The 57671-nt window shown below is 39.8% G+C and carries 41 protein-coding genes and 1 riboswitch (2 of these 42 only partly in view); of the genes, 24 read left to right on the top strand and 17 right to left on the bottom strand.

Annotation, left to right across the window (positions count from 1 at the left end; genetic code table 11):
* Both PL_RS06340 and PL_RS06335 read left to right on the top strand, forming a co-directional pair.
* A protein-coding gene (locus PL_RS06340; protein WP_041884225.1) for a GIY-YIG nuclease family protein crosses the window boundary here: on the top strand, positions 1-102 show its 3' end. It extends 249 nt beyond the left edge of the window; 102 of the gene's 351 nt are visible here — the last part of the coding sequence; its start codon lies beyond the left edge, outside the window; it ends in the stop codon at positions 100-102.
* A gap of 68 nt (positions 103-170) precedes the next feature.
* Entirely contained in the window at positions 171-620 is a 450-nt protein-coding gene (locus PL_RS06335; protein ID WP_082035997.1) for an ORF6N domain-containing protein, read from the top strand.
* A 46-nt stretch (positions 621-666) separates the two neighbouring features.
* Here PL_RS06335 and PL_RS06330 read toward each other — a convergent pair whose 3' ends face one another.
* Positions 667-3153 (bottom strand): transglycosylase domain-containing protein, encoded by a 2487-nt coding sequence (locus PL_RS06330; protein ID WP_041884227.1) that lies wholly within the window; start codon positions 3151-3153, stop codon positions 667-669.
* A 220-nt stretch (positions 3154-3373) separates the two neighbouring features.
* Entirely contained in the window at positions 3374-4504 is a 1131-nt protein-coding gene (locus PL_RS06325) for a hypothetical protein (protein WP_348621247.1), read from the bottom strand.
* A 271-nt stretch (positions 4505-4775) separates the two neighbouring features.
* Between PL_RS06325 and PL_RS06320 the strand changes: the two genes are divergently transcribed.
* The 5 genes from PL_RS06320 to PL_RS06300 all read left to right on the top strand — a co-directional run bounded on the left by PL_RS06320 (position 4776) and on the right by PL_RS06300 (position 11466).
* Entirely contained in the window at positions 4776-5657 is an 882-nt protein-coding gene (locus PL_RS06320) for a polyphosphate kinase 2 family protein (protein ID WP_041884229.1), read from the top strand.
* A 37-nt stretch (positions 5658-5694) separates the two neighbouring features.
* A riboswitch (cobalamin riboswitch) is annotated at positions 5695-5884 on the top strand.
* 95 nt (positions 5885-5979) lie between these two features.
* A complete protein-coding gene (locus PL_RS06315) occupies positions 5980-8016 on the top strand; it encodes a TonB-dependent receptor (RefSeq protein WP_052496459.1) in 2037 nt (678 codons plus the stop codon).
* Positions 8017-8034: 18 nt separating this feature from the next.
* On the top strand, positions 8035-9171 hold the full coding sequence (locus tag PL_RS06310; protein WP_041884231.1) for a YncE family protein: 1137 nt from the start codon (positions 8035-8037) through the stop codon (positions 9169-9171).
* Positions 9172-9195: 24 nt separating this feature from the next.
* On the top strand, positions 9196-10116 hold the full coding sequence (locus tag PL_RS06305; protein WP_041884232.1) for a hypothetical protein: 921 nt from the start codon (positions 9196-9198) through the stop codon (positions 10114-10116).
* 15 nt (positions 10117-10131) lie between these two features.
* The gene (locus PL_RS06300; protein WP_052496460.1) at positions 10132-11466 is read left to right on the top strand and encodes a DUF5074 domain-containing protein; all 1335 of its coding nucleotides are present in this window, start codon (positions 10132-10134) and stop codon (positions 11464-11466) included.
* Between the two features lie 59 nt (positions 11467-11525).
* Here PL_RS06300 and PL_RS06295 read toward each other — a convergent pair whose 3' ends face one another.
* From PL_RS06295 to PL_RS06260, 8 genes are all read right to left on the bottom strand, one after another.
* On the bottom strand, positions 11526-13268 hold the full coding sequence (locus PL_RS06295; RefSeq protein WP_348621245.1) for a hypothetical protein: 1743 nt from the start codon (positions 13266-13268) through the stop codon (positions 11526-11528).
* Positions 13268-14236, bottom strand: coding sequence for a FecR domain-containing protein (locus tag PL_RS06290; protein WP_041884233.1), 969 nt, complete (start codon positions 14234-14236; stop codon positions 13268-13270). Before PL_RS06290 ends, PL_RS06295 begins: the two co-directional genes overlap by 1 nt.
* A gap of 1 nt (position 14237) precedes the next feature.
* Entirely contained in the window at positions 14238-14840 is a 603-nt protein-coding gene (locus PL_RS06285; RefSeq protein ID WP_235324603.1) for an RNA polymerase sigma-70 factor, read from the bottom strand.
* Positions 14841-14886: 46 nt separating this feature from the next.
* A complete protein-coding gene (locus PL_RS06280; protein WP_052496462.1) occupies positions 14887-15447 on the bottom strand; it encodes a DUF4833 domain-containing protein in 561 nt (186 codons plus the stop codon).
* 39 nt (positions 15448-15486) lie between these two features.
* Entirely contained in the window at positions 15487-16617 is a 1131-nt protein-coding gene (locus PL_RS06275) for a hypothetical protein (RefSeq protein WP_041884238.1), read from the bottom strand.
* A gap of 1128 nt (positions 16618-17745) precedes the next feature.
* Positions 17746-17955: a hypothetical protein gene (locus tag PL_RS06270; protein ID WP_041887020.1), complete on the bottom strand. Its 210-nt coding sequence runs from the start codon at positions 17953-17955 to the stop codon at positions 17746-17748.
* 112 nt (positions 17956-18067) lie between these two features.
* On the bottom strand, positions 18068-19198 hold the full coding sequence (locus PL_RS06265; protein WP_348621241.1) for a serine hydrolase domain-containing protein: 1131 nt from the start codon (positions 19196-19198) through the stop codon (positions 18068-18070).
* A gap of 231 nt (positions 19199-19429) precedes the next feature.
* Positions 19430-19984: a serine hydrolase domain-containing protein gene (locus PL_RS06260; RefSeq protein ID WP_348621239.1), complete on the bottom strand. Its 555-nt coding sequence runs from the start codon at positions 19982-19984 to the stop codon at positions 19430-19432.
* A 254-nt stretch (positions 19985-20238) separates the two neighbouring features.
* Between PL_RS06260 and PL_RS06255 the strand changes: the two genes are divergently transcribed.
* From PL_RS06255 to PL_RS06245, 3 genes are read left to right on the top strand one after another with little or no spacing between them, the layout of a single operon-like run.
* On the top strand, positions 20239-22473 hold the full coding sequence (locus PL_RS06255) for a heavy metal translocating P-type ATPase (RefSeq protein WP_041887014.1): 2235 nt from the start codon (positions 20239-20241) through the stop codon (positions 22471-22473).
* Positions 22474-22510: 37 nt separating this feature from the next.
* Positions 22511-22723: a heavy-metal-associated domain-containing protein gene (locus PL_RS06250; RefSeq protein ID WP_041887013.1), complete on the top strand. Its 213-nt coding sequence runs from the start codon at positions 22511-22513 to the stop codon at positions 22721-22723.
* A gap of 1 nt (position 22724) precedes the next feature.
* A complete protein-coding gene (locus PL_RS06245) occupies positions 22725-23291 on the top strand; it encodes an AraC family transcriptional regulator (protein WP_041887012.1) in 567 nt (188 codons plus the stop codon).
* 88 nt (positions 23292-23379) lie between these two features.
* Here the strand turns inward: PL_RS06245 and PL_RS06240 are convergent, their stop codons facing one another.
* Complete coding sequence (locus PL_RS06240) at positions 23380-24669, bottom strand: acetyl-CoA hydrolase/transferase family protein (RefSeq protein WP_041887010.1); 1290 nt, start codon at positions 24667-24669, stop codon at positions 23380-23382.
* A gap of 181 nt (positions 24670-24850) precedes the next feature.
* Here PL_RS06240 and PL_RS06235 point away from each other — a divergent pair, with 181 nt between their 5' ends.
* The 9 genes from PL_RS06235 (at position 24851) to PL_RS06195 (ending at position 34050) form a co-directional block, all read left to right on the top strand.
* Complete coding sequence (locus tag PL_RS06235; RefSeq protein WP_041887008.1) at positions 24851-26020, top strand: aminotransferase class V-fold PLP-dependent enzyme; 1170 nt, start codon at positions 24851-24853, stop codon at positions 26018-26020.
* Positions 26021-26034: 14 nt separating this feature from the next.
* Positions 26035-27417: a dihydrolipoyl dehydrogenase gene (gene lpdA / locus PL_RS06230; protein WP_041887006.1), complete on the top strand. Its 1383-nt coding sequence runs from the start codon at positions 26035-26037 to the stop codon at positions 27415-27417.
* Entirely contained in the window at positions 27418-28338 is a 921-nt protein-coding gene (locus PL_RS06225; RefSeq protein WP_041887005.1) for an ABC transporter ATP-binding protein, read from the top strand.
* Between the two features lies 1 nt (position 28339).
* Complete coding sequence (locus PL_RS06220) at positions 28340-29908, top strand: ABC transporter permease/substrate-binding protein (protein WP_041887003.1); 1569 nt, start codon at positions 28340-28342, stop codon at positions 29906-29908.
* Between the two features lies 1 nt (position 29909).
* Complete coding sequence (gene egtB / locus PL_RS06215; RefSeq protein ID WP_041887002.1) at positions 29910-31058, top strand: ergothioneine biosynthesis protein EgtB; 1149 nt, start codon at positions 29910-29912, stop codon at positions 31056-31058.
* 4 nt (positions 31059-31062) lie between these two features.
* Entirely contained in the window at positions 31063-32001 is a 939-nt protein-coding gene (locus PL_RS06210; protein ID WP_052496630.1) for an L-histidine N(alpha)-methyltransferase, read from the top strand.
* 171 nt (positions 32002-32172) lie between these two features.
* The gene (locus PL_RS06205) at positions 32173-32472 is read left to right on the top strand and encodes an ArsR/SmtB family transcription factor (RefSeq protein WP_041886999.1); all 300 of its coding nucleotides are present in this window, start codon (positions 32173-32175) and stop codon (positions 32470-32472) included.
* Positions 32473-32483: 11 nt separating this feature from the next.
* Positions 32484-33584, top strand: a complete 1101-nt coding sequence (locus PL_RS06200) for an NADH:flavin oxidoreductase (RefSeq protein WP_041886998.1) — start codon at positions 32484-32486, stop codon at positions 33582-33584.
* Positions 33585-33660: 76 nt separating this feature from the next.
* A complete protein-coding gene (locus PL_RS06195) occupies positions 33661-34050 on the top strand; it encodes a hypothetical protein (protein ID WP_041886997.1) in 390 nt (129 codons plus the stop codon).
* Between the two features lie 84 nt (positions 34051-34134).
* Here PL_RS06195 and PL_RS06190 read toward each other — a convergent pair whose 3' ends face one another.
* The 4 genes from PL_RS06190 to PL_RS06175 all read right to left on the bottom strand — a co-directional run bounded on the left by PL_RS06190 (position 34135) and on the right by PL_RS06175 (position 38384).
* A complete protein-coding gene (locus PL_RS06190; RefSeq protein ID WP_041886995.1) occupies positions 34135-35454 on the bottom strand; it encodes an OmpA family protein in 1320 nt (439 codons plus the stop codon).
* Positions 35455-35677: 223 nt separating this feature from the next.
* Positions 35678-37063, bottom strand: coding sequence for an MBL fold metallo-hydrolase (locus PL_RS06185; RefSeq protein WP_041886994.1), 1386 nt, complete (start codon positions 37061-37063; stop codon positions 35678-35680).
* 172 nt (positions 37064-37235) lie between these two features.
* Entirely contained in the window at positions 37236-38114 is an 879-nt protein-coding gene (locus tag PL_RS06180; RefSeq protein WP_235324728.1) for an SDR family NAD(P)-dependent oxidoreductase, read from the bottom strand.
* A gap of 63 nt (positions 38115-38177) precedes the next feature.
* The gene (locus PL_RS06175; RefSeq protein ID WP_037438206.1) at positions 38178-38384 is read right to left on the bottom strand and encodes a cold-shock protein; all 207 of its coding nucleotides are present in this window, start codon (positions 38382-38384) and stop codon (positions 38178-38180) included.
* Positions 38385-38533: 149 nt separating this feature from the next.
* On the opposite strand from PL_RS06175, the gene PL_RS06170 reads away from it, so the two are divergent.
* Positions 38534-38776, top strand: coding sequence for a hypothetical protein (locus PL_RS06170; protein ID WP_152620403.1), 243 nt, complete (start codon positions 38534-38536; stop codon positions 38774-38776).
* Between the two features lie 98 nt (positions 38777-38874).
* Positions 38875-39360 carry a YMGG-like glycine zipper-containing protein gene (locus PL_RS06165; RefSeq protein WP_041886989.1) on the top strand — a complete coding sequence of 162 codons (486 nt, stop codon included), beginning with the start codon at positions 38875-38877 and terminating at the stop codon, positions 39358-39360.
* A 98-nt stretch (positions 39361-39458) separates the two neighbouring features.
* On the opposite strand, the gene PL_RS06160 is transcribed toward PL_RS06165, so the two are convergent.
* Positions 39459-39644 carry a hypothetical protein gene (locus tag PL_RS06160; RefSeq protein ID WP_041887383.1) on the bottom strand — a complete coding sequence of 62 codons (186 nt, stop codon included), beginning with the start codon at positions 39642-39644 and terminating at the stop codon, positions 39459-39461.
* 945 nt (positions 39645-40589) lie between these two features.
* On the opposite strand from PL_RS06160, the gene PL_RS06155 reads away from it, so the two are divergent.
* The 3 genes from PL_RS06155 (at position 40590) to PL_RS06145 (ending at position 56941) form a co-directional block, all read left to right on the top strand.
* Entirely contained in the window at positions 40590-52790 is a 12201-nt protein-coding gene (locus PL_RS06155) for a DUF7507 domain-containing protein (RefSeq protein ID WP_348621231.1), read from the top strand.
* Positions 52791-52797: 7 nt separating this feature from the next.
* Positions 52798-53802 (top strand): PorP/SprF family type IX secretion system membrane protein, encoded by a 1005-nt coding sequence (locus PL_RS06150; protein ID WP_041883542.1) that lies wholly within the window; start codon positions 52798-52800, stop codon positions 53800-53802.
* 205 nt (positions 53803-54007) lie between these two features.
* Positions 54008-56941 (top strand): TonB-dependent receptor, encoded by a 2934-nt coding sequence (locus tag PL_RS06145; RefSeq protein WP_041883543.1) that lies wholly within the window; start codon positions 54008-54010, stop codon positions 56939-56941.
* Between the two features lie 205 nt (positions 56942-57146).
* Here PL_RS06145 and PL_RS06140 read toward each other — a convergent pair whose 3' ends face one another.
* Positions 57147-57671, bottom strand: partial view of a serine hydrolase domain-containing protein gene (locus PL_RS06140; protein WP_041883544.1) — the end only. It continues 843 nt past the right edge of the window; the window shows 525 of its 1368 coding nt (coding positions 844-1368); its start codon lies off the right edge, out of view; the stop codon is at positions 57147-57149.

Here is a 57671-nt window from a genome sequence, read left to right as displayed (position 1 = left end):
CCGGATTGGGTTGATCTGACTATAGGTCTTGATTTTGAGCATATCACGATGAGCAGACCTTTATCCACGCAGGTGAGAATACCACTGGGCATTATGTCTTAACTCATCATACCCCTGGCCATAGGGATAAAAATCTGTAGGTATTTTGAAACAGAAATTTGTTAATCAATATGGAGAATAACACAATGCAGGAGGATAGGGTAACCGATGAAATGATTATGAATCATATCTATGTGCTCAGAGGGCAAAAGGTCATGATTGATACTGATCTGGCCAGGCTATATGAATTTGATAGCAGCAGGATCAGGAATATACTTAAAAAGCATGCTGATCGTTTCCCGGATGACTTTATGTTTAAACTGAATGGTGAAGATGAGCTTTCGTTAATTCATCAGGATAGTACTGTAAAGCGAAATCCCAGGGTAAAAGCTACTCCGGTTGCCTTTACAGAACAGGGCCTGTTTATGTTATCAGGAATGCTTCATAGTAAACAGGCCATCATCATCAATATCAGAATTATACGGATTTTTAGTCTGATCAGACAGATACTTCCGGATTTTCCTGAGCTGTACAGAGAAATGGAAACGTTTAAAAATAAGCTGTTAGGCTCAGATACGTAAAAAGGTCAGCAAGAAGAATTTCCGGCTGACCTTTTTACGTTATATTTTAATTTGTTTTACCCTCGTTTTTTTTCTTCTCGTCTTCCTTTTTCTTTTCTTCTTCTTTTTTCTTCTCTTTCTCTTCCTGACGTTTTTTCCTTCTCAGTTCTCTTTCTTCTTTTCTGGTTAAAGGCACTACAGGAACAAGCTGTTTGATAGCCGGCTCAGGTGTTTTCTGAGTTTCGCTTTTTAGCTCGTCCTGTTTTTCAACAGGAGCATTGCCATCTGCAGGTGCAGCCACATGAAGAGAATCCGTTGCTACGCTATCGGTTTTAGTCGTATCTACGCTGTATACCGGGGTAGGGCAGTTATATTTCGTTGTAATTGGAACAGTCGCTTTCGGGAATGGTCCATAAGTATAACCCGTACTCTTATCATGGTATACCTTTTCCATAAACTTGGCGAAAATAGGTAAAGCCGTACGTGAACCTTCGCCGGTTTCACCATTTTTAAAGTGTGCTGAACGTTCATCACAACCAACCCAGACACCAGTCACCAGGTCTTTTGTAATTCCCATATACCAGGCATCCACATAGTCAGAAGATGTTCCTGTTTTACCACCAATCTGGTTATTCTCTTTCCACAGGTCCCATTCCCACAGGGCTCTTGAAGTTCCTCCGGGTTCTTCCATCCCACCTTTGAACATATACAGCATTAACCAGGCAATCTCCTCAGAAAGTATTTTCTTGGTTTTAGCTACGAAATCTTCCAGTACATTACCATCCTGATCAGCAATCTTCTCTACTAAAATAGGATCGGTTCTTACCCCTTTGTTCAGGAATGTACCGTAAGCTCTGACCATTTCAAATACAGAAACGTCATTCGGGCCTAAACTTACAGAAGGTACTGATTCCAGATGACTGTCAATACCACATTCATGGGCCCATTTAACTACATTTTCCCAGCCTACCTTTTCAGTGACCTGTGCTGTGATTGTGTTGACTGAACGGCCCATTGCTGCACGCAAAGAAGTCTCTCTGTAAGTGTTTTGCCAGTTGGCATTTCTTGGCTCCCAGTATTCTGTTTTACCTTTTTCCTCATATTTGATTTTAACAGGTTTATCAATAAAGGTATCGCAGGGGCTCATGCCACTTTCAAGTGCTGCCAGATAAGCAAAAGGCTTGAATGTAGAGCCAGCCTGGCGCTTAGACTGATTGACGTGGTCATACTTGAAGAATTTATGATCCAGTCCGCCAACCCAAACTTTGATTTTACCATTAAACGGATCTAAAGTCATCATACCTGTATTCATGATCTTACCGTAATAACGGATAGAATCCATCGTAGAAAAAAGGGTATCACGATCACCTTTGTAGGTGAAAATTTTCATCTTTTTCTTTTTATTAAAATAAGCTGCTACTGAATCCGGCTGTTTAGCAAATTTTTTCTCCAGCATGGCATAAACCGGAAGGTTTTTCATTGCGCGTCCAGGATAATCAACTTTCTTTTTTTCAGAATCCTCCCATGGATCTTCATTTCCCCATACACTGTAAAATCTTCTCTGCACTACTTTCATCTGTTCAGCAACAGCCTCTTCTGCGTATTTTTGCAGTTTAGAGTCGATCGTGGTATAGATTTTCAGCCCGTCTTCATAAAGGTCATAGCCATTTTTATTACACCAGCTTTCCAGATATTTAGCCACTGCAGCTCTCAGGTAAGAATCACCATCACTACCTTCTTCTTCTCTGCCTTCTTTAAGTTTAACCGGGGTGTTTTTATATTGGGTAAGTTCTGTAGCGGTAATATATCCGTATTTGTTCATCTGTGATAAAGAAACATTTCTTCTTTCCAGTGCTCTTTCAGGATAGCGAACAGGATTATAGGTCGTGGTTCCTTTCAGCATCCCTACTAAAAGAGCGGATTCGGGCACACTTAATGAATCAGTTTGTTTATCAAAATATACTCTTGCGGCTGTTTTGATTCCATAAGCATTGTTACCGAATGAAACGGTATTGAGATACATGGTGATAATCTCATTTTTAGAATAATTGGCTTCCAGCTTTACTGCTGTCATCCATTCCTTTAATTTAGAAACTATGGTTCTGATTACAGGAATATGTTTAATAAAGCCCTGTGATTTGTTATACCTGGTACGGTACATGTTTTTAGCCAGCTGCTGTGTGATGGTACTTGCACCTCTTTTATCACCTGTAGCGGTTGAAATTCCACTTGATAATAATGAGCGGAAATCAATACCCATATGTTTATAGAACCTGGCATCTTCTGTAGCAACCAGTGCATTGATTACACTTGGTGAAATCTGTTTAAAGATTACAGGTGTACGGTTTTCCTTATAGTATCTGCCAATCAGTTTGCCATCCGAAGTGTATAGTTCTGAACCCACACTTTGCGTAGGTAGTTTAATATCCTTGTAAGAAGGGGAGTAGCCAAAAAGCCACAAAAAGTTTAATTGAAGTGCGCAAAAGAAAATGATGATACAGAAAATAAATACTGAAAAGTAACGCAGGTATTTATTATGGATCTCTTTAAACATACGGTATGGTCAAAATATTAGTGAAACTTTTATTTAAATTCTTGCCGGAATCTGTTTGAATTTATAAGGTAAGCAGATTTGGCGCCCAAATATAAGCGGTAATCTGCATACCTTATAAATTCAAAAAGGTTCAAAGAACATTATGTGCAAATTAACGTAAATAAATCACTAAAATTTTTGCCATTATAAAATAGATTGAGCTGATAAACGATATGCAGATCTAATTCAGTACCTGCCCTCCGGCAATAACATGCCTGTTCTGTAAACTTTTTTCAGAACTCATTGTAGCTATGATGAATGAAATTTTAAATCTTTCCAGAAAAACAAGGCCCAATGACACTTGTCCGAAGGTGAAGTTTGATTTATTAATGCCCAGATTGTCCCTGAAAACATCTGTACCGTATAATTTACTTGCATTAAAATTGCAGAAAAACCGCAGGGAATTATTGCTTGTAGCCGCATCAGCATAAATATCGATGCCCAGGGAACCACTGCCTGCCCACTTCTCCGTGATTGTTCCAAATGCCGGAAAATCTGCAGTACCCTTAGTGATTAATCTCGAAACCAGATTGTACTGGTTGTTTTTGGAGTGCAGATAGGCCAGGGGGTATTCAAAATTCAAAACGGTATTACCGCCGTAAGTAATCAGCCGCTGATAGGCCTCTTCTTTTTTAGCTTCATCTTTATCGGTAGTACTATTACTGGATACCATGGTTCCCAGACTAACCCTGAACAGACCCAGATTACCATTTACCAGTTCAGAATAGACGGAACCTGTGTTGTTGCCAAAGTTGACGCCAGCGTTTCCAAGTGCATTGAATCTCTTTCCCTGGTTTCCATAAATGAGATCAAAAAAGGCTCTGGAGCGTAAAGATCCGAACCCCATATTAATACTTCTGTAGGTCATCAGGTCTTTTACATAGATATAGTACAGGCTATCCATTGTAGTCTGCAGGCCTGCTATTTCTTTTTGAAGTCGTTTTACACTGTCTGATTTGGTTTGAAGGACAGTCTGACTAAAAGGAGCTTTACCATCCTTTTTGATAGAATTATCGTAAAGGTCCTGTATTAATTTTTGCAATACCACATCTTTGTCCTTTTTAATTGTCGTTTTATAATTGTAATCTACTATGTCGAGCGTCTTATAAACGACTTTGGACTTATCCTTCCCGATAGTGGTCAAAGGAGGCATACCATCTTTGATACCAGTTGTATTATCCTTAATGGTTATCAGAGGAGTAATACCTTCTTCAATAGTTGAGGTGCGGGGCTTAAGTCTGAACCCGACCTGGGCGTTTGTAGCCAGTACTGTAATTACAAACAGTACTGTTAACAGCATGTTTTTTTTCATTTTGAGAGTTTTAAATAGATTTTTTATTGCTATCTGTCAGATATGTAAATCTATAGGGGAATTTTTGAAGGAGACAAATGGATCGTATTAATATCTCCCGGCGAAGAATGTGTTAAATCTTCATTAAAAACTATAGCTTAGGGAATAAGTTGAAATAAAGCAATGAAATTATCAGAATATGAAAGTCCTTGTTTTAATTATCCTGCAATTGTAACTGGCATAAATTATGCTGAATAAGACCATCAGCTAAATATTTTTAATTATAAACCTCATGAGTAAAGAAACCGACCGCTTTTTAGCACCAGCAGGGCAGAAAATCAGATTAAAGGACTATAGTACCCATTATGATGGAGATACTGGTAAAAAGGTCGGTAAGGCAACACTTACAGCAATTAAGGAAAAACTAAGTGATTATCAGGAAACGCTGTATGCTGAAAACTCGCATTCGGTGCTGATCATTTTTCAGGCAATGGATGCTGCGGGAAAAGATAGTGCGATTGCACATGTGATGTCTGGTTTGAATCCTCAGGGTTGTGAGGTTCATAGTTTTAAAACACCTAATGCCAGTGAGTATGCGCATGATTTCTTATGGAGACATTATATCGCACTGCCTCAGCGGGGAAAGATTGGTATTCACAACAGATCGCATTATGAAAATGTGCTGGTTTGTAAAGTTCATCCGGAATATATTCTGAATGAAAGGATTCCCGGATATGATGAGGTGAAAAAAATAGATAAAAATTTTTGGAAAGCGCGTTATGAAAGTATACGTAATTTTGAACAGCAGCTTACTGAAAATGGAACAGTGATTCTTAAATTCTTTCTTTATGTATCTGAAGAAGAACAAAAGATACGTTTTCTGGATAGAATCAATGATGCTACAAAGAACTGGAAATTTTCATCAGGCGATATTGCTGAAAGAGCACTCTGGAAAGATTATATGGCTGCTTATGAGGATGCGATTACCGAAACTTCGACTGAGAATGCCCCTTGGTATATCATACCGGCTGATAAAAAGTGGTTTGCCCGGTTAACTATCAGTCAGATTCTGGAAGAAACTTTTAAAGGGATGAAACTCAAATACCCTGTACTTCCTGAAGAGGAAATGGCTAAACTGGAAGAGTACAAGAGAAAATTAATGGGAGAGGATTAAATTTTAATCGGATCTTAATCTATATCGCTTATTTTAATACCTTTGCGTTGCTTTTGGTTCCTGGTCTCACCGATCAGGATTAAAAGGGAATATGGTGTAAATCCATAACTGTCCCGCAGCTGTAAGCTCTGTAACGGAATTCATATCCAGCCACTCATGATAAAACATGGGGAAGGCATGAATATCCGGGAGTAAGTCAGAAGACCTGCCTTTAGCGTTATAATTTCATAGCTTTCGGGGATTGAAGCTAGGGGTGAGCGCTTTTTACTGACGTAATCATTTCCTTAATCTGCTGTTTGCTGTGGGTAACCCTCACAACAAAATGATCAAAAGAAAATTTGCCTTTGATGGCATCTGTAATTCTTTTTTCGGCTTTTCTGCTATCTTATGGCTAGGACTTGCTATGCCCTGCAGTTCTTTTGCCCAGACTGATTCTGTTAAAAAAGCGAAAGAGCTTAATGAAGTCTCTATCCGCGCAGTTAAACTGGGTAAACGCCAGCTTTCAGCCTCTCCTTTACAAATTTTATCGGGCAAAGACCTGGAAAGAATAAGTAGTTTATCTGTAGCTGATGCTATCCGTTTTTTTTCTGGAGTACAATTGAAAGACTATGGTGGGATAGGAGGCTTAAAGACGATTAATGTCCGCAGTATGGGAACTAATCATACGGCTGTTTTTTATGATGGGGTGCAATTGGGAAATGCGCAGAACGGTCAGGTTGATTTAGGAAAATTCTCATTAGATAATATTGAAGAGATAGAATTGTACAACGGGCAGAAAAGCAATATTTTTCAATCAGCCAGAGGTTTTGCTTCCGGAAGTTCTGTTTATCTGAATGCCAGACAGCCAGAGTTTGAAAAGGGGCAATATAATCATATCAGAGCTGCTGTTAAAACGGGTTCATTTGGTCTGATCAACCCAACGTTACTCTGGCAGCACAAAATCAGTGAGAAGGTATCAGCTTCTGTCAGTACAGAATATAAGAATGCCAATGGCAGATATAAATTTCATTATACCAATGGGGTATATGACTCTGTATTCGTGCGGAAAAATGCGGATATAGAAACCATGCGGATAGAGGCAGGGCTGAATGGCAAATTGCCTGACAGCAGTGCATGGACGGCAAAAGTTTATTTCTATAAGGATAAACAGGGGCTGCCTGGGGCAATTGTAAACAGTGTTTATGATTTTACCCAACGTTTATGGAATGAGAATTTCTTTGCGCAAACCACCTATAAAAAAGAAGCGGGCCGGTATAATCTGATGGTAGCTGCAAAATTTGCAAATGATTACAGCAGATATCTGAATCCTGATTATGTCAAAGAGGATGGACTGTTAAATAATGTTTATAAACAGCGGGAGTTCTATTTATCACTGGCTAACCGTTATAAAATCAACTCCTTCTGGGATGTTGTATTATCTGGTGACTATCAGCGTAATACGCTGGACGCTAATCTGGAACGATTTCCGTATCCCACCAGGAATACACTGTTGACCGCAGTGGCTTCACAGATACATTTTAACAGAATAGATATACAGGCCAATCTGTTAAATACCTATGTCAATGATAAGGTAGAACAATATTATTCTGCCGGGAATAAACAGATGCTTTCGCCGACAGTAATGGTTTCCTGGCAGCCTTTTAATCCTAAAGAGTTCCGCATCCGCAGTTTCTATAAGAACATTTTCAGGATGCCGACTTTTAACGATTTATACTATACTCAGATTGGTAATACATTTCTCCGGCCGGAATATACAAAACAGTATGATTTAGGGTTTACTTATATCAGGGCTTTTGAAAATAAACTCCTTCAGCAGATCTCCGTTCAGACAGATGCCTATTATAATACGGTTAAAGATAAGATTGTTGCTGTACCGGGAGCCAACCTGTTCCGCTGGAGTATGCAGAATATTGGTCGTGTGGAGATTAAAGGACTGGATGTAAATGTGCAGACTGCCTGGAAGATTGCTGGTGATTTACTTTTGAATACCGGGCTTACCTATACTTATCAGCAGGCACTGAATGTAACTGATGTCAAATTGAATTACAGGAATCAGATACCTTATATCCCTCTGAACAGTGGTACTTTTCTTTTAGGCGCAGACTGGAAAAACTTTGCGATGAACTATAGTTATATCTATACCGGGCAGAGATATGACCAGAGTGCCAATAATGCCAATAATTATGTACCTGCCTGGTATACGCATGATATTGCTTTTCACTATACCAGGATCATGGGCAGACAGCGCTTCCGGCTGTCAGCAGAAGTTAATAATCTGCTGAACCAGTATTATGATGTGATCACCAATTTTCCAATGCCCGGCCGTTCTTACCGGTTCACCTTAGCATATTCCTATTAAAACCAAAATATAAAAGAAATGAAAAAACAAATTACTTATCGTTTATCACTGGCAGTCTTGTTATCAGTATCTCTGTTTGCCTGCAGGAAAGACCCGCAGCCGCTTCCTGAAGAAGTGGTAGTTGTGCCTCCGGCAAAACCTACACCCGCCAAAGGATTTTACCTGGTTAATGAAGGAAACATGAACATGAACAGAGCTTCATTGGATTACATGGATTTAACAACAGGTGTTTATCGCAAAAATATCTATAATCAGGCTAATCCAGAGGTTGTCAAAGGCCTTGGAGATGTGGGTAATGATATCGGTGTGTACGGATCTAAATTGTACGTAGTGGTTAATATCTCCAATAAAGTCGAAGTGATGGATGTGAAAACAGGTAAACGTATCAAGCAGATTAATATCACAAACTGCAGATATATTACTTTCAGTAAAGGTAAAGCTTATGTAAGTGCTTATCTGGGTACGGTCGGGGATCCGGCGGCTCCAAATGGTATTGTTGCACAGATTGATACGACATCACTGACAGAAACCAGAAGAGTGGATGTTGGCCGTCAGCCGGAAGAAATGGCTGTTGTCGGAGAAAAATTATATGTTGCCAATTCTGGTGGTTATACTCCAAGTAATTATGAAAGAACAGTCTCTGTAATTGATTTAAACAGCTTTCAGGTTATCAATAAAATTGATGTTGCGGTTAACCTGCATCGCCTTAAAGCCGATAAATACGGTGATTTATATGTGACTTCCAGAGGTGATTATTATGATATACCTTCTAAACTTTTTGTCATTGATACCAAGACTGACAAAGTGAAGAAGACCTTTGATATCGGCGTAAGTAATTTGGCTATTGATGATGATTCTGCCTATTTCTATAGCACTGAATTCAGTTATGTAACCGGCGGATATGTAATTGCCTATGGTATTATTGATGTTAAAAATGAAGTGCTGACCGATAAAAAATTCATTACTGACGGAACGGATAAAGAAATCAGTATCCCTTATGGAATAGCAGTTAATCCTTTTACAAAGGATGTATTTGTAACTGATGCCAGGGATTATGTTTCTCCTGGTACCTTATACAGTTTTGACCCGGCTGGTAAAAAGAAATACCAGGTAACCACGGGCGATATCCCTGCACATTTTGCTTTTGTTTATTAATCAATCTTAAAACATAAAAAACCAATGAAAACTCTACAAACTAATTTAAAACCTCTTGCAATCGCACTGGTTGCAGCTCTGGCGTTTACAGGATGTAAAAAGGACGCTAATGATGACGTTAAGCCTGATGCCAAAGCTCCTGTAAGAGAAGTTACTGCTGGAAGCAGCAAATTCATTTCTAAAGTATTTGAATATCTGCCTGCACCGGGACAGTTTATCAATGAAAGCCTGGGTAGCCTGGCCGGAGCGCAACGTATTATTGGCGATGTAAATCAGACAGGAATGATCTCTCTGGGGGGTTATGGTGGTTATATTATTTTTGGATTTGATCACTCTGTTACTAACAGACAGGGATATGATCTTGCTATTTATGGTAATCCATTAGGCCCCACTTTACAATGGTCGGAACCAGGTATCGTAATGGTAAGCCAGGATACCAACGGAAATGGTTTACCTGATGATCAGTGGTATGAACTGGCAGGTAGTGAATATAATGCTGCAGGAACTATCAAAAACTATCAGATCACTTATACTAATCCGAATGCTACTGCAAATGTAAACTGGACAGATAATCAGGGAAATTCAGGACAGGTTGAGATCAACAGATACCATAATCATAATTATTATCCTTTGTTTGCGCCAAATCAGGTGAGCACAACTTTCAGCGGGACTTTATTAAAGTCTACCTGGGGTAAGAGTGGTGAAATCTTTATTAATAATCCTTTTGCGTGGGGATATACAGACAGCTGGTCAGCAGGTGATAATTATGCTGATAACATGTATAACTCATTTGATATTGCATGGGCAGTAAACAGCAGCGGACAGTCAGTGAATCTGGGTACTATAGATTTTGTAAAGGTTTATACAGGGCAGAATGAAAAGGGCAATACGATGCTGGGTGAAATTTCTACTGAAGTAAGAGGAGCCGCAGATTTAAATCTTTAATAACTAATCAATACAATGAATTTTAAAAAATCAATGCCGTATGTGTTTGCCGGTTTAGCTATGCTGGCAATCGCATCTTGTAAAAAGGACAATGAAAAAGAGCTTTTAGTTAAGCCTGAAGTGGCTGAACAATTAGCTAAGGGGGGGAAAGATTCGATTACAGTGAATGATGCTTTACTCCTGCATCCAAAACTAAACAATATTAAAAATGCAGTTTATAGCTGGACGGTTAATGGTGAACGTAAAGGATCTGATTCTGTTTTTACCTTTAAGGGGACAGATCAGGGAGATTATAAAATCAGCTTCAAAGCAGCAACAAGCGGCGGTGAAGTTACTGTTGATTATCAGATACACGTTTGGGGTAAATATGAAAATGGATTTTATATAGTGAATGAAGGCTGGTTTGGTCACGGAACAGGAACAGTAAGTTTTTACCGGTACAATACCAGCAAGATGGAGGACAGTGTTTTTGTTAAAGAAAACCCTGGTAAAGATCAGGAACCTAAATCTTCTACACTGCAGTCAGGCGTTATTTTTAATAAAAAATTCTATTTGGTTTCAAAGGTAGGCGGACCAATGGTGGTTACGGATAAATATAGTATGAAAGAACTGGCACGTATTCCTTCACAGGGTGGTAATGACTGGCGTTCTTTTGTTGGTATCAGCGAAAGTAAAGGTCTGATTAGCTCTGGAAAAGGAGTGTATCCGCTTGATCTGAATAGCCTGGTTGTCGGACAGAAGATTGCAGATGTAGGCGGACAGGTTGGCGATATGATCAAAGAAGGTAATGCTGTTTTCGTACTTTCTTCAACTGATGGGGTTGTAGTTTTAGATGCTAATGATTATAAAGTAGTAAAGAAAATTGCAGGTGCATCTGTAGGTTTTGCCCGTACAATTGATGGCAGTATATGGGCTGCAGGAGGAACTAAATTGTTTAAAGTCAATGCAGCTCTTGATGTTCAGGAGGTTGCAGTACCTTTTAGCATTTTTGGTTCATGGGGAGCATGGCATCCCGGATCCATTACTGCTTCTGCTAAAGAAAATGCTGTATTTTTTGCTAAAAACGGATCTTTTAGCGGTGGTTCTGAAATCTACAAATATATACCGGGAAATCAGACTTCTCTGCAGGCTGCATTTTTAAAATTACCGGCAGGAAAGATTTTTTATGGTGCCGGATTATGTTATGATGCAAAATTGGATCAGTTATTGGTATCTACTGTGCAGTCTGGTTTCGGAGAAAATTTCAAAGCTAACAACTTGTATTTTTATGATCCGGTAACTGCAGCGGTTAAAAAGACAGTTTCTTACGATGGTTATTATTTCCCTTCGGTAATAGTAACACATCAATAAATATAAAGACCTTATGTGTGTGTTGTGCCCCCTTTTACCATTTTGGTAAAGGGGGTTTTTTAAAATAAGGTAATTCCGGCATTCCAGCCCAGCCAGCCTTTGACTTTATTGCTGAATGCATGCGCATAATCAGGTGCAACATGTTGTTTATAGCCTTTTACGCCAGAACCATCCGGGTAATCCGTGTCATACAGGGAATAAGACGGACCTCCGAAAATGGTCAGTCCGTTACATATTTTAAACTGCAGATTTGCCTGAAATTTGTTCAGACCTGACAAATTGTTCCCCAGACCGGTATAAATAAGCTGTGCCGTGTATTCGGTACCGATAGACAGTCTCTTATTGATCAGGAAATCATGACCTACACCGAAACCTATAGTTCTGATTTTGGCAGTATCCGAGAAATTTTGTCCGATCATCAAAATGCTGTAGAGCTTTTGAGTACCGGTTTTGATACTCAGGTTGGTATTGATGAGCTCATTACTGGACAGGCTGATTTTATGATAACCATTTTTTTTAACCAGATTAAGTAGTCCGATACTGTATCCGGAAGAGCTGTCAGCGACGTTGACCAGACCAATTTGTAAACCTTTAACTGTTTTTGCATAATTGAACAGCGCTGCTACCTGGAGGCCATTCATCGTCCCTCTGGTCGTATTGGCAAGGCCGGCAAACTGTATACCGTTAACGTTCTGTTTGGTCAGGTTGTAGATACCTGCGGCCTGAAATCCTTTCATGTTTCCATTCAGCATATTTACAACTCCTGCCAACTGCATGCCGGTGGCATTTCCGCGTACATTATTCACAAGGCCGCCAACCTGTATTCCGCTGATGTTTCCGATCACAGAGTTTACAGCGGCTGTCAGCTGCACGCCTTCTACAGATCCGCCCACAATATTAAACAATCCTGCTACCTGTATAAAACGCACATCTGTTTTGTCCATATTAAATAAACCAGCCATCTCCAGACCATTCAGTCCTGCAGAATAGCCCCCCAGAACATTAAAAGAGGCTTTGTTGATCACCTGTGAACTCATCATCCCATGTGAACTCAGGCCAGGGGTGAGGGAAGCCTGAAACGGGCTGTTTGCCAGGAAGCCGGATATATTTAAACTCTGAAACCTTTGTTTGGATGAAACAAAGAATCTTCCGATTCCCATATTTTCTACTATGTTGCTTATCCTGGTTTTACGTTGCGAAGTGGTGTCTTCATATCCTTCTGGTTTGATGGTAATATTAGAAAGAAAGATAAGTGTAGTATCCCGGTAAGCCTCTTTACTGGCTGTTAGGATGACTTCGTTATAATCACCTTTGAATCGAAGTTTAAAGTAGCCGTCATTATTGGTTAATGTGGACTGAAGCAATCGCTTCTCATAAACACTGGCCTGTTTGATTTTTAGCCCTGTTTTAGTATCAATGACATAACCACTGATGAGGTATAAACGTTCAGCAGTAGTGATATTGTCGGGTTCTATGGTCAGATGTAGTCCCGCAGAGCGGAGAATAATATATTGACCGTTCTCTTTATAATCTATCCTGCCAGCAAATAACTGGTCAAGGACAGTGTTTACAGCAGTATTTTGTACGGAAAGATTAACCAGACTATCTGCATTAAACAGATTACCCTGATAGGAAAAGTAAAAATTACCGGAAGTACTGATCTGGCTCAGTACTTCACTTATCCTTTTTTGTTTTACCTGTATAGTTACTTTTCTGGATAAATTTCCCGCCTGACTATGCTGCGCATAAATTTTGCAGCTAAAAAAAAATAGAAGACACAGGACAAGTAATTTTAGATTCATTATGATTTGTTTACCAATAGTATTTTGCCCTCACTGTGTACTTGTTTAACATTTAGTGTTTCACAGATCAGCTGTAAAATATGATCCAGTGAGTCTTCTTTAAAGGTAGTAGTGAGCGTTAGATTTTTGATTTTTGGGTCTTCAATAACAATATTTACCTGATAGGCCTCATTTAAAGTTTCTGCAACTTTCCATAAAGGTGTATTATTCAGCATAAAGGCCTTGCTGCGGTAATAATTGTATAGCTGATCTGTATTTGTTTCCTTGTTTAAGGTTGTCATGCCTTTTTTTACATTGACTTTTTCGCCTTTATGGAGTTCAATACTGGCAGATCCGATACTTACTTTAACGATACCGGTTTCAACAATGACTTCTGTTTCTTCATTGACGTGTTTAACATTAAAAGAAGTTCCCACAACTTTTATTTCTACCTTATCTGCATCGATGATGAATGGCTTTTCCTTGTTTGGTGTTACTTTAAAGAATATTTCTCCCTTTTGTAAACGGATTGCTCTGTGATTGGTGAAATCACTGGCGAAACTCATCAGCGCATTTTTATTCAGTGTTAATACTGAACCGTCCGGCAGCGTTTTAACCATAACTTCTTTTCCGGCTTCAACAGCGATATAATCTGATGCTATAAAAAAACGGTATGTACTCCATAAACCGGCAGCAATCAGGAAAACGGCAGCTATTTTAAGCCAGCCATATTTATTTCTTAACGGAACAATAACGGCTTGCTGCTGAGCTGAAGGAGCTACTCTGGTTTTAAATTTCTTCCAGGCCAGTTCTTCGTCTATCTGACTGGTGGGTTCCAGTCCTTTACTGGTTTCCCAAATCTGTTTGAAATGGTCAAAATAAGTCTCATTAGCCGGATCTTCAGCTATCCACTGCAGTACGTCAGCATTTTCTTCGGTACTTGTTTCGTTTAATAAATACTTTATTAAAAGTTCATCTCTATCGCCCATCTTAATTCAAAAAATCCTTGTAAAACATTATTCCCAGTAGAATAAGGGCTAAAAAATCAACCAGCTTTAAGCGTAATATTCTTAAAGCCTTACCCATCTGACTTTCTACCGTTTTGATAGAAAGTCCCAGCTGGTCGGCAATCTCTCTGTACTTTAACTCTTCAAACCTGCTCATATGAAATATAAGCCTGCATTGTTCAGGTAAGTCTTCCATAGCCCCATGTACTCTGGATTCCAATTCATTTAATTCTATTCTGTGTGATGCAGGTTCACTTACCTGAGAAGAGTGCATTGTATAATTCTGATAACGTGTTTTTACCTTTTCATGTTTCAGGAAATTCAGGGTGTCATGATAGACACATTTATACAGGTAGGCTTTAACTGAAGTCTGAATATTCAGCAGCTCTCTGTTTTCCCAGAATTTCATGAATCTGTTTTGCACAATCTCTTCTGCCATCTCATCATCACGGATCATGGTGTTTACATAGATATGCAGTGCCTTGTAATGCGCTTTGAACAATTGTTCAAAAGCGGCGTCATCGTATTGAATAGATGTAGTCTGTGTCACAGTTCTGGTTAATTCCACGTGGTATTTCTTCTCCAAATATATTAGAATTCTGCTTCTTGTACAATCTGTTAATCGGGTTATCTTAAATATTAATTCTTCGTAAAATCGCTTTGCCGTTAGCTGTATCTACTGCCACCAAGTCAATATATCTTACTTTAGGGTACCAGAAAGAACATCTGTCCAGTTTGATAAATACTCTTTTCAGCAAATAGGGCTGTCCTTCATCTTTGATATAGATTTTGTATTTATTATCTGTTTCAGAGCGTTTCAGGTATAAAGGGAGTTGTTTGTAGGCCATCAGATGGATCTCATATTCATCATTCCCCAAACGCTGACTCTGTACGCCATAAACATATTTTCTTTCTATACTGCTCAGCTCTTCTCTTTTCCCGTCTTCAGCATATCTGATCCAGGATACTTTAACGGGATTCTCACTGCAAAGGGTACCGTCTTCATTGAGATTCAATTCGTAAATGACAGTATTGGCATCGGGGTTTCTCTGTACAAAAAACAAAAGGTTTTCTATGCGTGCTGATTCTGGTGTCTTTTCACCCAATGGTTGTGCGCTTAAAGAGCCTATTATAGTCAACAGTACGATAATAATGATTTTAGTAGTTTTAAGGGCTTTTCCGAATAAGGTCATATACTGGTTTGCTGATGATAATAGTTAATCTGATTTTACTTAGAATATGTATTGTATGCCTGCTGTATAGCCTGCATAAATCCCCTGGAATCTGGTACTGGTTTCACTATCCCATTTGGAAATGAATTTCTCAGTCAGTTTTCTGCCTTCAGCTGTATTGGTATTTACATAATTGAAAGTCGGCCCTCCAAAAATTTCCAGATGCGGAGTGATCTTAAATGCAGGCAGTATTCTGATGGAAGTTTTTAAGTATTCTCCGCTTTTAAAGCTGTCCAAAGATATTGCTGCCAGTTCGAGGTTTAAACGGAAAGCTTGTGAAGTGTATACGTGTCCGCCGACACCTGCTTCAAAAGCGTATACTTCTTTGTCGTTTTTGAAGTTATAACCTGCTCCAAGGATTCCATAAAGAATTCTTCCGCCTGATCTGAAAGTTAACAGGGTAGTAAGGTTATCATCAACGGTCACCCCCAGACTTTTTTCTCCGTTTTTGATCAGGTTTATTATTCCTATAGGGTAATCAGAGCTATCTGCCACATTCATGAAGCCTGCAACTTGTACGCCTTTTACTTTTTTAGCGATGTTCAGGAATCCGGCTACCTGCGAGGAAACATTTTTGGATTTATTCATAAAGCCGCCAAGCTGCAGGCCCTGTACGTCGTCTGCGAGATTCGCGAATCCTGCAATCTGCAAAGAAATATCGTTTGATTTATTCAGGAAGCCTGCCAGCTGAAAGCCATCGGTTTTTTTTGCAAGATTCATAAAACCGGCGACCTGAGCACCTTTCATATCTTTTGATTTGTTCAGGAAGCCTGCAACTGATACGCCTTCACTTTCTCCTGAAGTATTTAGCAGACCTGCTACTCTTACGCCTTCTGCTTTTTGACCGATATGGTTGGAGAATCCTGCAATCTGAACGCCTTTAGAGGTGTGATGAATGATATTGGTCAGACCGGCAAGGGTAAAGCCGTCTTCTGCGGCGGACACTCCTGCAATCAGGTTAAAGGAAAAGGTGTTGCTGTCCAGGGGTGCGTGTCTGCCGTTACTACTAAGGGGATAGACTAATCCGATATGAGTTCTGGACGGTTTGTTTTGTGCGTAAAGGGTAGTACTGGTTAAAAGTGTTAGCATGGTAGCTTTTAACATGCTGTTTGTGTAAGATTTTATATTCATTTTGTTGCTGTTTTAATCTAGGGACAACGGGATTAAGGTTTACCCTTACGTGGATTTGAAATTTATTTACAAGAGGAATTAAAAGAAGCTATACCTGTTTGCGGTCGACGTTCATCTGAAGGGATGAACAATGCCCGCAAACAGGTATAGCTTCTTTTAATTCTCACCACAGGTAGTACTTGTAAATGAATATCAAATAGGTAAAGGGGGTACCTCAATGGGGGAATTTGGGCAGGGAGGTGAGGTTGGGTGGCTAATTGGTTTACTTGTTGGGTGGCTTGTTTGGTTGATTAGCCTGACTGGATGTTTATATGATTGCCTGGTTGGATAGCCTGTTTGGGTAGCGTATTCTTGAATGTTCTTGAATAACCTTTCCGGGTTGCCTGTTTGGGTAGCGTATTCTTGAATGTTCTTGAATAAACTTTCCGGGTTGCCTGGTTGGATAGCCTGTTTGGTTAGCTTATTCTTGGGTGTTTTTGAATAAACTAGCGGGTTGCCTGGTTGGATAGTCTGTTTGGCTAGCGCATTCTTGAATGTTCTTGAATAAACTTTCCAGGTTGCCTGGTTGGATAGTCTGTTTGGCTAGCGCATTCTTGAATGTTTTTGAATAAACTAGCGGGTTGCCTGGTTGGATAGTCTGTTTGGCTAGCGCATTCTTGAATGTTCTTGAATAAACTTTCCAGGTTGCCTGGTTGGATAGTCTGTTTGGCTAGCGCATTCTTGGGTGTTTTTGAATAAACTAGCGGGTTGCCTGGTTGGATAGTCTGTTTGGCTAGCGCATTCTTGGGTGTTTTTGAATAAACTAGCGGGTTGCCTGGTTGGATAGTCTGTTTGGCTAGCGCATTCTTGAATGTTCTTGAGTAAGCTTTCCGGGTTGCCTGGTTGGATAGCCTGTTTGGCTAGCGCATTCTTGAATGTTTTTGAGTAAGCTTTCCGGGTTGATTGTAACCTCCGAAGAAAAATCTTCGGGGGGTGTATGGTCTGGATTACTAATCCTGGGATTAATGATACTAAAGGTGTTTAATCTTTAGTGAAAAGATAAGTTTCAGCCTTACGTTTTAGCGTAATCTGATTTTTAGCCGGGTTAAACTCTAAATCAAATCCCGTTGGTTCAGCTAGAAATCTGACTTATGATTTAGCATCTAAAACAAATGTAGGTTGTCCGGTTGCCTGTATAGTCTGGATTTTTCCTTTTTTGGTAATCGTGATTTTTACCGGGATCTCTTTAGTGGAATAGATACCGGAATATTGTTCTAAATCCTGATCGGAAACTTCAACCGTTGTGAAATCCGGAAGTTTGAGAGGTTTATTGTAAACACCGTTTAACAGGGTAATCATGATCTTATTGTTATCATAATTGGAACCATTGGAATTATCGTAAGAATGTTATGGCTTTTCTTTATAAACTAACTTGAAACGCCAATAGCAACAAAAATTCTGCAAGTATAGATTACAGTCTGCTTGTGGAGCGTAAAATATCGAGTACTTTATCACGTACTTCCAGTATCTGGATTTCATCCGTGTTACTCAATATAATAATCCCTATTTTTTTTTCTGGAATTATAGTCAAGCTACTTCTATAGCCTAAATCACCTCCATCATGTGAGTAATTCATTACTCCATTATCGGGGCGCATAAACCAGCTTAATCCTATTGATATTTTTTGATTTGGGTCTATGATAAAGGTTGGTGCAAACATCATAGCATATGTAGAAGGAGAGATAATTTGTTTGTTTTTATATTTTCCACCATATATGTTTGCTATAGCCCAATGCGATAAATCCAACACATTTGTATTTAAAGTAGAGCTTGGCGCATGCATTCTATTATATGGATATACTGGCCTTACTACCGGTGGTTTACCTGTATGTGGAGTAGTACGTAGTTTCTTTTTGGTCTCAGGAAAATAAAAACTAGTTTCCTTCATTTCCAGAGGGGTTAGAATATTGTCCTTTACATATTTTTCAAAGGACATTCCTGAAACTTTCGCGATCAAATCGCCCATCACATCAAATGCCATATTACTATAATGGAATTCGGCTCCCGGATTGCTAACCATTTTTTGATCGGACAGACTTCGGGTGTACCGTTCTGCTGCGCCTTCGTCTGCCACTGCTTTCTCCCATTCATAATCATTTACATCAGGCATTCCAGAAGTATGATTGAGCATCTGTTTAATCGTAATGGTTTTATATCGCTCATCATTCAATTTAAAATAAGGAAGATATGTGATTAAAGGTTTATCAATGTCAATTTTACCCCTTTCGGAAAGCTGCATTACAGCTGTTGCTACAAATGTCTTAGATATAGATGCAATATGAAAATTATATCCAGGTTTCAGCTTTTTTTTGGTTTCTATGTTGGTCACCCCAAAACCTTTACTATAGACTACCTCCGGTCCGCTTGTTATAGCTATTGCCAGACCAGAAACGTTTGCCGTGTCAATTATCGATTGAAGATATGTGTCAATTTTCTGAAAGTCTCCATTGTCCATCTGAGCTGAATGTTCAGATTTTTTGAAACTAACAATGATCATCAAAAAGGCAATAATCATCCAAAAGGTAAATTGTTTTGTAGTCATTTTAATCGCTTAATTGTGAGTAATATCAGGACAATCATATATTGATTTATCCTTCCTGTTATTTTGCAAGGTATGATGAAAACCTAAGTTATCATCATACCAATTTTATATCAGGAGTATCCAATATCATTAAAGAATAGGTAGGGCTAATTTGATGAATATTAACAATCAGATTCTAAATAAGCAGTTTTTATTGTGCTATGTTTTTTTGCTTCTATATACGCGGTGATATTAAATTTCATTTGCCTCCATAATTGATACCTTAACTGACATGTCGGTTTCTGGTTCCTTTTTCCAGCTGCCCACAAAGCTGTATGAATTACTCTCCTTATTCTTCACGTCAATTCTTTTACCAATATAGGTGTTTTTTAAGTCTGAGGGATCAAGAATTCTACCCTTTAATAGTTCAGCGTATTCTTTATTATAAATCTTTTGCAGGATAAATGATAACAGCACAAAATTTGAACTACTATAGGCTGCACGGCTGCCTGGCTCAAAATCACTTCCTCCCTTTGTTATAATTGTCAGAAGTTCTTCTCCTGATTTCTTTGTCGTACTCCATTTGGAATACTCTTCATCATTCGTGAAATTATGAATTCTACTTCGATGACTCAGAAGATCGGCAACTGTAATTTTATTACTGTTTTTAATAGCCGGAAAATATTTATCAATTGGTTGGGTAAGACTCAGCTTCTTTTCTTCAATCGCTTTAAAAATCAAAACAGCAGTAAAAGTTTTGAAATAGAAAAGCCCAAAGACCAACAGAAGGATTAATCTTCTATTCATAAATATGTTTTTCTTGTTAAGATATAGGGAAATATCGAAATTCATTTTTATTGAAATTAATTCTCTGGGCTGTATTACTAAGCTGCAATTTCAATATGCTGGTCTGAATTAGTTATCTGCCCGGCAAGATAATTTAATAGAAAGAAAGGGTAGGGGTAAGACTGACTGGTCATGCATTATTCTGTAAAATTATAACAAAATGATGTAAGTGTTTGGAGCCAGTGAGGGCTATCTTTGTCCTATAATTAAATAAGATGTCAGATATAGCAAACCTCCAAACCATTTCTCTTCCGGTATTAGGTATGACCTGTGCAGGCTGTGCCTCCAGTGTACAATCGATGATCGAAGCTCAGGATGGAGTAAAAAGCGCAGAAGTCAATTACGCCACACAACAGGTCAAAGTAAGTTATGAGCCTGATAAGATCACTCCTGAAAAGTTTCAGGCTGCCGTACAGTCGGTAGGTTATGACCTCATTCTGGACGCACAGAACGGAAAAGAAAAACAAGAAGAAGTACAGCAACAGAACTATAGCGCATTGAAAAAAAGAACTGTTCTGGCTGGTATTCTGACTTTGCCGGTAGTCATTATCGGAATGTTTCTGATGGACATTCCTTATGCAAATTATTATATGCTTGTCTTAACTACACCGGTTTTATTCGTGTTTGGCAAGAATTTCTTCATCAACGCTTTTAAACAGGCACAACACGGAAGAGCAAATATGGACAGCCTCGTTGCGCTGAGTACTGGTATTTCTTACTTGTTTAGCGTGTTTAATACCTTCTTTCCTGAGTTTTGGCATAGTAAAGGTATTCATCCTCATGTGTATTATGAGGCTGCAGCTGTAGTTATTGTTTTTATTATGCTGGGCAAATTGCTGGAAGAGAACGCGAAATCGAATACTTCATCGGCAATTAAAAAGTTAATCGGCCTTCAGCCAAAAACAGTGATACTTATCACTGACGACGGAGAACACGAAATAGCTGTATCGGATGTTAAAGCAGGTAATCTGTTATTGGTTAAACCAGGAGATAAGATTCCGGTAGATGGTGTACTGCACGAAGGTCATTCGTATGTGGACGAAAGTATGATCAGTGGCGAACCGGTTGCGGTATTCAAAGAATCCGGAGCGCAGGTTTTTGCAGGTACAATAAATCAAAAGGGAAGCTTTAAATTTCACGCAGAAAAAGTAGGCTCCGAAACATTACTGGCTCAGATTATTAAACTGGTACAGGATGCGCAGGGCTCAAAAGCGCCGGTTCAGAAACTGGTAGATAAGATTGCGGGTATATTTGTTCCTATAGTTCTTTTTATTGCAGTTCTCACTTTAGGTATCTGGCTGTTGTTTGGCGGTGATTACAAATTGAGTCAGGGACTGATGGCTATGGTTACTGTACTGGTGATCGCCTGTCCATGTGCACTGGGACTGGCCACACCAACAGCAATTATGGTCGGAATTGGTAAGGGAGCTGAACATGGAATGCTGATCAAAGATGCTGAAGCCCTGGAATCTGGTTATAAAGTGAATACCGTAATTCTGGATAAAACCGGAACGATTACTGAAGGTAAACCTTTAGTTACTGGTATTGAATGGGTTGATAATTATGTAGAAAATGATGAAAAATTGGCTGGTGTACTTCTTGCCATGGAACAGCAATCGGAACATCCGCTGGCAGAAGCTGTGGTAAATTATATCAGGGATATGAAGATCAGCGCTGCTGTAATTACAGATTTTAAAAGTCTGACAGGAAGAGGTGTCGAAGCCGTTTTTAACGGGGAGACCTATTTTGCAGGTAGTCATAAAATCCTGAATCAGGTGAGTGAAGAGCTTCCTGGAAAATTAAAGGAAGTAGTTCATGGATTTCAGCAAAGTGCTAAAACCGTGATCTATTTTACCAGTACCAAACGGGTACTTGCAGTTATCGCGATTGCTGATCAGATTAAGTCAGGCTCAAAGCAGGCTGTAGAAGAGCTGCAGTCGCAAGGGATAACAGTTTATATGCTCACGGGAGATAATGCCTTTACAGCAGCTGCAATTGCGAAACAGGCGGGGATTTTACACTACAAGGCAGACGTGTTGCCAGCAGAAAAGGCAGATTTTGTAAAAAGCCTGCAGCAGGAAGGGAGAATTGTAGCCATGATTGGGGACGGAATCAATGATAGCCAGGCTCTGGCACAGGCAGATCTTTCAATCGCAATGGGCAAAGGATCTGATATCGCAATTGACGTAGCGAAACTGACACTGATATCTTCGGACCTGAGACAGGTACCCAAAGCACTGAAACTTTCGCAGGCCACTGTTAGAACCATCCGTCAGAATCTATTCTGGGCATTTATATACAACCTGATTGGAATACCTTTAGCTGCGGGGATCCTGTATCCGTTCAATGGTTTTCTGCTTAACCCGATGATCGCGGGGGCTGCAATGGCATTAAGCTCAGTTTCGGTTGTTGGAAACAGCCTGAGACTAAAACTCCTTAAAATAAACTAATTTTATTAAACACACTCTCTCTTTAAAAATAGAAATTATGAAAACTCTGAAATTTAAAACAACTATTAAATGTGGCGGATGTATCGCAACGGTAACTCCTCATTTAGATGCTATGGCCGGACTGGAAGAATGGAGTGTTGATACCAATGTTGCCGATAAAATTCTGACAACTACAGTTGATAACGAAAACCTGAAAGACGAAATAGTAGAAACTTTAAAAAAGGCCGGCTTCCAGGCTGAATCAATCTGATATGCAACTACACGTTAAAAATATGGTCTGTGACCGGTGCATTCTTATCGTCAGGCAACAGCTGGAGAATCTTGGGTTCTCTGTCAGTGAAATCTCTCTGGGAAAAGTAACTGTTTCACCAGATCCGGATCCGGCAAAACTACAGGATATTTCTTCGGCATTTCAGGTGCTGGGTTTTGAACTGATTGACAAGGATAAAGACCAGCTGGTTGAACAGGTGAAAACACAGGTTATTGAACTGGTTCATTATTCAAATCTGTTCGAATTGAAGCAGAGTCTGATGAGCATAATTGCAGACAAATTAAACAAAGAATATGTCTATCTCAGCAGACTTTTTTCTGACGTGGAAGGAATCACTATTGAAAAATATATCATCCAGCAGAAGGTAACCAGGGTTAAAGAATTACTCGAATACGGAGAGCTTAATCTGAATGAGATTGCCTATCAAATGGGCTATAGCAGCAGTGCACATTTGTCTACACAATTCAAAGCAGTCACCGGTCTTACGCCCAGTAAATACAAGGCGCAACCCGGCGGCGACCGTAAACCTCTGGATCGGATCAGCTAATCCAGAGGTAAAAGTATTATGTTAATGTTTTATTTAACTGGTTTGTGTTAAATTCTGAATATTAATTAGTTCTGTTTTGTTAAAATTGCTATTCGAAATAAGTTTCGAACCTTTCAAAGCACTTTTTCTCCAGATTTTCGCGGTGATCAGGGTGCGCAAGTTCAATTAATGCCTTCGCCCGCTGCTTCAGACTTTTTCCAAAAAGATTGACTTTTCCATACTCGGTAACTACCCAGTGTACGTGTCCGCGGGTGGTTACTACTCCCGCCCCTTCTTTCAGAAATGGTACAATTCTGGAGATCCCTTTTGAGGTAACTGATGGTAATGCGATGATCGGTTTTCCTCCGGGAGACAGTGATGCTCCATGAATAAAATCCATCTGTCCGCCGATGCCGGAATACTGAAAAGTTCCCATCGAATCTGCACAAACCTGACCAGTTAAGTCCAGCTCTATAGCAGAATTTATTGCCGTAACTTTTGGGTTCTGACGGATCACACTGGTGTCGTTTGCATATGAAATATCCATCACTCTGATACTCGGATTATCGTTGACAAAATCATAAAGTTTACGGGTTCCAATCATAAATGAAGTAATGGATTTGCCCCGGTTAATCTTGTTCATACTGTTGTTGATAATTCCATTCTGAATTAATGGGATAACTCCGTCTGACAACATTTCTGTATGCAATCCAAGATTTTTATGGTTGCCAAGATTTTTTAATACCTGATCTGGAATGCCCCCTATGCCCAGTTGCAATGTGGCGCCATCTTCTACTAAAGAAGCGATATGCTGACCAATAGTTACCATCGCCTCACTCACTTTTGCTGAATAATCGACCTCTGGTAAAACAGATTCATGCCACACAAAGGAATTGATCTTACTACTGTGAATATAGCCGTCTCCATGTGTACGCGGCATATTTGGGTTAACCTGGGCTATTACATGTTTTGCTGTATCCACTGCTGCCCTGGCAATATCTACAGAAGTCCCTAAAGAGCAATAACCATGTACATCAGGAGGGGATACCTGTATAATGGCTACATCAATCGGTAAAAAGCCCTCTCTGAATAATTTAGGGATCTGACTTAAAAAAACAGGGACATAATCGCCGTTGGCACTATTGACAACTGCACGGGTATTGGCAGAGGTGAAAAGGGAATTGAAAAAGAAACTGCCCCGCCATTGAGGATGATTGAAATTAACGTCACCAAGGGTCGAAATACTAACTAATTCTACTTTTTTAAGCTCTGCATGTCTCTGCTGAAGGGCTTTGATCACAAACACCGGGGTCGCTGCGCTGCCATGTAGAAATACACGTTGTCCTGAGCTGATTTGTTTTACTGCATCCTCTGCACTGATATATTCAGGTTGACTCATAAATTGTAATGTTAAACTGCAATTAAAACAATTAAGCAGGTATTATGTGTGATCCAGGTCATAAATCTACTTGATGTAAGGCAGGTTTAAACCTTTTTTATTACCTTTTACGCATTGTTTTTTTGTCATAAAACATAGCTGATATTAGTATTGAAACATATTTGGTAAATCATTTTTAACAATGGATATAAACACAATCAGGAAAGAAACGAGAGGGTGTACGGACAAGATTTTTTTGAATAGTGCAGGCTCATCGCTGGTGCCGGATACGGTATTTAACCAGATGATGAATATCCTGACTGAAGAAGCTCAGATCGGTGGGTATGCAGTGGCCGGTTTAAATCAGCAGGGAATTGACGAATTTTATATTGAAGCTGCTAAATTGCTTAATTGTGCTCCTGAAAATATGTCTTTTCAGACCAGCGCCACGGACGCTTATGCAAAGGCTATTTCTTCCATTGAATTTAAAGCCGGGGATATTATTCTGACCACAGATGATGATTATGTTTCCAATCAGCTGTCGTTTCTTGCTTTAAAGAAGCGTTTTGGAATCCGCATTATCAGAGCTGCTAATCTGCCTGATGGCGATCTTGATCTGGTGGCATTTGAAGAACTGGTCAGGGTACATCAGCCCAAATTAGTCGCCCTGACACATATTCCAACCAGTTCAGGTTTGATTCAGGCAGCTGATGAAGTTGGCGCAATCTGCAGAAAATATAATGTCTGGTACCTGGTTGATGCCTGTCAGTCTGTGGGGCAGCTGGTTGTCGATGTACAGAAAATGGGTTGCGATTTCCTGACAGCCACAGGTAGAAAATTTCTGCGCGGACCAAGAGGAACCGGGTTTTTATATGTTTCTGATCGTGCTCTTGAAGCTGGTTTAGCACCGCTGATTTTTGATATGGTTGGTGCCGAATGGACTTCGGTTGATGTTTATACATTGGTGCCTACTGCTAAGCGTTTTGAGTTCTGGGAATCTTCAATTGCAGGAAGATTAGCATTTAAAGAAGCTTTGAAATATGCTAATCATATAGGCATGGCCAATATTGAAAAGTATAATGCAGATTTAATGGCTCAGTTCAGAAATCAGTTAGGACAGATCAAAGGACTGCATTTACAGGACAGAGGGACACATATTAGCAGTATTCTGACCTTGACCATGGACCATCACACGACTGAAGAAATTGCAGCCAGACTCCGTGAGCATAACGTTTATTTTTCTTTAAGCACTATAGGTTCTGCAATGATCAATTTTCCAAAGAAAAAGATTAAAAATGCAGTCCGGCTTTCACCTCATTATTTCAATACACCAGAAGAATTGGAAAAAGTTGTTGCCATTTTAGATTTTTAATTGTTGTTCTGCTAATGAAAGAATTTGACGCAATTGTAATCGGTGCAGGTCAGGCAGGTGTGCCGCTGGCTAAAAAGCTGGCTAATGCAGGCTGGAAAACCGCATTGATAGAAAAAAGACTGGTTGGTGGAACCTGTATCAATGATGGATGTACACCAACTAAAGCTATGGTAGCTTCTGCAAGAATGGCTTATCTGGCTGGTAACAGCAAAATTCTCGGTGTTGATATTCCAGGCTATAGCCTGAACTTTGAAGCTGTTATGGCTCGCAAATCGGCTATTGTAGCGCAATTCCGTGAAGGCTCCATTGCCGGAATTGAAAAGACCAGAAATCTTACGCTGATTTACGGGGAAGCTAAATTTAAGGATGATCATACTGTTGCTGTGAATACAAAGGATGGAGTAATTGAAAATTATACTGCTAAACATATTTTTATTAACACCGGGGCAAGCCCGCGGATTCCTGAAATAGAAGGTATAAAAGCAATCAAATATCTGACTTCCACCACGATTCTCGAACTTAAAGAGGTTCCTGAACATCTGCTGATTGTTGGCGGGGGGTATATTGGTCTTGAATTTGGACAGATGTTTAAACGTTTCGGCTCTGCTGTTACTATTCTGGAGCAATCTTCACAACTGATGCCAAAAGAGGATAATGATGTTTGTGAGGTTATGAGCGGTATTTTTAAGGATGATGGTATTGAGGTGCTGACCGAAGCCAGCGTCCTGAAGTTTGAAACCGGGGCTAATGATAAAATTAAGGTAACTATAACGCAGAATGGAAAAAATACAACAGTTACATGCAGTCATGTATTAATCGCGTCCGGAAGAAGTCCGCAAACGGACACTTTAGGATTGGAAAATACAGATGTAACCTGTGATCAGCGTGGATTTATTCAGGTAAATGAATTTCTTGAAACCAATGCGGCACAGGTATACGCACTGGGTGATGTAAAAGGTGGCCCGGCTTTTACGCATATCTCCTATAATGATTATATTGTAGTGGCTAAAAATCTTCTGGAAGACAGTAAAATGAGCATTAAAGACCGTATGATACCTTATTGCATGTTTACTGATCCCCAGTTGGGCAGGATTGGTATTACTGAAACACAGGCCAGAGAAAAAGGATTAGATTATCTGGTTGCTAAAATTCCGATGAAGAATGTCGCCAGAGCAATTGAGACGGCAGAAACCAGAGGTTTTATGAAAGCTGTGGTGGACAAAAAAAGCAAACAGATTCTGGGTGCAACGATTATAGGTGAGCAGGGTGGTGAAATTATGTCTGTTCTGCAAATGGCAATGATGGGTAAAATCACCTATGAGGAGATTAGATTTGCGATTTTTGCACATCCTTTATATGCTGAGTCACTGAACAATTTATTTATGTCAATCGCTTAAATGATTAAAGCAGAAAACCTGATCAGGAAATTTGGTTCTTCAATAGCAGTTAACGATATAAGCTTTGAGGTAAAAGAGGGTGAAAATCTGATTTTACTGGGGACAAGCGGCTGCGGTAAGACTACAACGTTACGGATGATTAACAGACTGATAGAGCCTGATTCTGGTACTGTTTTTATTGATGGTATTGATGTACGGACCCGTCAGCCTGAAGAGCTAAGACGTGGAATAGGTTATGTGCTGCAGAGTCATGGCCTTTTTCCACATTATACAGTAGCCGAAAATATTGCTATTGTGCCGCAGTTATTAAAATGGAACAAGGCTGATACAAGAAAAAGAGCAGAAGAACTTTTTCATAAATTAAACCTTGACCCTGCTTTAGCTGGTCAGTATCCTGCAGCATTGAGCGGGGGACAGCAGCAACGGGTTGGTCTGGCCAGATCACTGATGGTAAATCCTCCTGTTTTATTGATGGATGAGCCTTTTGGTGCATTAGACAACCTGACAAGAATCAGTATCCGTAAAGAGTTTAAAGCATTGGATGAACTGGTCAAAAAGACGGTAATTATGGTGACGCACGATGTACAGGAGGCTTTTGAAATGGGAGACCGGATTTGTCTGATGGACAAGGGCGAAATTAAACAGATCGGAACCCCTGAAGAGCTGCTTTTTCATCCTGCAAGTGATTTTGTGGCGGATTTCTTTAAAGAGCAGCGTTTGCAGCTGGAACTGAAATCGGTATTGGTTGCTGAGTTATTACCAGGTTATTCAGATCGTAACATTACCGTCTGGGAAAGAATGGAACAGCTTCTTCATGAGGGACACTCTGGTGAAAACAGGTTGAATAATGAAAGTGTTCCGGATAATTCAGTAGATATAGAAGGCCTGATGAGTGCTTTTTCAGCTTATAAAAAAGGATAATATGGAGCAGGCACAAAGTTTCTGGCAATTTATAGTTCAGCAGTCTGACAAGCTATGGAGTCAGACCTGGGCACATATAGGTCTTACCCTGATTTCGCTGGTTATTGCTATTCTGATTGCTGTTCCCGTAGGGATTCTTATCACAAGAAAGCCAAAACTCTCGGGTATAATATTGGGCTTTGCCGGTATTTTACAAACCATTCCAAGTATCGCTTTGCTTGGAGTTCTGATTCCTTTTCTGGGAATCGGCCCCAAACCGGCAATTTTAGCACTTTTTCTTTATGCGCTGTTACCTATCATCAGAAATACATATACCGGTATTATGGAAGTAAATCCTGCAGTAGTTGAGGCTGCCAAAGGAATGGGGATGAGCAGGTGGCAAATCCTGATGAAAGTGGAATTGCCCCTGGCGTTTCCGGTATTAATGGCTGGTATCCGCACGGCAACGGTAATCAATGTAGGGGTAGCAACTTTAGCCGCCTATATTGCTGCGGGTGGTTTAGGTGAGTTTATATTTGGCGGTATAGCTTTAAATAATTCTAATATGATTCTTGCAGGAGCTATTCCTGCAGCATTATTAGCTATTTTATTTGACTTCCTGTTGTCGCTGGTGCAAAAAATCAACCTCAAGAGTATCCGCCTTGCTTATCTGGTAATGCCTTTTGTTTTAATCACATTATGCTCTTTTTATTTACTGCCGACTCAGATAGGCGGACGGATGTTAGGTGGCTTTACGCCAGAGTTTATGGGCCGGGAAGATGGTTATCTGGGTTTGAAAAAGATATATAAGCTGGGTATAGAGACAGTTGTCATCAGCGATGCTGTGATGTACAAGGCTGCTTTTGAGAAGAAACTGGATGTAATCAGTGGTTACAGTACAGATGGTAGACTGAAAGCTTATGATCTGGTTATTCTGAAAGATGATAAACACATTTTTCCACCTTATTATGCAGCTCCTGTAATTCGACAGGAAACCCTTGATGAGCATCCTGAACTGGAAGGTGTATTAAATCTGCTGTCGGGCTATATTAATGATTCCACAATGACCGCTCTCAATTATCAGGTGGACCAGCTTAAAGAAACTCCCGAAAAAGTAGCTCTGGATTTCGCTAAAGCTCATCATTTGTATAAACCTGCCAGAGCAGCAGGGAAAGGAACAATCAGGATAGGATCTAAAATATTCGGAGAACAATACATACTGACTCAACTATATAAAATACTGATTAGGGGTAATACCAATTTGAATGTTATTACTAAAACCGGATTAGGTGGTACAAAAATATGTTTTGATGCACTGAATAATAACCAGATAGATTTTTATCCTGAGTATACAGGAACAGGTTTTCTGGTGTTGTTAAAACCAGACGCAAAAACCATAAACAAGCTGACCGGAGATGTTGATGGTGTTTATCATTATGTAAGTAATGAATTTAAACAACAATTTAATATGAAGTGGCTTAAACCTATAGGTTTTAATAATGCCTATGCATTGATGATGAGGAGAGAACAGGCACAGAGTTTGCAGATTGAAACTATAACAAACTTAACCAACCATATAAACCAAAATTAATATGTCACTTTGGGAGCAATACTCCGCAGTGAGGTCGCATAGTGTACAAATATGCGATAAACTGCAAAAAGAAGACTACGTGGTGCAACCGGTGGAAGAAGTCAGTCCGCCAAAGTGGCATCTGGGTCATACTACATGGTTTTTTGAAACCTTTATTTTAGTTCCTCATGCTGTTGCCTACCAGTTGTTTAATGCTGATTATAACTATGTTTTTAACAGTTATTATGAAAGTGTGGGGGCAAGAGTTATCCGTACAGACAGAGGAAATCTGAGTCGTCCAACTGTAGATGATATTTTTCATTACCGTGCTTATGTGGATGAAGCCATGGAGAAATTCCTGTTATGCGGTGTGAGCAAAGAGGTAGAAGAACTGATTATACTGGGTTTAAATCATGAACAGCAGCATCAGGAATTGTTATGGTATGATATCAAATATATCTTAGGGCATAACCCTCTTTTTCCTGCTTATGATGCAGATAATATAGAAAATGGACTTACACTCACTGCTGAAGGATGGGCTGATTTTAGTGAAGGCGTATATGAAGTAGGATATCAGGGAAACACTTTCCATTTTGATAATGAACTGGGCAGGCATAAAGTCTATATCCAGAATTTCAGTATTGCAACCCGGCTGGTCAGTAATGCTGAATATCTGGAATTTATCAGGGCCGGAGGGTACCTGGACTTTAGCGTATGGCATGCCCAGGGCTGGGATTGGGTGTGCGAAAAGCATATTACTGCACCTTTATATTGGTATGAGATTAACGGAGAATGGCATCGCTATAGCTTATCCGGGCTTGAAGCCTTAAAAATGAATTCGCCGGTTTCTAATATCAGTTATTATGAAGCAGCTGCCTATGCACAGTGGAAAGGAATGCGCCTGCCCACTGAATTTGAGTGGGAGGTCGCTTCTTCGTTGTTTGAATGGGGTAAGTTGTGGGAGTGGACTGAAAGTGCATACCTCCCTTATCCGGGATTTTCTAAAGCTGCCGGAGCCCTGGGGGAATATAATGGTAAATTTATGGTTAATCAGAAAGTATTGCGTGGAGCATCAGTTGCTACACCTTTAAATCATAGCAGAAATACTTACAGGAATTTCTTTCACCCTGATATGCGCTGGATGTTTAGCGGTATCAGGCTTGCAAAATAATCATATGGATCAATTTCTAAAAGAGGTTTTACAAGACCTGAGTCAACCACAGAAGACTTTAAATGCCAAGTATTTTTACGACGGTAAAGGAGATAAACTTTTTCAGGAGATTATGAATTGCCCGGAATATTATCCTACCAACTGTGAAAAGGAGATTTTCAGAGAAAGATTTAAGGATCTGGCTATAGCCTTGAAAAACGGATTTAACACCTTTGACCTGGTAGAACTGGGCGCAGGTGATGCGACAAAATCAAGCTATCTGCTCAAAGAACTGGTAGATACAAACGTTGATTTTACTTATATGCCAATTGATATTTCTTCTGCAATGATTGCTCATTTAGAACAGTCTTTGCCGGAAAAAATTAAAGGCCTTAAGGTACAGGGCTTAAATGGTGAGTATTTTGATATGCTTGAAAAGGCGAATCGTATCTCTTCCAGGAAAAAGGTTGTTTTAATGCTAGGTGGTAACATTGGTAACGAGACCCCGGAAAGTGCAATTGAGTTTTGCCGTAAAATCCGGGCTTCTTTACAGGAAGGAGATTTAGTCCTGATTGGTTTTGATCTGAAAAAGAATCCGCATACAATTCTTGCTGCATATAATGATGCTGCCGGATTTACACGGGATTTTAATCTGAATTTGTTACACCGGATAAATGATGAGTTAGGCGGAGATTTTGATATCTCACAATTTGAACATTATCCGAACTATGATCCGATAACTGGTGCCTGCAAAAGTTACCTGGTGAGTAAAACTAATCAGAAAGTCAATATCGCTGATCAAACATTTCAATTTCTGGAAAACGAGGTTATTTATATGGAGATTTCTCAAAAATATAGTGTCGAAGAAACAGAAAATATTGCAAAAGTATCTGGATTTAAAACTGTAACTCATTTCTTTGATCACAAGAAGTGGTTTGTTGATACAGTATGGCAATGCGTATAATTATTATATAACGATCCGGTATTTGATTTCCGGATTAATATAAAGGCTTAATTACTCAGAATAGGGGTGGTTAAGCCTTTTTTATTGTCATTTATTTGTCTGAGCATCAGTCCTGTGTCAATTCTGTTGTTTTAATTGGTATATCGGGAAATTCCGATATACATTTGTTTCATGGATCAGGTAGAAATATTTAAAGCACTATCAAATAAGACAAGATTAATGATTTTGCAATGGCTTAAAGAACCCGAACTACATTTTCTTCCGCAAGACAGAGATGTTCGGGAGGTAGGTGTTTGTGTAGGTCAGATACAGCATAAAGCACAGCTGACTCAATCAACAATCTCTGAATATTTATCTATTCTCCAGCGTACCGGATTAATAGAATCAACCCGTATCGGGCAGTGGACCTATTATAAAAGAAATGAGGCAGCTTGTCTCGAAATCAGACAATTAATAGAGAATTCAATATAAATTAAATAGCTATGAATACAGAAAGTTTGTTCCAGCCCTTTAAGCTGAAAACATTGAACATGAAAAATAGATTTGTGATGGCGCCAATGACACGGGCGTTTTCACCGAATGGTATACCAACTGCTGATGTCGCAGATTATTACCGCAAAAGAGCAGCAGGTGATGTGGGACTGATTTTATCAGAAGGTACTGTGATTGACAGACTTTCTTCTGCAAATGATCCAAGTATTCCACACTTTCATGGAGAACAGGCACTTGCTGGCTGGAATAAAGTAATTAAAGATGTGCATACTGCAGGTGGACAGATGGGCCCGCAAATCTGGCATATGGGTATACAAGCCGATCATAAATCCGGTTGGTTACCTTCTGCAGAATTTGAAGGACCTTCAGGTTTTGTAAATCCCGGAGAGCCAAAAGGAAAAGCAATGACCGAAAGTGATATTGCAGATGCTATTTTATCCTATGGCCGTGCTGCTGCTGATGCAAAAAAATTAGGCTTTGATACTGTAGAAATACATGGAGCTCATGGTTATCTGATTGACCAGTTTTTCTGGGATCAGTTAAATCATCGTACGGATAATTATGGAGGTAAAACATTGGCAGAACGTAGTCGTTTTGCCGTTGAGGTAGTCAAAGAAGTACGCAGACAAGTTGGTGATGATTTTGCAGTTATCCTGCGTTTGTCTCAATGGAAACCTGTGGATTATACATTTAAACTAGCTGCTAATCCGGCAGAAATGGACAGCTGGCTAAACCCAATAGTTGATGCGGGAGTTGATATTCTGCACTGTTCTCAGCGTCGTTTCTGGGAACCTGAATTTGAAGGTTCTGATTTGAACTTTGCTGGATGGGCTAAGAAAATAACCGGTGCTGCAACTATTACAGTTGGATCAGTAGGACTGGATGGTGATTTTATGGGAGCGTTCAGAGGGGAAGCCTCTCAACCAAGTTCTCTTGATGAACTGGTTAGAAGAATGGATAGAGGTGATTTTGATCTGGTAGCAGTTGGAAGACCTTTACTGGCTGACCCTGCCTGGGTGGAAAAAATTCGCGATCAACGTATTGATGAATTAAAAGGATTCACTGCGGCAGCTCTCGCCGAACTGGTATAAATCAATAACAATATAGAGATGCCCCTGAGGTTTAAATACGATTTGGGGGCATTTTTTTATTTGCGTTAATTAGTATATGCAATCATCTGTAAAATTAAAAGTTTCCTCAGGGTTGGCCATTTTATCTGACTTAAGTATTTCATTGAATCTGAAAGATAAGACTATAAAAGAACAGCTTACCCATATAATAGCTAAAGATGCAGATCAGATAGCTTATATGCTCCAGGCCTATCATCCCCGGGAAAAGGTAAGCAGGGCAGAAGTTGTCCCTGATAGTATTGATCTCAGTAATCCTGAGATTATCCGTTTGAAAATACAATACGTTTTAGAAGAGTTTAGTGCCTGCAGTGCAATAGATACTTTGAACAAAGAAAGGATGACTTTAACAATTTTTATTGATCAATTAACCGGAGAACTGGAATTGAAAGGAGAGTACTGGCCGGAGCGTGATGCTGACTCATTATAGTGATCCAGACCCGAAATAATGGTATAAAAAAAAGCAGGTGCCCATTGGAGACACCTGCTTTTTTATTTATTAATGCTGTTCTGATTAAAATAAAGAGAATTCAACTCTTCTGTTTTTCTGACGACCAGCAGCAGTTTTGTTAGATGCAATTGGTTGGTTTGGACCGTAACCAGTAGCTTCGATACGAGATGCATTAGCACCTTGAGAAACTAAATAAGTTTTGATCGCTTCAGCTCTGTCTTTAGAAAGACGTAAGTTAATAGCCATTGAACCAGTATTATCTGTGTGACCTGCTAATTTTAAGCTAAAGTTTTTCTCTACTAATAGCGCAGCAACTTTGTTTAAAGTGTTATAAGATGTAGCACGGATTGTAGATTTACCTAAATCAAATTCTAAGTTTCTGATCGCTTCATCAACAACTTTACGGTCTTCAGCGGTAACGATTACTTTTTCTTTGATAATTTGTTTTGGTGTTTTTAAAGGACAACCAGCACCATCAACAACTGTGTTTGCAGGAGTTCCTGGACATTTATCAAATTTGTTAGCTACACCGTCTCCATCTTCATCACCCATATCTTTAGCATATTGTTCCTGATCTCTCAGTCTGTTTTGCTCAGAAGTAGATAATGCTCTTCTTAACTCAGCACTTTCAGCTGCACTTTCTTCACGAATTGCTGCAACTGCGCTGTAGTTTTGCAATTGAGAAGTTCCTCTTTTACCAAGGGCAACCTCTATACCAGCGTGTGCATAGGTGAATTTATCATTTGCACCACTAGCTACACCATCAAAGTTGTTGGTTTTCATGAAGTTAACTGTGTAACCTAAATCTAAATTAACACCTTTTGACAGACCTAGTTTGAAACCTGCTCCAACCGGGATGAACCAATGTTCGCCATAACCTGTACTTGTTCCACCTACTGCATTGGTATTAGCACTTGATGACATATAACCAGCACCAGCAGTTAAATAAGGTGATAATACTGAACGCTTTTGGTTTAAGCTCATGTTAGCAATTGTAAAGTTACCACTAACAGCTGCTGACCAGTCGATACGAGTAGTAAAACTTGTACCAGCTTGTGTAGTACCATCTGGATTATTAGCTCTTAGACCTTTTACTTTACCAGCAAGGAAGTCAGCCTGGATACCAAATCCAGGAAGAATTTGTTTCTTAATGTAACCTCCGTAACCCCAGCTCTCTTGTGGTGTACTGAAATCACCATTAGCTCTGTTGTTGAAAGGCGTGTAATGAGTTAACATACCACCGTTTAATCCTATCGACCAGGTGCGGAAATTTTTCTTGTCAAAACGTTTAGTCGTATCAGGATTAATATCCTGAGCGAATAACGAAGTTGATAGTCCTACTAAGGATAGTATCAACGCTGATTTTGTAATTCTTGAGTTCATCTTTATTTATAGTTAGATATTAAATCATCAGTTCTCTACTGAATGATTAGGCAACACGTAATAATCCTGCCAATCGGGAACTTTTAGAAGATTTAAGTTTAAAATGAACTGATAATGAGCGTTTTATGGTGTTGTTTAAAGGAATGGCATATTTTAATAAACACTTGATGTAATTCGATAAACTGTATAGTATTTGATACAAAATCACTTTATTCAACAGAAATCAGAGTTCAAATACTTCGCCTTTTTCCGGTATACATACTGAATATCCAGCCTCTGTCACCGCAGTTGCCAGGCTCTCCAGGCTTTTGCTTTCGCCATGAACCAGGAATACTTTTCTCAGTTTTTCAGGTTGCTGTTGCTTAACTGTATTTAACAGGTCATCATGATCACCATGTCCGCTTAATAAATCAGTTTGTTTTATCGTAGCAAAAACCATCAGGTCACGATGGCGTAAACGAACAATAGGATCACCTCTAAGTAGTCGGTTTCCTAAAGTGCCTTTAGCACAATAGCCGATAAATAAAATAGTACAATAGTAATTTTGAATATTATGATATAAATGATCCTGGATTCTTCCGCCTTCAAGCATTCCAGCTGAAGAAATAATAATGCAGGGTTCATGATAATTTGAGACTGAAAGACTTTCTCTTTTATCCTGTACGTAAGAAAGTTCTTCAAATTCAAACTCATCACCATTACGGCTATAAAAATCCTGCGATTCTTCATTTAATAAGTGATGATGTTTACGGTAGACATCCGTCGCAAAACTTGCCAGGGGGCTGTCCACAAATATTTTCACAGGAGGTAACAGGCCTTCGCTGAATATTTTATTCAGGGAATAAACCAGTGCCTGTGTTCTGCCTATACTAAATGCCGGAATGATCAGTCTGCCAGGAAATTTAATACAGGTTTCATTAATGGTTTCAACCAGTTTTTGTTCAATAGTCGTGTCTTTGCTATGGAGTCTGCCCCCATAAGTTGATTCTGAAACTAAATAATCAACTGGAGGAATTGGCTGTGGATCTATGAGAACCGGATAGTTTTTACGTCCGATATCACCCGTAAATGCAATGCTTTTTTCCAGCCCGTCTTCGTGAATGCTTAAAACAACAGCTGCAGCACCTAATAAGTGACCTACCGGAACAAAACGAAGAGTTATACCTTCTTTTATCGTAAAGTCTTTATCAAAAGCGATAGTGACAAAACGATCTACGGTATCCATCACATGTTTATGCAGATACAATGGTTTTGGACCTGAAGATGTGCGTTTGCCTCTTGTTCTTTTATGCTGTTTACTTAAAAAAACGTTTACTGAATCCATCAGTAATATTTCGGTAAGGTCTGCAGTTGGTGGTGTACATAATATCTGACCATTAAAGCCCATTCTTAAAAGCGTTGGTAAATTTCCGGAATGATCAATATGAGCATGTGTTAAAATAACAACATCGATAGTGGATGGGTCAAATGGGAAATACTGGTTCTCCTGCTGATAAGTCTCTTTTTCATAATCAAGTCCGCAATCTATCAGTATACTGTAATTATGAGATTGAAGCAGATGCATACTTCCTGTTACCTGTTTCGCTGCTCCCCAAATCGTTAATTTCATGTCTGTGTGTGTTTTCCTGCAACCTAAAGGCTTGTTTGAAATTTACCTGATAAAAGGTAAACAATTTATATGTAAAGCCAGATAAACTCTTATTCTTTTACAAGCTATTTATACTTATTGACCATGATTGCTGATCAGTTTTATAAGATAGAAAGATCTGCAATATATTACTTTATAAGCTAAGGAATGGTAATATTATGGAATTCAAAGTTACTTTGAACTCATACCCCAGTTTTTCAGCTATATATATACTGCTTACTAATTTCCAGTTGAGCAGCTCATCGTTAAACTGAGGTTTGTCAAATCCTGATTTTAACGATGATGCTGTGTAAAAGACAGCACGGGTTGGATGGTCAGTAGTACAGGCATTATAGGTATAACCAAAAGCTTGTTTTTTAAGAATACTCAATGTTAAACCTATACAATCTGATAGGTGAATCAGATTTACAGGAGCTTTACCATTGGGAATTGCTGACTTTCCGGCGAAGAATCTGCCCGGATCTCTGCCTGGTCCTATTAATCCTCCAAATCTGATTATTGTTGTAGTGAAGCGGGGGTTGTTTTTTAATACAGATTCGGCAGATAAAATTGCTTTACCAGATTCTGTTTCGGGGTTTGGTAAAGTATGTTCATTTACCTCTTCATTATAATCTCCATATACCGAAGTAGCACTAATGAAAATGATATTTGGAATATTCCGGCTTGCTGCGGCTTTTGATATTTTCTCAATTTTTGATAAGAATGTATGTTGTTCAGCCGAACTTCTCTTTGGTGGAATACTAATAATTAACAGATCACAATCGAAGAATTCAATATCAAACTGATCTTCTTCCTCCTTAAAATTCACGAGATAGGGAATGATTCCTGATTGTTGTAAACTATTTAGTTTTTCGGGCGTTGTGGTTGAACCTTTTATCAGATAATCGTTTTTTATCAATTCTCTGGCAAGTTCAAGTCCGTACCATCCACAACCTAATATGCTGATTTTGTTATTTAAAGGAGCCATTGCTGATTCTCGTTCTGTAGTATCAATTTTATTTTTACTGTACATAGAGTTTATAAAAAAAAGGGGTGATGCATTGCATCACCCCTTTTTTAAATTTTAACGAATTTCTTAAAGAACAGTTACATTAGAAGCCTCAGGGCCTTTTTTACCGTCATTTAATTCGAATTCTACATTGTCACCTTCATTCAATTCTCTGAATGAATCTCCTGCAATCGCAGAAAAATGTACGAAAATATCTTTTCCTCCATCTTCTGGAGTTATAAAACCAAACCCTTTTGCAGAATTAAACCATTTAACTTTTCCTGTTGTACGCATATTATTGTTATAAATTTCGCTGTGAAAATAATCAATTGAATACTAATATCCAAAATCTTAATTGCTTATTATACTAGTTTTACATGAATAGAGCAAAACCACTGTGTGTGATTTTTGTTGTTAGAAAATATAAAAGATTAAAATTGGTTTTGAAAACAAATAAGATTAAAACAAATAAAAGGAGTATAGATCTGGCATCCTTACCGAATAAGGGTAATTATGATTATAATGAAAAGGATAATTTAGGATTAGATGCGGATGGCTCTTCTGTAAATTCAGGTAAGGCTAATTATAACAACGATAACGACCGGATTTCACATAATCCGGATGGAGAAGATGATACTCATAATACTACCGAAGAACCTGGTTATTCACCTTTAATGGATAAATAAACTCCTTTTTGGTTTTAATTGTAACAGGAAAATTAATCTTGGCATAATTTTAGTAATTATTTCTCTGCTTAAAGATCTACTAACTAAAACACACACAAATGAAAAAGATGTTCGCGGTATTAGGTATTGCACTTGCTTTTACAGCATGTTCTAATGCGAAAAAAGAAGAAGCAATTAAATTAGCTACTATTAAAGCTGTCAAGGACAGCATGAGATTAGATAGTTTCAAAAAGGCAGATGTTGCTGAAAAACAACAGGCTGCTAAAATTCAGGAAGAAAAAAGAGTATTAATGCTGGCTTCTGCTAAAGCTGCTGAAAATGCTCCGGCCGCTACTATGGCTTCTCCAGGTGGTCAATCGGTAGAGCATCACACCACAACGACAACAGTAAAGAAAAAGAAAGGATGGAGTAGTGCAGCGTTAGGGACTGTTATTGGAGCTGGAGCTGGTGGTCTGGGTGGAGCACTTATTGATAAAAAGAAGGGTAGAGGTGCGCTTATTGGTGGAGTCGCTGGTGCCGGTGCCGGATATTTGATCGGTCGTGGGCAAGACAGGAAATCTGGGAGAGTTCAGCCAAGAAACTAATTCAAGTCTTATAGTATAATAGATTGTTGTATGCTGAATCTGTTTCAGCATACAACAAATAAATAAAAAAGCCTGATTTATAAATCAGGCTTTTTTATTTATTTCTTTTCAGGAGGTGTGGATACAATTTCACCGAATTCATTTACGTATGCCATCATACTTTCTAAATCACCGCCTGCTGAATTTTGTTTGCGTTCTTCTTTGCGTTGCTCTTTATCTTCTTTTTTCTTCTGCCTGTTTTTTTCTAGTTGCTTCTTCATGAAGGTCGCCTGAGACTTAGCCATAAATTTCCGTATTTAGTTAAAAAAATAACTCTACTCTGCTGTTACTTGTTAAGGCGTTCCAAAAAAACAATATTTACTGGATCGATCTAGCCCGAATAAAACTTAAATTCCCGGGCAACAACGGTAGGGGAGCCAGGAGAAATTGAATCTAATCAATTGGTGATTAGCAAGTAAGTATTAAGAGAGTCTGTGTTTATACTCCGTTCTCCGCAAATATACACAAATTAATCTATTTATAAAAGTAAACAGCCGAATGTGTGTTGTATAGATGCTATTGTGCGGGTTAGCTGATTGGTGGGAATGTCTCAGATGTGTGTTATAAATGTATATTAATTTTCTTTTAAGCATAGATATAGAATCCTTTTTTAAGTACTTATATGATATAAATATTCTTTTAAGTTTTTGTTATTCTCTTTAATTGGTAATATATATCTGTTTTTGTTTGTTTGCTCCCTTTTAAAGCTATTTTTATGTGATCTTTGTTTTTTTATTTTTGGGTAATATATTGCCCATTGTGTAGACTTGTTACTCGTTTTGTATTTCTTTATGATTATTTAATATCGATTTTTCTTCTTTTTAAAATAAAAATGCTATTTAATCATGCTTATTCTCATAGGCTTCATTTGGTGATTAATACGGTTTATTTAAGACGTTTTACGAGATGACAACTTTTAAGAGTGTTTATTCTGCTTATTAAGTTTTTTAATATTTTTTTTGGCACAGAAATTATTAAAAGAAAATTTTAAGGGGTGAAAATTTGGATAATACTATTAATTGTCCCTATTTTGTGAGTGTAAATTGTATTATTAACTAATGTGAAATATTGATTCCGAGATAATTGCGGTTTTTAACTTTCAAGGCTTATTCAATGTCAGTGGTAAATTTTGAAAGTTTTTTTTGCATTGGTAACAGGTAGTATAGTACTAAATCTACACTAACAATTCTATGAATAAAGCTCTCCGTTTTAAACTCTTAACAAAGTTTACTTCGCTGATACGCTCATCCGGAGAGCTTATGAGTCGCAGGGGGATTTCGGCAAAAAAAGGTTTCCTGCCTTTTCTTACTATAGGCTTTTTTCTTTTATTATTACTAAATCCATTTTTCTCCTATGCTCAGTTTCCATATGATGAAACATTTAGAAATGCAACTACAAATAAACCAGATGTTGTATTCGGAGGTGATCTCAAAGCATATTTAACAGCTGGTAAGGCACCTAACGGTAGTGCTGCACTGGATCCGGTTGGTCAGGGGTACCTGAGATTAACCAATACTGATGGTGATCAAAAGGGATATGTTTACTCAAATAATGTTTTTCTGGGGACCTATGGTCTGAATATAGAGTTTGAATATTATACTTATGGCGGAACTGGTGCAGATGGTATCTGTTTTTTCCTTTTCGATGCAACTGTACCGGCATTTAATATTGGGGCATTTGGGGGCTCACTCGGTTATTCGCAGAAAGGTTATACAGAAAATAGGGTTAAAATTAAATTGCCTGGTGTAACCAAAGGTTATCTGGGAATTGGTCTTGATGAATATGGGAACTTTGCCAATGCTCTAGAAGACAGATCCGGGGGGCTTACACCGCCGTCTGGTTCATCATCATCCTTGTTTCCGGATTATGTTGTGATCCGTGGTGCGGGAGATGGTTATTCGACATCAACAAATAATTACGGATATATTACTTCCAGGCCTTCGCCATTTGCTATTGCCGGCGGAAAAAGAGGTGCTGTGGCAGGAGAGAACGAATACCGGAAAGTTTTTATCAGCCTAAAGCCTATTAAGCCAGGTACTGGTCTGACGATTAGTGTGAGTATTCAGAAAGGTGGTGTGGTAACACCTATTATTGTTGATTATCCATATCCGGTAGCCGTTCCGGCTGGTGGCTTAAAATATGGAATTGCATCCTCGACTGGTGGTAGTAATAATTATCATGAAATCAGGGGTTTGTCTCTGAGTGTAGATAAAAGCGTGTTGGACGAACCTAAAGCGCCCAGTCCGTCAATGAATATTTGTCAGGGGGATCAGGGCATTCTGGATATACTGGCAGGCGCTACTAAACCAAATGCAGGGGGGGAGCCAAATCCGGACAATGTAGATCTTAATCCCTCCACGCCGGCGATTGAGCAAAAAGTAACCACATCTGCCGGAACTTTTGAATTCGACCTGGCTAATACTAAGAAACTTATTTTTACACCTGCTCCGGGGTTTACAGGTAGCTCGGCATCAATTACGTTCACTTTTATGGATGTTTATGGCGCCAAATCTTCCATAGGAACGGCTACTTTTAATATCGGTTCGCCAATCATTGTCACACAACCCAAAAGTGGTACTATCTGTGAAAACTCTGCTTTTACTACTACGGTAACTGCTACTGGAAGCAACCTCACTTATCAGTGGGAATCCTACAACTCTGGCAGTGGCTGGGCTAATCTTCCAGATCCTGACGGGTCATTAGGTGCAAAAACAAATACGCTTAATATTAGCATGGTTCCATTTGCTTATAATGGGAGTCAATACAGAGTGCATGTCATTTCTCCGGGCGGATGTAATGTTACTTCTGATGTTATTACTTTAACGGTTAATCAACTGCCTAAAGCCGAAATTTCACCACTTTCTCAAAATGTATGTGAGGGGAGTTCTGTGGTCCCGGTTACTTTCAAAGGACTCAATGGAACCGGGCCATATACCTTTTCCTATACGCTTAGTGATGGAACAGTTACCAGTGCGATTCAGACAATTACTACAGCAGGATCAGGTAACTCTGCTATAATAAATCATCCTACTAATGTGCCGGGAGTTTTTACTTATAAAATTGTGAATGTTTCTAACTCTACTTGCAGTAATATACAGCTGGTCAAGAGTGTGATCACTGTAACTCCCAATTCTTCAATAGGGGTAACTCCTGTTTCCGGAACTGCAGTTCAGAGTGTCTGTGTTGATGTGCCAATAAAGCCAATTGTATATCAGGTTAAAGATGCTGATATGGCTACTGTTAGTTTTAATAAACCGAACCCGGGACTGATTGGTGTGTATGATGCTGACAAAAACCAAATAACGATTAGCGGAACTTCTGCTATTGTTGGTAAATTCCCGTTTACTGTGACTACTCTGGGTGGTTGTTCTACGGCAAGCAGTGCAGGAGAGATTAATATTTTGCCAAATACTACAGTTGCCTTGAGCTCAGCTATAAACACGGATGCGCAGGTGCTTTGCGTAAATCAACCGATCGTAAATATTGAATATCAGGTTACCAATGGTAAAAATGCAACAGCAGTAGGTTTACCTGTAGAACTAACCCAGTCTTATGATGCGGCTACTGGTAAATTCACGATCAGTGGAACACCAAAAACAGCAGGTTTGATTAGTTATACTGTAACAGGAACCGGAGATTGTAAATCAGCGGATCTGAGCGGAACAATCAAAGTGAAGCCGGATGTAACGATAGCACTGAGCTCAGCCGTCAACACGGATGCACAGGTACTTTGTGTAAATCAACCGATCGTAAATATTGAGTACCTGATTACCAATGGTAAAAATGCAACAGCTGTAGGTTTACCAGCAGAATTAACCCAGTTTTATGACCCGGCAACGGGTAAGTTTACGATCAGTGGTACGCCAAAAACAGCCGGTCTGATTAGTTATACTGTAACAGGAACTGGAGATTGTAAATCGGCGGATCTGAGTGGAACAATCAAAGTGAAGCCGGATGTAACGATAGCCTTAACCTCGGCTGTTAATACCGATGCACAGGTGCTTTGTGTAAATCAACCGATCGTAAATATTGAATACCTGATTACCAATGGTAAAAATGCAACAGCTGTAGGTTTACCTGTAGAACTAACCCAGTCTTATGACCCGGCTACCGGCAAGTTCACCATTAGTGGTACACCAAAAACAGCAGGTCTGATTAGTTATACTGTAACGGGAACGGGAGATTGTAAATCAGCGGATCTGAGCGGAACAATCAAAGTGAAACCAGATGTAACGATAGCCTTAACCTCGGCTGTTAATACCGATGCACAGGTGCTTTGTGTAAATCAACCGATCGTAAATATTGAGTACCTGATTACCAATGGTAAAAATGCAACAGCTGTAGGTTTACCTGTAGAACTAACCCAGTCTTATGATGCGGCTACCGGCAAGTTTACGATCAGTGGTACGCCAAAAACAGCCGGTCTGATTAGTTACACTGTAACAGGAACGGGAGATTGTAAATCAGCGGATCTGAGTGGAACAATCAAAGTCAAACCGGATGTAACGATAGCTTTGAGCTCAGTAGTCAACACGGATGCGCAGGTGCTTTGTGTAAATCAACCGATCGTAAATATTGAGTACCTGATTACCAATGGTAAAAATGCAACAGCAGTAGGTTTACCTGTAGAACTAACGCAATCATACGACCCGGCTACCGGTAAATTCACGATCAGTGGTACACCAAAAACAGCTGGTCTGATTAGTTATACTGTAACAGGAACGGGAGATTGTAAATCAGCGGATCTGAGTGGAACAATCAAAGTGAAGCCGGATGTAACGATAGCTTTGAGCTCGGCTGTTAATACCGATGCGCAGGTACTTTGTGTAAATCAACCGATCGTAAATATTGAATACCTGATTACTAATGGTAAGAATGCAACAGCAATAGGTTTACCTGTAGAACTAACCCAGTCTTATGACCCGGCTACCGGCAAGTTCACGATCAGTGGTACACCAAAAACAGCCGGTCTGATTAGTTATACCGTAACGGGAACGGGAGATTGTAAATCGGCGGATCTGAGTGGAACAATCAAAGTGAAACCAGATGTAACGATAGCCTTGAGCTCAGCTGTTAATACCGATGCGCAGGTACTTTGTGTAAATCAACCGATCGTAAATATTGAATACCTGATTACCAATGGTAAAAATGCAACGGCAGTAGGTTTACCCGTAGAATTAACGCAATCATACAACCCGGCTACTGGTAAATTCACGATCAGTGGTACGCCAAAAACAGCTGGTTTGATTAGTTATACTGTAACAGGAACCGGAGATTGTAAATCAGCGGATCTGAGTGGAACAATCAAAGTGAAGCCAGATGTAACGATAGCCTTGAGCTCAGTAGTCAACACGGATGCGCAGGTGCTTTGTGTAAATCAACCGATCGTAAATATTGAGTACCTGATTACCAATGGTAAAAATGCAACAGCAATAGGTTTACCTGTAGAACTAACCCAGTCTTATGACCCGGCTACCGGCAAGTTTACGATCAGTGGTACACCAAAAACAGCTGGTCTGATTAGTTATACTGTAACAGGAACAGGCGATTGTAAATCAGCGGATCTGAGTGGAACAATCAAAGTCAAACCAGATGTAACGATAGCCTTGAGCTCAGCCGTCAACACGGATGCGCAGGTGCTTTGTGTAAATCAACCGATCGTAAATATTGAGTACCTGATTACCAATGGTAAAAATGCAACAGCAGTAGGTTTACCTGTAGAACTAACCCAGTCTTATGACCCGGCTACCGGTAAATTCACGATCAGTGGTACACCGAAAACAGCTGGTCTGATTAGTTATACTGTAACAGGAACCGGAGATTGTAAATCAGCGGATCTGAGCGGAACAATCAAAGTGAAGCCAGATGTAACGATAGCCCTGACCTCGGCTGTTAATACCGATGCGCAGGTGCTTTGTGTAAATCAACCGATCGTAAATATTGAATACCTGATTACCAATGGTAAAAATGCAACAGCAATAGGTTTACCTGTAGAACTAACCCAGTCTTATGACCCGGCTACCGGTAAATTCACGATCAGTGGTACACCAAAAACAGCCGGCCTGATTAGTTATACTGTAACAGGAACGGGAGATTGTAAATCGGCGGATCTGAGTGGAACAATCAAAGTGAAGCAAGATGTAACGATAGCCTTGAGCTCGGCTGTTAATACCGATGCACAGGTACTTTGTGTAAATCAACCGATCGTAAATATTGAATACCTGATTACCAATGGTAAAAATGCAACGGCAGTAGGTTTGCCTGTAGAACTAACGCAATCATACGACCCGGCTACCGGTAAGTTTACGATCAGTGGTACGCCAAAAACAGCCGGTCTGATTAGTTATACTGTAACAGGAACCGGAGATTGTAAATCGGCGGATCTGAGTGGAACAATCAAAGTGAAACCAGATGTAACGATAGCCTTGAGCTCGGCTGTTAATACCGATGCACAGGTGCTTTGTGTAAATCAACCGATCGTAAATATTGAATACCTGATTACCAATGGTAAAAATGCAACAGCTGTAGGTTTACCTGTAGAACTAACCCAGTCTTATGACCCGGCTACCGGCAAGTTTACGATCAGTGGTACACCAAAAACAGCTGGTCTGATTAGTTATACTGTAACAGGAACCGGAGATTGTAAATCATCGGATCTGAGCGGAACAATCAAAGTCAAACCAGATGTAACGATAGCACTGAGCTCAGCTGTTAATACCGATGCGCAGGTACTTTGTGTAAATCAACCGATCGTAAATATTGAGTACCTGATTACCAATGGTAAAAATGCAACAGCTGTAGGTTTACCCGTAGAATTAACCCAGTTTTATGACCCGGCAACGGGTAAGTTTACGATCAGTGGTACACCAAAAACAGCAGGTCTGATTAGTTATACTGTAACAGGAACTGGAGATTGTAAATCGGCGGATCTGAGTGGAACAATCAAAGTGAAGCCAGATGTAACGATAGCCTTGAGCTCAGCCGTTAATACCGATGCGCAGGTACTTTGTGTAAATCAACCGATCGTAAATATTGAATACCTGATTACCAATGGTAAAAATGCAACGGCAGTAGGTTTACCTGTAGAACTAACGCAATCATACAACCCGGCTACTGGTAAGTTTACGATCAGTGGTACACCAAAAACAGCCGGTCTGATTAGTTATACTGTAACAGGAACGGGAGATTGTAAATCAGCGGATCTGAGTGGAACAATCAAAGTGAAGCCGGATGTAACGATAGCACTGAGCTCAGCTGTTAATACTGATGCGCAGGTGCTTTGCGTAAATCAACCGATCGTAAATATTGAATACCTGATTACCAATGGTAAAAATGCAACAGCAGTAGGCTTACCCATAGAATTAACGCAATCGTACAACCCGGCTACCGGCAAGTTTACGATCAGTGGTACGCCAAAAACAGCCGGTCTGATTAGTTATACTGTAACAGGAACAGGCGATTGTAAATCAGCGGATCTGAGTGGAACAATCAAAGTCAAACCGGATGTAACGATAGCCTTGAGCTCGGCCGTTAATACCGATGCGCAGGTACTTTGTGTAAATCAACCGATCGTAAATATTGAATACCTGATTACTAATGGTAAGAATGCAACAGCAGTAGGCTTACCTGTAGAACTAACCCAGTCTTATGACCCGGCTACCGGCAAGTTCACGATCAGTGGTACACCAAAAACAGCTGGTCTGATTAGTTATACCGTAACGGGAACCGGAGATTGTAAATCAGCGGATCTGAGTGGAACAATCAAAGTGAAGCCGGATGTAACGATAGCTTTGAGCTCGGCTGTTAATACCGATGCGCAGGTACTTTGTGTAAATCAACCGATCGTAAATATTGAATACCTGATTACTAATGGTAAGAATGCAACAGCAGTAGGCTTACCTGTAGAACTAACCCAGTCTTATGATGCGGCTACCGGTAAGTTTACGATCAGTGGTACGCCAAAAACAGCTGGTCTGATTAGTTATACTGTAACAGGAACGGGAGATTGTAAATCGGCGGATCTGAGTGGAACAATCAAAGTGAAGCAAGATGTAACGATAGCCTTGAGCTCGGCTGTTAATACCGATGCACAGGTACTTTGTGTAAATCAACCGATCGTAAATATTGAATACCTGATTACCAATGGTAAAAATGCAACGGCAGTAGGTTTGCCTGTAGAACTAACGCAATCATACGACCCGGCTACCGGTAAGTTTACGGTCAGTGGTACGCCAAAAACAGCCGGTCTGATTAGTTATACTGTAACAGGAACCGGAGATTGTAAATCGGCGGATCTGAGTGGAACAATCAAAGTGAAACCAGATGTAACGATAGCCTTGAGCTCGGCTGTTAATACCGATGCACAGGTGCTTTGTGTAAATCAACCGATCGTAAATATTGAATACCTGATTACCAATGGTAAAAATGCAACAGCTGTAGGTTTACCTGTAGAACTAACCCAGTCTTATGACCCGGCTACCGGCAAGTTTACGATCAGTGGTACACCAAAAACAGCTGGTCTGATTAGTTATACTGTAACAGGAACAGGCGATTGTAAATCAGCGGATCTGAGTGGAACAATCAAAGTGAAGCCGGATGTAACGATAGCACTGAGTTCAGCTGTTAATACTAATGCGCAGATGCTTTGTGTAAATCAACCGATCGTAAATATTGAATACCTGATTACCAATGGTAAAAATGCAACAGCTGTAGGTTTACCTGTAGAACTAACCCAGTCTTATGATGCGGCTACCGGTAAGTTCACCATTAGTGGTACACCAAAAACAGCTGGTCTGATTAGTTATACTGTAACGGGAACCGGAGATTGTAAATCAGCGGATCTGAGTGGAACAATCAAAGTGAAGCCGGATGTAACGATAGCACTGAGTTCAGCTGTTAATACCGATGCACAGGTGCTTTGTGTAAATCAACCGATCGTAAATATTGAATACCTGATTACCAATGGTAAAAATGCAACAGCTGTAGGTTTACCTGTAGAACTAACCCAGTCTTATGACCCGGCTACCGGCAAGTTCACCATTAGTGGTACACCAAAAACAGCCGGTCTGATTAGTTATACTGTAACGGGAACCGGAGATTGTAAATCAGCGGATCTGAGCGGAACAATCAAAGTGAAACCAGATGTAACGATAGCCTTAACCTCGGCTGTTAATACCGATGCACAGGTGCTTTGTGTAAATCAACCGATCGTAAATATTGAATACCTGATTACCAATGGTAAAAATGCAACAGCTGTAGGTTTACCTGTAGAACTAACCCAGTCTTATGACCCGGCTACCGGCAAGTTCACCATTAGTGGTACACCAAAAACAGCCGGTCTGATTAGTTATACTGTAACGGGAACCGGAGATTGTAAATCAGCGGATCTGAGCGGAACAATCAAAGTGAAACCAGATGTAACGATAGCCTTAACCTCGGCTGTTAATACCGATGCACAGGTGCTTTGTGTAAATCAACCGATCGTAAATATTGAGTACCTGATTACCAATGGTAAAAATGCAACGGCTGTAGGTTTACCTGTAGAACTAACCCAGTCTTATGATGCGGCTACCGGTAAGTTTACGATCAGTGGTACACCAAAAACAGCCGGTCTGATTAGTTATACTGTAACAGGAACCGGAGATTGTAAATCGGCGGATCTGAGTGGAACAATCAAAGTGAAGCAAGATGTAACGATAGCCTTGAGCTCAGCCGTTAATACCGATGCACAGGTACTTTGTGTAAATCAACCGATCGTAAATATTGAATACCTGATTACCAATGGTAAAAATGCAACAGCTGTAGGTTTACCTGTAGAACTAACCCAGTCTTATGCCCCGGCTACCGGCAAGTTTACGATCAGCGGTACGCCAAAAACAGCAGGTCTGATTAGTTATACCGTAACAGGAACGGGAGATTGTAAATCAGCGGATCTGAGTGGAACAATCAAAGTAAAGCCGGATGTAACGATAGCCTTAACCTCGGCTGTTAATACCGATGCGCAGGTACTTTGTGTAAATCAACCGATCGTAAATATTGAATATCAGGTTACTAATGGTAAGAATGCAACAGCAGTAGGTTTGCCAGCAGAACTAACGCAATCATACGACCCGGCTACCAGTAAGTTCACCATTAGTGGTACGCCAAAAACAGCCGGTCTGATTAGTTATACTGTAACAGGAACGGGCGATTGTAAATCAGCGGATCTGAGTGGAACAATCAAAGTGAAGCCGGATGTAACGATAGCCTTGACCTCGGCTGTTAATACCGATGCACAGGTGCTTTGCGTAAATCAACCGATCGTAAATATTGAGTACCTGATTACCAATGGTAAAAATGCAACGGCAGTAGGTTTACCCGTAGAATTAACGCAATCGTACAACCCGGCTACCGGCAAGTTCACCATTAGTGGTACACCAAAAACAGCTGGTCTGATAAACTATACCATAACAGGAACCGGAGATTGTAAATCAGCGGATCTGAGTGGAACAATCAAAGTCAAACCAGATGTAAAACTCACCCTTTTATCGGGTGTCAAAGACCAGGTGATCTGTATCAACAGTGCAATTGAACCTATCGTTTATACCGTTACTGGTGAAACTAATGCTACTGTAGACAATCTTCCTGCAGGGATAATCTGGAAAAGAGAAAGTGGCAAAATTACCATCAGCGGTACACCAACAATATCTGGTGCATTACATTATAAAATCACTGCCACTGGTGATTGTCTGCCAGTAACAGCCGAAGGAGATTTCATCGTAAAACCAGACGTAACAATCTCCTTAACTTCGGCCATAAAAACTGATCAGCAGGAGTTATGTGTAAACCGGTCAATAGTTAATATTGAGTACCAGATAACCAATGGCCGGAATGCAACAGCCACAGGTTTACCAACAGAACTAACCCAATCATACAATGCAGTCACCGGCAAATTTACCATCAGCGGTACGCCAAAAACAGGCGGTCTGATCTCTTATAAAGTTACTGCTACCGGGGATTGTAAGCCAGCAGATATTGCCGGTACCATCAAAGTCAAACCAAATGTTGAGATCATATTAACCACAGGCAGTAACAATCAATCAGCCTGTATCAATACTCCAATTTCAAATGCTGTATATACGGTAAGTAACGGATCGGCAGTAGTTACTAATCTTCCACTGGGTCTGACTCAAAATTACGCCGATGGCTTACTGACTATTAGCGGAACGCCATCACAATCAGGAACATTTAACTATACTGTAACCGTAACAGGAGATTGTGATACTAAACAGGTGCATGGACAAATTGATGTCTATCCAAATGCAGAAATAAACCTGGTTTCTCCTGCAGGAAGCAATCAACCAGTAGTATGTATAAATACCCCGGTTAATCAGATAGTTTATAAAATTACAAATGCAACAGGAGCATTTACTTCAGTTTTACCAGCTGGCCTGACCGGAAATTATGATCGGGCTACCAAAGAATTTACCATTACAGGAAGTCCGTCACTTGCAGGGGTATTTCCTTATACGATTACTACTACCGGAGGATGCGCATCAGCTACACTTAGCGGTCTGATTAAAGTCAATCCAAATACCACACTGCAGCTGATATCAGCAAATGCAAATCAGACTTTATGTATAAACAGTAACAGTCTGCAAGCCATTACCTATCAGACTACAAATGCAACAGGAGCAACCGTCACCGGTCTGCCATCAGGATTATCATGGACTTACGCAGGGGATCAGCTTACAATCACCGGAACTCCTTTAATCTCCGGAGTATTTAACTATACTGTCCATACCACCGGGCTGTGCCAGACCCCGCAGCTTAATGGAACAATAACCGTTAATCCATCTCCGATAGGTTTTAATGACGTGATCAGCAGCCTGACCTGTACAAACAACAGTATTCAATACGATCTGCAGGACAATGTTAGCCAAACCACCAGTGGCGGAAACGCAGTACCTGCAACATTTACCTGGACGGTTGCCCAGAATACCAGCGTTAAAGGTCTTCGTAATGGCTCCGGAAATAAAATTAATGCCACATTAATTAATACCAGCCATACCGTACAGCAAGTCATTTATACTGTTACCCCAACTTCAATTACCGGTGGCTGTCCAGGGAATAGCTTTACCGTAACAGTTAATGTACCGGTTTGCAGCGGACTAAACATAACGAAAACGGCTAATGTAAGCCTGGTTTCTGTGCCCGGAGATCAGATACAGTATACCATTACCGTAAAAAATACGGCCAGTGCAAATCATACTAATGTACAAGTGAAAGATCCATTTCTGGGAGGAATATTGAGAGGACCAGCTTACGGAGACAATGGAAATGGAATTCTTGAAGCTAATGAATCATGGGTATATACCGGAACTTACCGGGTTACTCAGGAAGATATTGACAACAATGGAAAACCTGATATCAGATCCGGTAAAATCATCAATACAGCAACTGTAAGCACAGCAGAAGCTCCGGCTCCACTATCTGCTACAGCAACTGTAGATATTGTAACCAAAGGCACGATTGTCCTGGTTAAAACAGGAGTGATGAGCAATGATTTTTCTACCATAGTTTATACCTTCAAAATAACCAATACAGGAAGAGTAAAGCTCTACAATCTGAAATTAATGGATACCAGAATTGGTGGAAAAATAGAACTGGGTGTAAATGAGATTGCTGCAGGAGCTTCAGTTACAGTTACCGCTACCTATAAAGTTACTGACGAAGAAAAAAGAGATGGAAGAGTAATTAATACGGCAACTGTTACTGCAAATACACCATCAGGTGATCCTGTATCTGATATTTCAGGTACACAGGCAAATAACGATGATCCAACCGTTCATATTATTGTAGATGCACCACAGGCGATTAATGATAAAGCAGATGTTCAGATCAATGAGTTTGTGACTATCAATGTTGCAGGTAATGATCTGGCTTCATTAAACGGCCTGAACAAAGCCAGCATAGAAATCTTTAGTTACCCTTCAAACGGACAGATCGTAGTACATACAGATGGGACAGTAACCTATACGCCAAATAAAGGCTATTCAGGACCAGATGATTTTACTTACTACATCTATGATAATAAAGCGGTGACCCCTAACAGAAGTAACAGGGCGCAGGTAAATATTACAGTCATTCCGATACCTCTGTTCATTCCAAATACCATTACGCCAAACGGAGATGGTAAAAATGATACGTTCAAAATTATTGGAAGAGAAAGTTTTGACGGTATTGAATTAATGGTTTTCAACAGATGGGGGAATGAGGTTTACAGGAATAACAATTACCTGGATGAGTGGGATGGATCGGGGTTAACCGAAGGAACCTATTACTATATCATCACATTGAAAAAAGCAGGTAGCAAAACCTCTAAAAATGGTTGGGTACTTATAAAAAGATAGATTAATAATGAAAAGACTATGTAAAATATTTATGCTCCTAAGCTCAATCGGTTTATTTACCGGTCAGGCAGTTGCGCAGCAAAATATTCAGTTTTCTCAGTATATATTTAATACCCTGAGTGTGAATCCTGCCTATGCCGGATATAAAGAAGAATGGTTTGCCCAGCTGGCACTGCGTAATCAGTGGGTGGGTATACAGGGAGCACCTAAAACCGGTCAGATCTCTATTGATGGTATTCTCGATCCTCAAACCACCAAACACGGTGTCGGCGTTCAGATTACCTCAGATAAACTAGGTCCGCAGTCTTCCAGTTCAGTTACACTAAATTATGCTTTCCGTATCCAGCTTGATGGAGCAGATACCCGCAGGCTGAGTTTTGGTTTAGGAGTAGGAGCAGCCCAATATGGCTTAAATGGAAATGCATTGACCTCAGTAGACGGAGGAGACGGTACCATACCAACCGGCGGTTCCAGTAAAATCTCACCAGACTTCCGTGCCGGTGTTTTCTATACCACGCCATACTGGTACATTGGTGTTTCTGCACTAAACCTGTTAAATAACAGTAAATCGGTAGAGGATTACAGAAGAAGCGCAGGCATTGCCGATAATATCACCCGCACCAGGCATCTTTATTTTGTGGCAGGCTCTCTGGTTAACGTTTCAACCGATCTGAGAATCAGACCAAGTATGATGATCAGAGAAGATTTTAAAGGACCAACCAATGCAGATTTTAATATCATGGCTATATTTAATGATAAAATCTGGCTTGGCGGAGGCTATCGTACCAGTATCAAAGCATTTAAAAAAGAATATCAGAATACTGATGTAACCAGCCAGGCAGCATTGATCGGTATTGCCCAGTTTTATGTCAATGAACGCTTCAGAATAGGCTATTCCTATGATTACGCCATCTCTAAACTCAACGGATATCAATCCGGAACCCATGAAATTACCGTCGGTATAGCTTTCGGAAAAGCACCGAAATCTTCTATCTGTCCAAGGGTATTCTAAAATAAATTTCGTAATGCGGGTGTCATTATTTAGTTTTGTATACTAAATCTATAGACATTATGTTATTTATTGAACTAACACTCTCTTCTTTACAGCCCGAAAGAACGCTTGTCCTTGTTAATGAGGTCTGTTATGGTTGTTGTTTATCCAGTTTTTAGAGAACCACAATTAATCAGCAGTAATCAGACAACCACAAAACAAAAACATGAAACTATTTTACCAGAAGCATTTTTATGCATTAATTTTTTTATTTTTAAGTATTCAATTTCAGCAGCTGCATGCACAGGAAAGTCAGCTGATCGAAGTCAGCGGAACAGTGAATGACCAGGAGCTAAAAACCCCGTTGCCCGGCGTAAGTGTTTCTATCAAAGGAACAGTTGCAGGAACCACAACTGATCAGAATGGAAAATTCAAACTACGTTCCAAACTTAAATTCCCATTTAAACTGGTCTTTACCAGTATAGGATTTCAGACACAGGAATTTGATGTTAAAGAATCCGGGTTACAGCTCAATATAGCTCTGGTTACTCAAACCCTTCTCGGGAATGAGGTGGTCATTACTGCCTCACGTGTACCTGAAAATATTCTTAAATCGCCAGTTGCAATAGAAAAACTGGATATCAGGGCTATCCGGGATTCTCCGGCACCAAGTTTTTATGATGCACTGGAAAATGTTAAAGGGGTACAGATGACTACCGCAAGTTTAACTTTCAAAATCCCTAATACCAGAGGTTTTAATATTCCCAGTAATTATAGATTCATGCAATTGGTAGACGGTATCGATATGCAGGCGGCTACCCTGGGTGTACCTCTTGGAAATGCGATCGGACCAACAGAACTGGATATTGCCAGTATTGAAATTACTCCTGGCGCAGCTTCTGCGCTTTATGGGATGAATGCGATTAACGGAATGTCTAACTTAATTACCAAGAGTCCTTTTCTTTATCAGGGATTAAGTTTTTATCAAAAAGGAGGACTGAATCATCTCGGTGGAACAGGCAGGGACGCAAGTGGACTGACTGAAACTGCTGTCCGTTATGCCAAAGCATTTAACAATAGGTTTGCTTTTAAAGTTAACCTGAGTTACTTAAGGGGAACCGACTGGTTATCAGACACCCGTACAGATCAGAATCCGAATAACCTGAAAAGTGCAAATCCATCCTTCCCATCATTAAATGGGGAGAATAATGTCGCATTTGACGGATGGAACAAATATGGTGACGACGTCCTTGCAGGGAGTAATACGGTTTCAGTGAGTGGGCTAAATATTAATGGTAAAGCGAATCAGACCCTTAACGTAGCCAGAACGGGTTATTGGGAAAAAGATCTGGTAAAACCTAAAGTAGATAACCTGAAATTTGATATCGGTCTAAATTATCGTATTGGAAACTTTGCAGAGTTATCCTATGATTACCGCATTGGAAAAATGGGGGGAGTATTTCAGCGTGGTAATAAAATCCAGCTCGATAACGTCATCATACAAAATCATAAATTAGAACTCAAAGGGAGTAATTTCCTGGTTCGTGCTTATATGTCACTTGAAAATTCAGGAGACTCTTATAATGTGAAACCTCTGGCAGATAATCTTGATCTGGCAAGCGGCGGAAGTGGAACAGTCTGGGGTGGAAAATATAAAAACGCATTAAATGCCTATGCAGCAGCAAACGGAGGCGCGCTGAATGATGCAAATCTGGCTGCAGCAACAGCTTATGCCCGTCAGCAGGCAGATGCCGGTCGTGTAGAGCCTGGGACACAGGCTTTTGAAACATTGAAAAATACGATTATTGGAATTAATAACTGGGATATCAAATCCTCAACCATTCCGGATGCGACTACTACCGGTGGGGCAGCGTTAATCCAAAAAAGTCGTTTATATCATGTAGAGGGGCAATGGGACCTTTCTAAGCAGGCTAAATATTTTGGATTACTGATTGGCGGGGATGCCAGGGTCTACAGTATAATTCCGGATGGAAACAGCTTTGTTGATTTTAGCAGACCGATTGCAGATCGTGGAAAAGAATTACCGGACGGAAGTTTTGGAAAAGATATTCACTATAAAAAGATAGGTGCATTTACACAGGTCACCAAAACATTTTTTGAAGAAAAACTGAAGCTGTTTGCCTCTATCCGTTATGATTATAATCCCGAGTTTGACCCTAAATTTACGCCTAGAATTGCAGCAGTTTACTCTCCTGACAGCCACAATAATTTCAGAATTACCTATCAGCAGGGATATCGTTTTCCTGGATTATTTGAAGCCCTTTCTTATGTCAATAACGGCCGTGTAAAAAGGGTTGGAAGTTTATCTTATATCAATGAAGGCCTGGGTTATCTGGATAACAGTTATACCAGGGCATCCGGAGTATTATTCAATGCAGCAGTAAATGCTGCTGTTGCAGCTGGTGCAGACAGAAATACTGCAGCTTTAGCTAACCGCGATATCCTGGTTAAAGCTGATTTGGCAAAAGGAAGTCCTGAAAAGATCAACTCTCTGGAGATCGGCTATAAAAGTGTGTTGTTAGAAAATAAACTTTTTGTAGATATTGATGCCTATACCAATACTTATACAGGATTCCTGGGACAGGTACAGGTTGATGTACCCAAAGGTGCGATTGTTGGTTCTGATGCTGCTGTTTTGAATATGCTGGATGCTAACCGCGATGCCGGGCAGGATCGTTACAGAGTTTATACCAATGCTAAGAATAAGTATAGAAACTACGGTTCTGCTTTGGGTATAACTTATAATTTTTATAAGAAATATACGGTAGCAGGAAACGTAAGTTATAATAAGATAAAATCCAATGCACAGGATGATATTTTCGTTACCGGATTCAATACACCCGAATGGTCAACAAATCTGACTATAGGAAACAGGGAAATCGTGAAAAATCTGGGTTTTAGCGTAGTTTATAAATGGCAGAACTCCTTTTTATGGGAAAGTCCGCTGGTTACCGGCAGAGTAGCAGCAATCAGCACTTTTGATGCGCAGGTTACTTTGAAAATACCAAAGGCCAGTGCTTTTGTAAAGGTTGGCGGAACAAATATTCTAAACAGACCGTTTTTACAGTATGCTGGTGGTCCGACAATCGGAGCTTTATATTATGCCGCGGTTACTTTTGAAGGATTGCTGAGTAAATAATCATTTAATAGCTTTTAAAGCGTATTCAACTGGTTCCGAAGCTGGACAAAAAGACTGTAAAACTACCATTTAGCTTCGGAGTTGAGAAGGGGTTGATAAGGCCATGGCCTTATCAACCCCTTCTCAACACAAACCACAAACACAACTTAGGCACTATCCTATACCATAAGCGTATAAAGATCGCATTATATTCAAAGTAAATAGCTTATTTGTCCTTAATGATGTGAAGCAGAATTTCCATGGCAAGCTCATCTACATCTTTGCCGGAATTGCTTAATACAATAATGCCGGTTTGTTTTTCTTTCACAAAACTGCAAAAACTTCTGAAACCTGCAGTTCCACCATTGTGCCAGATAACTACATCTTCGTTGAGAAACTGTACAATCCAGGCAAGTCCCCGTCCAAAACCGGGTTGGAGATCAGTTTCCTGATGTGACAAAGAAAAATCCTGATTATAGTCCTGCATATTGGCCCGGAGATAAAGAATCATGTCATTGATGTTCGATTTTAAGCCACCGGCAGATTTAAATGCCCCCATATCCCAATAACCGGCATCTTTGCTTTCTTCCTGATTGTAGCCCATAGTGAGAAGGATCTTTTTCTTTTCCGGAACATCATAGGTCGTATCCTGCATCTTAAGTGGTGCAGTAATAATTTTCCGGATCAGCGTTTCCAGCGGTAGCTGATAAACATTCTCCAGGATGATCCCCAGCAGTGCAAATCCAAGATT

Origin of the sequence: Pedobacter lusitanus, assembly GCF_040026395.1 — a bacterium.
GTDB classification, from domain to species: Bacteria; Bacteroidota; Bacteroidia; order Sphingobacteriales; family Sphingobacteriaceae; genus Pedobacter; species Pedobacter lusitanus.
The sequence above is the reverse complement of the archived record's forward strand: the minus strand, read 5'-3'. Positions and strand labels throughout refer to the sequence as shown.

Coding starts and splice junctions, on each gene's coding strand:
- PL_RS06335 (WP_082035997.1), top strand. CDS start 171: ATGGAGAATAACACAATGCAGGAGGATAGGGTAACCGATGAAATGATT.
- PL_RS06330 (WP_041884227.1), bottom strand. CDS start 3,153: ATGTTTAAAGAGATCCATAATAAATACCTGCGTTACTTTTCAGTATTT.
- PL_RS06325 (WP_348621247.1), bottom strand. CDS start 4,504: ATGAAAAAAAACATGCTGTTAACAGTACTGTTTGTAATTACAGTACTG.
- PL_RS06320 (WP_041884229.1), top strand. CDS start 4,776: ATGAGTAAAGAAACCGACCGCTTTTTAGCACCAGCAGGGCAGAAAATC.
- PL_RS06315 (WP_052496459.1), top strand. CDS start 5,980: ATGATCAAAAGAAAATTTGCCTTTGATGGCATCTGTAATTCTTTTTTC.
- PL_RS06310 (WP_041884231.1), top strand. CDS start 8,035: ATGAAAAAACAAATTACTTATCGTTTATCACTGGCAGTCTTGTTATCA.
- PL_RS06305 (WP_041884232.1), top strand. CDS start 9,196: ATGAAAACTCTACAAACTAATTTAAAACCTCTTGCAATCGCACTGGTT.
- PL_RS06300 (WP_052496460.1), top strand. CDS start 10,132: ATGAATTTTAAAAAATCAATGCCGTATGTGTTTGCCGGTTTAGCTATG.
- PL_RS06295 (WP_348621245.1), bottom strand. CDS start 13,268: ATGAATCTAAAATTACTTGTCCTGTGTCTTCTATTTTTTTTTAGCTGC.
- PL_RS06290 (WP_041884233.1), bottom strand. CDS start 14,236: ATGGGCGATAGAGATGAACTTTTAATAAAGTATTTATTAAACGAAACA.
- PL_RS06280 (WP_052496462.1), bottom strand. CDS start 15,447: ATGACCTTATTCGGAAAAGCCCTTAAAACTACTAAAATCATTATTATC.
- PL_RS06275 (WP_041884238.1), bottom strand. CDS start 16,617: ATGAATATAAAATCTTACACAAACAGCATGTTAAAAGCTACCATGCTA.
- PL_RS06270 (WP_041887020.1), bottom strand. CDS start 17,955: ATGATTACCCTGTTAAACGGTGTTTACAATAAACCTCTCAAACTTCCG.
- PL_RS06265 (WP_348621241.1), bottom strand. CDS start 19,198: ATGACTACAAAACAATTTACCTTTTGGATGATTATTGCCTTTTTGATG.
- PL_RS06260 (WP_348621239.1), bottom strand. CDS start 19,984: ATGAATAGAAGATTAATCCTTCTGTTGGTCTTTGGGCTTTTCTATTTC.
- PL_RS06255 (WP_041887014.1), top strand. CDS start 20,239: ATGTCAGATATAGCAAACCTCCAAACCATTTCTCTTCCGGTATTAGGT.
- PL_RS06250 (WP_041887013.1), top strand. CDS start 22,511: ATGAAAACTCTGAAATTTAAAACAACTATTAAATGTGGCGGATGTATC.
- PL_RS06245 (WP_041887012.1), top strand. CDS start 22,725: ATGCAACTACACGTTAAAAATATGGTCTGTGACCGGTGCATTCTTATC.
- PL_RS06240 (WP_041887010.1), bottom strand. CDS start 24,669: ATGAGTCAACCTGAATATATCAGTGCAGAGGATGCAGTAAAACAAATC.
- PL_RS06235 (WP_041887008.1), top strand. CDS start 24,851: ATGGATATAAACACAATCAGGAAAGAAACGAGAGGGTGTACGGACAAG.
- lpdA (WP_041887006.1), top strand. CDS start 26,035: ATGAAAGAATTTGACGCAATTGTAATCGGTGCAGGTCAGGCAGGTGTG.
- PL_RS06225 (WP_041887005.1), top strand. CDS start 27,418: ATGATTAAAGCAGAAAACCTGATCAGGAAATTTGGTTCTTCAATAGCA.
- PL_RS06220 (WP_041887003.1), top strand. CDS start 28,340: ATGGAGCAGGCACAAAGTTTCTGGCAATTTATAGTTCAGCAGTCTGAC.
- egtB (WP_041887002.1), top strand. CDS start 29,910: ATGTCACTTTGGGAGCAATACTCCGCAGTGAGGTCGCATAGTGTACAA.
- PL_RS06210 (WP_052496630.1), top strand. CDS start 31,063: ATGGATCAATTTCTAAAAGAGGTTTTACAAGACCTGAGTCAACCACAG.
- PL_RS06205 (WP_041886999.1), top strand. CDS start 32,173: ATGGATCAGGTAGAAATATTTAAAGCACTATCAAATAAGACAAGATTA.
- PL_RS06200 (WP_041886998.1), top strand. CDS start 32,484: ATGAATACAGAAAGTTTGTTCCAGCCCTTTAAGCTGAAAACATTGAAC.
- PL_RS06195 (WP_041886997.1), top strand. CDS start 33,661: ATGCAATCATCTGTAAAATTAAAAGTTTCCTCAGGGTTGGCCATTTTA.
- PL_RS06190 (WP_041886995.1), bottom strand. CDS start 35,454: ATGAACTCAAGAATTACAAAATCAGCGTTGATACTATCCTTAGTAGGA.
- PL_RS06185 (WP_041886994.1), bottom strand. CDS start 37,063: ATGAAATTAACGATTTGGGGAGCAGCGAAACAGGTAACAGGAAGTATG.
- PL_RS06180 (WP_235324728.1), bottom strand. CDS start 38,114: ATGTACAGTAAAAATAAAATTGATACTACAGAACGAGAATCAGCAATG.
- PL_RS06175 (WP_037438206.1), bottom strand. CDS start 38,384: ATGCGTACAACAGGAAAAGTTAAATGGTTTAATTCTGCAAAAGGGTTT.
- PL_RS06165 (WP_041886989.1), top strand. CDS start 38,875: ATGAAAAAGATGTTCGCGGTATTAGGTATTGCACTTGCTTTTACAGCA.
- PL_RS06160 (WP_041887383.1), bottom strand. CDS start 39,644: ATGGCTAAGTCTCAGGCGACCTTCATGAAGAAGCAACTAGAAAAAAAC.
- PL_RS06155 (WP_348621231.1), top strand. CDS start 40,590: ATGAATAAAGCTCTCCGTTTTAAACTCTTAACAAAGTTTACTTCGCTG.
- PL_RS06150 (WP_041883542.1), top strand. CDS start 52,798: ATGAAAAGACTATGTAAAATATTTATGCTCCTAAGCTCAATCGGTTTA.
- PL_RS06145 (WP_041883543.1), top strand. CDS start 54,008: ATGAAACTATTTTACCAGAAGCATTTTTATGCATTAATTTTTTTATTT.